Annotated in this window: 56 protein-coding genes and 1 pseudogene (2 of these 57 cut by a window edge); 31 read left to right on the top strand and 26 right to left on the bottom strand. The window is 66.8% G+C overall.

What is annotated here, in order from left to right; genetic code table 11:
• From FHR19_RS12585 to FHR19_RS17725, 8 genes and pseudogenes are all read left to right on the top strand, one after another.
• Positions 1-41, top strand: partial view of a MipA/OmpV family protein gene (locus tag FHR19_RS12585; protein WP_184028883.1) — the end only. 748 nt of this gene lie to the left of the window's left edge; 41 of the gene's 789 nt are visible here — the last part of the coding sequence; the start codon falls outside the window, past its left edge; the stop codon is at positions 39-41.
• Between the two features lie 12 nt (positions 42-53).
• Entirely contained in the window at positions 54-365 is a 312-nt protein-coding gene (locus FHR19_RS12580) for a hypothetical protein (RefSeq protein ID WP_184028881.1), read from the top strand.
• Between the two features lies 1 nt (position 366).
• Positions 367-960 carry a class I SAM-dependent methyltransferase gene (locus tag FHR19_RS12575; RefSeq protein ID WP_184028878.1) on the top strand — a complete coding sequence of 198 codons (594 nt, stop codon included), beginning with the start codon at positions 367-369 and terminating at the stop codon, positions 958-960.
• Positions 957-1220, top strand: coding sequence for a hypothetical protein (locus tag FHR19_RS12570; RefSeq protein ID WP_184028876.1), 264 nt, complete (start codon positions 957-959; stop codon positions 1218-1220). Before FHR19_RS12575 ends, FHR19_RS12570 begins: the two co-directional genes overlap by 4 nt.
• A 104-nt stretch (positions 1221-1324) precedes the next feature.
• Positions 1325-1792 (top strand): (2Fe-2S)-binding protein, encoded by a 468-nt coding sequence (locus FHR19_RS12565; protein WP_184028874.1) that lies wholly within the window; start codon positions 1325-1327, stop codon positions 1790-1792.
• On the top strand, positions 1789-2463 hold the full coding sequence (locus FHR19_RS12560; protein ID WP_184028872.1) for an Isoquinoline 1-oxidoreductase subunit: 675 nt from the start codon (positions 1789-1791) through the stop codon (positions 2461-2463). The genes FHR19_RS12565 and FHR19_RS12560 overlap by 4 nt, the downstream gene beginning before the upstream one ends.
• Before the next feature lie 11 nt (positions 2464-2474).
• A complete protein-coding gene (locus FHR19_RS12555; protein WP_221228505.1) occupies positions 2475-4634 on the top strand; it encodes a xanthine dehydrogenase family protein molybdopterin-binding subunit in 2160 nt (719 codons plus the stop codon).
• Positions 4635-4859: 225 nt separating this feature from the next.
• Positions 4860-5228, top strand: a pseudogene (locus tag FHR19_RS17725) (NYN domain-containing protein); the annotation flags it as partial.
• A gap of 474 nt (positions 5229-5702) precedes the next feature.
• On the opposite strand, the gene FHR19_RS12545 reads toward FHR19_RS17725, so the two are convergent.
• Together FHR19_RS12545 and FHR19_RS12540 are read right to left on the bottom strand one after the other, a co-directional pair.
• The gene (locus FHR19_RS12545) at positions 5703-7157 is read right to left on the bottom strand and encodes a GH39 family glycosyl hydrolase (RefSeq protein WP_184028870.1); all 1455 of its coding nucleotides are present in this window, start codon (positions 7155-7157) and stop codon (positions 5703-5705) included.
• Positions 7157-8359, bottom strand: a complete 1203-nt coding sequence (locus FHR19_RS12540) for an FAD-dependent monooxygenase (RefSeq protein ID WP_184028868.1) — start codon at positions 8357-8359, stop codon at positions 7157-7159. The genes FHR19_RS12545 and FHR19_RS12540 overlap by 1 nt, the downstream gene beginning before the upstream one ends.
• A gap of 129 nt (positions 8360-8488) precedes the next feature.
• On the opposite strand from FHR19_RS12540, the gene FHR19_RS12535 reads away from it, so the two are divergent.
• Positions 8489-9160: a GntR family transcriptional regulator gene (locus tag FHR19_RS12535; RefSeq protein ID WP_184028865.1), complete on the top strand. Its 672-nt coding sequence runs from the start codon at positions 8489-8491 to the stop codon at positions 9158-9160.
• 146 nt (positions 9161-9306) lie between these two features.
• Entirely contained in the window at positions 9307-10488 is a 1182-nt protein-coding gene (locus tag FHR19_RS12530) for an MFS transporter (RefSeq protein ID WP_343053260.1), read from the top strand.
• A 70-nt stretch (positions 10489-10558) separates the two neighbouring features.
• On the opposite strand, the gene FHR19_RS12525 is transcribed toward FHR19_RS12530, so the two are convergent.
• The 3 genes from FHR19_RS12525 to FHR19_RS12515 all read right to left on the bottom strand — a co-directional run bounded on the left by FHR19_RS12525 (position 10559) and on the right by FHR19_RS12515 (position 13396).
• On the bottom strand, positions 10559-10945 hold the full coding sequence (locus tag FHR19_RS12525; RefSeq protein WP_184028861.1) for a C-glycoside deglycosidase beta subunit domain-containing protein: 387 nt from the start codon (positions 10943-10945) through the stop codon (positions 10559-10561).
• Positions 10945-11919, bottom strand: a complete 975-nt coding sequence (locus FHR19_RS12520; RefSeq protein WP_343053259.1) for a sugar phosphate isomerase/epimerase family protein — start codon at positions 11917-11919, stop codon at positions 10945-10947. Before FHR19_RS12520 ends, FHR19_RS12525 begins: the two co-directional genes overlap by 1 nt.
• Positions 11920-11992: 73 nt before the next feature.
• Positions 11993-13396 (bottom strand): MFS transporter, encoded by a 1404-nt coding sequence (locus tag FHR19_RS12515; RefSeq protein ID WP_184028859.1) that lies wholly within the window; start codon positions 13394-13396, stop codon positions 11993-11995.
• A gap of 446 nt (positions 13397-13842) precedes the next feature.
• Between FHR19_RS12515 and FHR19_RS12510 the strand changes: the two genes are divergently transcribed.
• The 3 genes from FHR19_RS12510 (at position 13843) to FHR19_RS12500 (ending at position 15657) form a co-directional block, all read left to right on the top strand.
• A complete protein-coding gene (locus FHR19_RS12510; protein ID WP_184028857.1) occupies positions 13843-14454 on the top strand; it encodes a thioredoxin family protein in 612 nt (203 codons plus the stop codon).
• Positions 14445-14984, top strand: a complete 540-nt coding sequence (locus tag FHR19_RS12505; protein WP_184028855.1) for a hypothetical protein — start codon at positions 14445-14447, stop codon at positions 14982-14984. The genes FHR19_RS12510 and FHR19_RS12505 overlap by 10 nt, the downstream gene beginning before the upstream one ends.
• Before the next feature lie 322 nt (positions 14985-15306).
• A complete protein-coding gene (locus FHR19_RS12500; RefSeq protein ID WP_184028853.1) occupies positions 15307-15657 on the top strand; it encodes a DUF2489 domain-containing protein in 351 nt (116 codons plus the stop codon).
• A gap of 143 nt (positions 15658-15800) precedes the next feature.
• Here the strand turns inward: FHR19_RS12500 and FHR19_RS12495 are convergent, their stop codons facing one another.
• The 3 genes from FHR19_RS12495 to FHR19_RS12485 all read right to left on the bottom strand — a co-directional run bounded on the left by FHR19_RS12495 (position 15801) and on the right by FHR19_RS12485 (position 18305).
• Positions 15801-16970: an alpha/beta fold hydrolase gene (locus FHR19_RS12495; protein ID WP_343053258.1), complete on the bottom strand. Its 1170-nt coding sequence runs from the start codon at positions 16968-16970 to the stop codon at positions 15801-15803.
• 214 nt (positions 16971-17184) lie between these two features.
• Positions 17185-17973 (bottom strand): oxidoreductase, encoded by a 789-nt coding sequence (locus FHR19_RS12490; protein WP_184028851.1) that lies wholly within the window; start codon positions 17971-17973, stop codon positions 17185-17187.
• Positions 17970-18305, bottom strand: a complete 336-nt coding sequence (locus FHR19_RS12485) for a nuclear transport factor 2 family protein (protein ID WP_184028848.1) — start codon at positions 18303-18305, stop codon at positions 17970-17972. The genes FHR19_RS12490 and FHR19_RS12485 overlap by 4 nt, the downstream gene beginning before the upstream one ends.
• Before the next feature lie 95 nt (positions 18306-18400).
• Here FHR19_RS12485 and FHR19_RS12480 point away from each other — a divergent pair, with 95 nt between their 5' ends.
• Positions 18401-19291 carry a LysR family transcriptional regulator gene (locus FHR19_RS12480; protein ID WP_184028846.1) on the top strand — a complete coding sequence of 297 codons (891 nt, stop codon included), beginning with the start codon at positions 18401-18403 and terminating at the stop codon, positions 19289-19291.
• A 28-nt stretch (positions 19292-19319) separates the two neighbouring features.
• Here the strand turns inward: FHR19_RS12480 and FHR19_RS12475 are convergent, their stop codons facing one another.
• On the bottom strand, positions 19320-19694 hold the full coding sequence (locus tag FHR19_RS12475) for a winged helix-turn-helix transcriptional regulator (RefSeq protein ID WP_184028844.1): 375 nt from the start codon (positions 19692-19694) through the stop codon (positions 19320-19322).
• Between the two features lie 89 nt (positions 19695-19783).
• Here FHR19_RS12475 and FHR19_RS12470 point away from each other — a divergent pair, with 89 nt between their 5' ends.
• Positions 19784-20389 carry an FMN-dependent NADH-azoreductase gene (locus FHR19_RS12470; RefSeq protein ID WP_184028842.1) on the top strand — a complete coding sequence of 202 codons (606 nt, stop codon included), beginning with the start codon at positions 19784-19786 and terminating at the stop codon, positions 20387-20389.
• 166 nt (positions 20390-20555) lie between these two features.
• Here FHR19_RS12470 and FHR19_RS12465 read toward each other — a convergent pair whose 3' ends face one another.
• The 3 genes from FHR19_RS12465 to FHR19_RS12450 form a co-directional block, all read right to left on the bottom strand.
• A complete protein-coding gene (locus FHR19_RS12465; RefSeq protein ID WP_184028840.1) occupies positions 20556-21587 on the bottom strand; it encodes a zinc-binding alcohol dehydrogenase family protein in 1032 nt (343 codons plus the stop codon).
• Between the two features lie 412 nt (positions 21588-21999).
• A complete protein-coding gene (locus FHR19_RS12455) occupies positions 22000-22620 on the bottom strand; it encodes a response regulator transcription factor (protein WP_184028836.1) in 621 nt (206 codons plus the stop codon).
• A 2-nt stretch (positions 22621-22622) separates the two neighbouring features.
• Positions 22623-23693, bottom strand: coding sequence for a sensor histidine kinase (locus FHR19_RS12450; RefSeq protein ID WP_184028835.1), 1071 nt, complete (start codon positions 23691-23693; stop codon positions 22623-22625).
• 402 nt (positions 23694-24095) lie between these two features.
• On the opposite strand from FHR19_RS12450, the gene FHR19_RS12445 reads away from it, so the two are divergent.
• The 5 genes from FHR19_RS12445 to FHR19_RS12425 all read left to right on the top strand — a co-directional run bounded on the left by FHR19_RS12445 (position 24096) and on the right by FHR19_RS12425 (position 29471).
• Positions 24096-24248, top strand: a complete 153-nt coding sequence (locus FHR19_RS12445; protein ID WP_184028833.1) for a hypothetical protein — start codon at positions 24096-24098, stop codon at positions 24246-24248.
• The gene (locus tag FHR19_RS12440) at positions 24245-25972 is read left to right on the top strand and encodes an ABC transporter permease (RefSeq protein ID WP_184028831.1); all 1728 of its coding nucleotides are present in this window, start codon (positions 24245-24247) and stop codon (positions 25970-25972) included. The genes FHR19_RS12445 and FHR19_RS12440 overlap by 4 nt, the downstream gene beginning before the upstream one ends.
• A gap of 17 nt (positions 25973-25989) precedes the next feature.
• A complete protein-coding gene (locus tag FHR19_RS12435) occupies positions 25990-27282 on the top strand; it encodes an ABC transporter ATP-binding protein (protein WP_184028829.1) in 1293 nt (430 codons plus the stop codon).
• Positions 27279-28454: a carbohydrate porin gene (locus tag FHR19_RS12430; RefSeq protein WP_184028827.1), complete on the top strand. Its 1176-nt coding sequence runs from the start codon at positions 27279-27281 to the stop codon at positions 28452-28454. Before FHR19_RS12435 ends, FHR19_RS12430 begins: the two co-directional genes overlap by 4 nt.
• A 327-nt stretch (positions 28455-28781) precedes the next feature.
• Positions 28782-29471 (top strand): DUF1353 domain-containing protein, encoded by a 690-nt coding sequence (locus tag FHR19_RS12425; protein WP_184028825.1) that lies wholly within the window; start codon positions 28782-28784, stop codon positions 29469-29471.
• Positions 29472-29635: 164 nt separating this feature from the next.
• On the opposite strand, the gene FHR19_RS12420 is transcribed toward FHR19_RS12425, so the two are convergent.
• On the bottom strand, positions 29636-30010 hold the full coding sequence (locus FHR19_RS12420; protein WP_184028822.1) for a winged helix-turn-helix transcriptional regulator: 375 nt from the start codon (positions 30008-30010) through the stop codon (positions 29636-29638).
• A gap of 82 nt (positions 30011-30092) precedes the next feature.
• Between FHR19_RS12420 and FHR19_RS12415 the strand changes: the two genes are divergently transcribed.
• Positions 30093-30824, top strand: a complete 732-nt coding sequence (locus tag FHR19_RS12415) for an SDR family NAD(P)-dependent oxidoreductase (protein WP_184028820.1) — start codon at positions 30093-30095, stop codon at positions 30822-30824.
• Between the two features lie 55 nt (positions 30825-30879).
• Here the strand turns inward: FHR19_RS12415 and FHR19_RS12410 are convergent, their stop codons facing one another.
• Both FHR19_RS12410 and FHR19_RS12405 read right to left on the bottom strand, forming a co-directional pair.
• Entirely contained in the window at positions 30880-31734 is an 855-nt protein-coding gene (locus FHR19_RS12410) for an NAD(P)H-binding protein (protein WP_184028818.1), read from the bottom strand.
• Positions 31731-32285: a MarR family winged helix-turn-helix transcriptional regulator gene (locus tag FHR19_RS12405; RefSeq protein WP_221228502.1), complete on the bottom strand. Its 555-nt coding sequence runs from the start codon at positions 32283-32285 to the stop codon at positions 31731-31733. The genes FHR19_RS12410 and FHR19_RS12405 overlap by 4 nt, the downstream gene beginning before the upstream one ends.
• Before the next feature lie 18 nt (positions 32286-32303).
• Between FHR19_RS12405 and FHR19_RS12400 the strand changes: the two genes are divergently transcribed.
• Positions 32304-33389 (top strand): catalase family protein, encoded by a 1086-nt coding sequence (locus tag FHR19_RS12400; protein WP_184028816.1) that lies wholly within the window; start codon positions 32304-32306, stop codon positions 33387-33389.
• A 112-nt stretch (positions 33390-33501) separates the two neighbouring features.
• The gene (locus tag FHR19_RS12395) at positions 33502-33909 is read left to right on the top strand and encodes a VOC family protein (protein ID WP_184028814.1); all 408 of its coding nucleotides are present in this window, start codon (positions 33502-33504) and stop codon (positions 33907-33909) included.
• 450 nt (positions 33910-34359) lie between these two features.
• Here the strand turns inward: FHR19_RS12395 and pncB are convergent, their stop codons facing one another.
• Both pncB and FHR19_RS12385 read right to left on the bottom strand, forming a co-directional pair.
• Positions 34360-35664, bottom strand: coding sequence for a nicotinate phosphoribosyltransferase (gene pncB / locus FHR19_RS12390; protein WP_184028811.1), 1305 nt, complete (start codon positions 35662-35664; stop codon positions 34360-34362).
• On the bottom strand, positions 35664-36392 hold the full coding sequence (locus FHR19_RS12385) for an NUDIX hydrolase (protein WP_184028809.1): 729 nt from the start codon (positions 36390-36392) through the stop codon (positions 35664-35666). Before FHR19_RS12385 ends, pncB begins: the two co-directional genes overlap by 1 nt.
• A gap of 59 nt (positions 36393-36451) precedes the next feature.
• Between FHR19_RS12385 and FHR19_RS12380 the strand changes: the two genes are divergently transcribed.
• Positions 36452-37045: a cysteine hydrolase family protein gene (locus FHR19_RS12380; RefSeq protein ID WP_184028807.1), complete on the top strand. Its 594-nt coding sequence runs from the start codon at positions 36452-36454 to the stop codon at positions 37043-37045.
• A complete protein-coding gene (locus tag FHR19_RS12375) occupies positions 37042-38025 on the top strand; it encodes a radical SAM protein (RefSeq protein WP_184028805.1) in 984 nt (327 codons plus the stop codon). Before FHR19_RS12380 ends, FHR19_RS12375 begins: the two co-directional genes overlap by 4 nt.
• A 154-nt stretch (positions 38026-38179) precedes the next feature.
• Here the strand turns inward: FHR19_RS12375 and FHR19_RS12370 are convergent, their stop codons facing one another.
• The 5 genes from FHR19_RS12370 to FHR19_RS12350 all read right to left on the bottom strand — a co-directional run bounded on the left by FHR19_RS12370 (position 38180) and on the right by FHR19_RS12350 (position 44096).
• Positions 38180-38461, bottom strand: coding sequence for a DUF427 domain-containing protein (locus FHR19_RS12370; RefSeq protein ID WP_184028803.1), 282 nt, complete (start codon positions 38459-38461; stop codon positions 38180-38182).
• A gap of 58 nt (positions 38462-38519) precedes the next feature.
• A complete protein-coding gene (locus FHR19_RS12365; RefSeq protein WP_343053256.1) occupies positions 38520-39401 on the bottom strand; it encodes an alpha/beta hydrolase in 882 nt (293 codons plus the stop codon).
• A gap of 101 nt (positions 39402-39502) precedes the next feature.
• Positions 39503-40336, bottom strand: coding sequence for a shikimate dehydrogenase (locus FHR19_RS12360; protein WP_184028801.1), 834 nt, complete (start codon positions 40334-40336; stop codon positions 39503-39505).
• A 59-nt stretch (positions 40337-40395) separates the two neighbouring features.
• A complete protein-coding gene (locus FHR19_RS12355; RefSeq protein WP_184028799.1) occupies positions 40396-43356 on the bottom strand; it encodes a TonB-dependent receptor domain-containing protein in 2961 nt (986 codons plus the stop codon).
• An 86-nt stretch (positions 43357-43442) separates the two neighbouring features.
• Positions 43443-44096: a TetR/AcrR family transcriptional regulator gene (locus tag FHR19_RS12350; RefSeq protein WP_184028796.1), complete on the bottom strand. Its 654-nt coding sequence runs from the start codon at positions 44094-44096 to the stop codon at positions 43443-43445.
• Positions 44097-44255: 159 nt separating this feature from the next.
• Here FHR19_RS12350 and FHR19_RS12345 point away from each other — a divergent pair, with 159 nt between their 5' ends.
• The 4 genes from FHR19_RS12345 to FHR19_RS12330 are packed head-to-tail and all read left to right on the top strand — an operon-like array spanning position 44256 to position 49718.
• A complete protein-coding gene (locus FHR19_RS12345) occupies positions 44256-45221 on the top strand; it encodes an alpha/beta hydrolase (protein WP_184028794.1) in 966 nt (321 codons plus the stop codon).
• Positions 45218-46798 carry a carboxylesterase/lipase family protein gene (locus FHR19_RS12340; protein WP_184028791.1) on the top strand — a complete coding sequence of 527 codons (1581 nt, stop codon included), beginning with the start codon at positions 45218-45220 and terminating at the stop codon, positions 46796-46798. The genes FHR19_RS12345 and FHR19_RS12340 overlap by 4 nt, the downstream gene beginning before the upstream one ends.
• Entirely contained in the window at positions 46798-47859 is a 1062-nt protein-coding gene (locus FHR19_RS12335) for an SMP-30/gluconolactonase/LRE family protein (RefSeq protein ID WP_184028788.1), read from the top strand. Before FHR19_RS12340 ends, FHR19_RS12335 begins: the two co-directional genes overlap by 1 nt.
• Positions 47856-49718: a bifunctional sugar phosphate isomerase/epimerase/4-hydroxyphenylpyruvate dioxygenase family protein gene (locus FHR19_RS12330; RefSeq protein ID WP_184028786.1), complete on the top strand. Its 1863-nt coding sequence runs from the start codon at positions 47856-47858 to the stop codon at positions 49716-49718. The genes FHR19_RS12335 and FHR19_RS12330 overlap by 4 nt, the downstream gene beginning before the upstream one ends.
• A gap of 301 nt (positions 49719-50019) precedes the next feature.
• Here the strand turns inward: FHR19_RS12330 and FHR19_RS12325 are convergent, their stop codons facing one another.
• Entirely contained in the window at positions 50020-51312 is a 1293-nt protein-coding gene (locus FHR19_RS12325) for an MFS transporter (protein WP_221228500.1), read from the bottom strand.
• A gap of 454 nt (positions 51313-51766) precedes the next feature.
• On the opposite strand from FHR19_RS12325, the gene FHR19_RS12320 reads away from it, so the two are divergent.
• Together FHR19_RS12320 and FHR19_RS12315 are read left to right on the top strand one after the other, a co-directional pair.
• On the top strand, positions 51767-52054 hold the full coding sequence (locus tag FHR19_RS12320) for a hypothetical protein (protein ID WP_184028781.1): 288 nt from the start codon (positions 51767-51769) through the stop codon (positions 52052-52054).
• A 13-nt stretch (positions 52055-52067) separates the two neighbouring features.
• On the top strand, positions 52068-52895 hold the full coding sequence (locus FHR19_RS12315) for an NYN domain-containing protein (RefSeq protein WP_184028779.1): 828 nt from the start codon (positions 52068-52070) through the stop codon (positions 52893-52895).
• Between the two features lie 38 nt (positions 52896-52933).
• Here the strand turns inward: FHR19_RS12315 and FHR19_RS12310 are convergent, their stop codons facing one another.
• From FHR19_RS12310 to FHR19_RS12300, 3 genes are all read right to left on the bottom strand, one after another.
• Positions 52934-54235 carry an MFS transporter gene (locus FHR19_RS12310; protein ID WP_184028777.1) on the bottom strand — a complete coding sequence of 434 codons (1302 nt, stop codon included), beginning with the start codon at positions 54233-54235 and terminating at the stop codon, positions 52934-52936.
• Positions 54236-54311: 76 nt separating this feature from the next.
• On the bottom strand, positions 54312-55628 hold the full coding sequence (locus FHR19_RS12305) for a sensor histidine kinase (protein ID WP_184028775.1): 1317 nt from the start codon (positions 55626-55628) through the stop codon (positions 54312-54314).
• A protein-coding gene (locus tag FHR19_RS12300) for a sigma-54-dependent transcriptional regulator (protein ID WP_184028773.1) crosses the window boundary here: on the bottom strand, positions 55618-55873 show its end. It continues 1133 nt past the right edge of the window; 256 of the gene's 1389 nt are visible here — the last part of the coding sequence; its start codon lies off the right edge, out of view; the stop codon is at positions 55618-55620. The genes FHR19_RS12305 and FHR19_RS12300 overlap by 11 nt, the downstream gene beginning before the upstream one ends.

Raw genomic sequence — 55873 nt, 5'->3', positions numbered from 1 at the left:
GGCAGCCGCTCGGCGGCCTGACGCTTGCCTACCGGTTCTGAAGGGGACACGTGATGGACCGTTCGATCCGCAACCTGGCCGCGACCGCAATCGCGATCGGCCGACTGCCGGGAGAGCCGGCCGCGATCCTGCCGCATCGGCGAGGCTGGCTATCCCGGATTGCCGGCCCGCGCGTGCGACGCCCCTTGGCCGACCCCCGGCTCGAGATACTGCGCGCGATCAGCGCCTCGCTGACCCGCGGCGATGCTGCCGGTCGCCGGGTGCTCGTCGCCGCGGCGATGCAGGCCGGCTGGTCTCAAGGGGACCTTTGCCGCGTGTTTCCAGATGCGCCGATCTTTGCCGACAACGAGGGAAAGGGGGCCTGAAATGAGCTGCTCCATCGCACACCCGCGCCCCGCCCGCCCGCTTGGCGATCGGCTCCTGTTCCTAGCGCGCTGGCTGCGCAATCCGCGTGCGATCGCGTCGATCACTCCCTCGGGCAGCGCCCTCGCTGCGCTCATCACGCGCGAGATCGATCGGGGGCCGGTGCTGGAACTGGGCAGCGGGACCGGCGCCTTCGTGCCCGCGCTGCTTACCCGCGGCATCCGCGAGCGCGACCTGGTACTGGTCGAGCGCGACGCCCCGCTCGCGGTACGGTTGTCGCAGCGCTGGCCGGATGCCACGGTCATCGCCAGCGACGCTGCCAGGTTCGAGGACGGGACGCGCTTTGCCGCGACGGTTTGTGGCCTGGGGCTGCTCAACATGCCGGTCCCGACAGTCGAGGCGATCCTGCGTGCGGCCTTTGCCCGGATGCAGCCCGGCGCCCACTTCTATCTCTTCACCTATGGTCGGCGCTGTTCGGTCGGCGATGCGACGCTCGATCGCCTCGACCTGAGCGCACGCCGGGTCGGCCGAACGTGGCGAAACCTGCCGCCGGCCACCGTCTTCTGCCTTTCGCGCCGGGCGGAGGTGGTCGGGTGAGTGCGGGCAGCGCCGGCGTGCTTGTCAGCAACCAGATCGGCCTCATCATTCTCCCGTTCCTGTGCGGGGCGGCCGGCATCGGCATCGCGGCGACGGGTGCCGTCGTCGCGGCGGCTGTGACCGCACTCCTGCTGCTGGAATCGCCCGATCATGGCCGGGCGCTGCACCGGGCGGACGTGCGCCTGTTCGTGACGGTCCGTCTGGTCTTCAGCGTTCTGATCGCCGCGCTCCCCTATGCCGCCGGGCGAGGGCTGGCATGACCGCCGCATCGCAGGATCGGGCAAGTCTTATGAAGGATTCGGCGTTCAAGCGCGTGCCGATCGCGCGTTAGTTCACGCCATTGGCAGGACAGGCAGGACCGAACATGCCCATCGAACTCAAGGTCAACGGCCGGATCGCGCGTGTCGATGACGACGGCGACACCCCGCTCTTGTGGGTGCTGCGCGATACGCTCGGCCTTACCGGCACCAAATATGGCTGCGGCATCGCGCAATGCGGGGCCTGCACCGTCCATATCGACGGGCAACCGGTGCGATCCTGCGCCTTTCCGATCGACGCGGTCGGCGCGTCGGCGATCACGACCATCGAAGGCGCCGTTGGGCCGGAGGCCGATGCGATCCGCGCCGCCTGGGTCGCGCGCGATGTGCCGCAATGCGGCTTCTGCCAGTCGGGACAGATCATGAGCGCGATCGCGCTGCTTCGCACCGCGCCGCAGCCGACGGACGCGGACATCGACCGGGCGATGGGCGGCAACCTGTGCCGCTGTGCGACCTATAACCGCATCCGCGCCGCCATCCACGACGCGGCACGCGCGACGGCAACGCCGACGTGAGTGCGCGTCCCCGTCGGCGCCGGCGGATCGGTTGCCTCGCCCTGCTGGCGATCGTCGTCGCCAGCCAGATCCTGACGGTCGCGCTGTTGCTCCGGCCGCGTACCATGCCCGCCCCGAGCGTGATTCCGATCGTGTCGGCAAAGGTGGATCGCGTCTCGCTGCGCCCGGTCGCGGCATTCCAGGCGATCGACGATCCGGCGGCACGATCGGTCGCGCTGTTTCGAGAGGCGGGGCGCGTGATCCAGCATCCGCGCTGTCTGAACTGCCACCCGCGAAGCGACCGGCCCAATCAGACCGACGCGATGCACCCCCATTTGCCGGCGGTCATGCGCGGTCCCGACGGGGGCGGCGAGCCGGTGCTGCGCTGCGCGACCTGTCACCGCGACCGCAATGTCGACGCGGCCGGCGTGCCGGGCAACCCGAAATGGCGGCTCGCCCCCGCGGAGATGACCTGGGAGCGTCAGTCGCTCGGCCAGATCTGTCGGCAAATCCTGGATCCGGCGCGCTCACACATGAGCCGGGACGAATTGCGGCGCCATATGGCCGAGGATGAACTGGTCGGCTGGGCCTGGCATCCCGGCGGTGACCGCGCACCTGCGCCGGGTACGCAGGCCGAGTTCGGGGCACTTGTCGCCGCCTGGCTGGAAACGGGCGCGCGATGCCCCGCGTGAGGGAGGGACGGATGACCGATCAAGCCAATGGCCCGCGCGGTTTCGCGATGACGCGGCGGCGGCTGATTCTCGGCGGCTCGCTGGCGGGCGGCGCGATGATCGTCGGCTATGCCGCAACCCATCCGGCCGAGATCGGCGGCGCGATCCTTTCCGGTGGGGGCAAGGATCCACCGGAAAGCGCCTTCGGTGCCTTCATCCGGATCGATCCCGACGGGCAGGTGACGATCGTCAACCGGCAGCAGGAACTCGGCCAGGGCATTCATGCGGGCATCGCGGCGATCGTCGCCGAAGAGCTCGATGCCGACTGGGCACGGGTTCGCGTGATAGATGCCCGCAGCAATTTCCGGGCCTATGGTCTTCAGGGGTCGGCAGGTTCGAATTCGATCGCATCGAACTGGGACCTGATGCGTGCGGCCGGGGCGGCAGCCCGGTCGATGTTCGTCGATGCCGCTGCACTGCGCTGGCAGGTGCCGCGCCGCCTGATCGAGGTACGCGATGGCATCGTCTTCCACGCCGCCTCGAACCGACAGGCGACGTTCGGCGAATTGCTTGCCGATGCCGCCCGCCAGACCCCGCCGCAGACCCCGCGGCTGAAGACGCCGGACGCGTACCGGCTGATCGGCACCGATCGCGTGCGGCGCAAGGACAGCCTGCCTAAATCGACCGGCGCGCAACGCTATGCCCAGGACGTACGGCACCCCGGCATGCTCATCGCGATGGTCGCGCACAGCCCGCGCTTCGGCGGCCGGATCGCCCGATACGACGTGTCGGACGCATGGCGGGTGAAGGGGGTGGTGGACGCCTTTGCGATCGAGACGGGCGTGGCCGTCGTTGCGGAAACGACGATCGCCGCACGCCGCGGTCGCGAAGCGCTTCGGATCGAATGGGACGACCGTGCCGCCGAAAAGCGGTCGAGCGCAGACCTCCAGCGCCAGTACCACGATATTGCCGAAGGGCGGTCGGACTTGTCGCCGGAGGATTTCGCGATGCGGGGTGAGGGCGCGGCGCCCGCCGCCGATGCGATCGAGTTCGCCTTCGACTTCCCCTATCTGGCGCACGCGCCGATGGAGACGCTCGACTGCGTGGCGCAGGTGAACGGCTGGAACGTCAAGCTAACCTCCGGCTCGCACCTGCCGATCGTCGACCAGGTGCAGGCCGCCCGCGCTGCGCTGACCCTGCCGGGCAAGGTCGATGTAGAGGTCGTTCCGGCCGGTGGATCGTTCGGCCGCCGCGGCATCCTGCCCGCCGACTATATCGTCGAGGCAGTCCGCATCGCCCGCCGTACCCGCGGACGACCGGTCAAGCTGATCTGGACGCGCGAGGACGACCTGACCGGCGGCTATTACCGCCCCATGTCGCACCACCGCGTCGCGGTCGCGCTCGGCGCCGACGGTCTGCCCGACCAGTGGTGCTTCCGTTCGGTGTGCCAAGCGCTGCTGCCGGTCGGCGGCAATGCGCAGGCGGTCGAGGGCATGGCGGACTCCCCCTACCTGTCGACCGCACGCACGATCGATGGCAAGCTCTATACGCCCGACATCGGCGTGCCGGTTTCGTTCTGGCGATCGGTCGGTCATTCGCACAGCGCAATGGTCATGGAGCATGTCATCGACCAGCTCGCGCGTCGCGTCGGTCGCGATCCGGCCGCCTATCGCCGTCAGCTTTACGTCCGCGCCGGGGCGACCCGGCGTATCGAGGTACTCGACACGCTGTGCGAAAAGGGCGGATGGGGCCGACCGATCGAAGCGGGCTGGGCGCGCGGAATGGCGGTACACGAGGCGTTCGGCACGACTGTCGGCCAGATTGCGGAAGTCCGGATGGACGGGGGGCGACCCGTCGTCCGCCGCGTAGTCGCCGTGGTCGATTGCGGCATCGCCGTCGCCCCCGACCAAATCCGCGCGCAGATGGAGGGCGGCATCGGCTTCGGCCTGTCCGCGGCGCTCCATGGGAAGATCACGCTTCGCGACGGGATTGTCGAACAGACGAATTTCGACACGCACCCCATCCTGCGCATGAGCGAGATGCCCGCAGTCGAAACCCATATCCTGCCGCGAACGACGCCGCCGACCGGCATGGGCGAGCCAGGCGTGCCGCCGATTGCACCGGCGGTGGCGAATGCCGCGCTCGTGCTTACAGGGCGCGCTACCCGCGGGTTGCCTTTCGCAGTGGGCTAAAGGCAACAGAACAAGGTGGAGCATTCCACTATGCTGCCATAGCGGCCGTCCGGGTCCTCAAACGCTTTTGATCGACACGCGCTTGGGTGATGAACGAATAGCCGGTTTTGGATTGCGTGCGAAGGCGTTGGAACGACCGAAAGTGGGTCTTTCGGCGTTTTGGTTGTCTTGCTCGACCTCGGTCACAGAACGTGAGAGAGAGTCGGGCATGATCGTGCCCCCTTCATGACCCGGTCGCAAGACCGAAGCATTGCGCTGCTGATCGACGCGGATAACGTGTCGCATGGCAAAATCGCCGCCATGCTCGCCGAGCTTTCTAAATATGGGGTCGCCAATATTCGGCGGGCGTACGGCGACTGGGCTAGCGCGGGTCTGAAGGGCTGGACTGGCAAACTGCACGAGCATGCCATTCGGCCGATCCAGCAGTTCAGCTATTCGAAGGGCAAGAACGCGACCGACATCGCTCTGGTCATCGATGCGATGGAGCTGCTTTATACTCAGAAATTGGACGCGTTCTGCATCGCCTCGAGCGATGCGGACTTCACGCCGCTGGTAATGCAGCTTCGCGCCAATGGGCACGACGTGTACGGTTTCGGCGAGCGCAAGACGCCGGATCCCTTCGTCAATGCGTGCACGACCTTCCTGTATCTTGATCGGCTGGGCGAGGAGGACAATCCGGTTGGCAAGGCCGAGCCCGCGCCGCCGCCCGTGTCGCCGCCCACGGCAAAGCCCGCCCGGACCGACTCTGGCGAACCGAAGCCCGCCAAGCCGCTCAGCCAGGATGCGAAGCTTGTCGCTGTCCTGAGGGGCGCCGTGCAGGCGACGGCGGGCGAAGATGGCTGGGCGCCGCTCGGTGCGGCCGGAAACGCTGTCAAGCGGCAGGCACCGATCGACCCCAGAAACTACGGCGCACGCAACTTTTGGCCTGTTCGACGTCGGGCGAGCGGACGAGAACGGCCAGAGCTACGTCTCGGATCGACGAAGCAAGGACCGAACCTCCTCACCGCGGTTTTGACAAGCCGCGGACCTTGGCCGTTTCCGCATCATAAAAACGGGCGTGCAACGCCGTTAGGTGCCGCGGACGATCTCGATCATCTCCACACCCGGCGCGAGCAGGTCTCCGGTCAGCTTGACGGTAGACCCTATGCCTTCGTGGGCGTCCAATCTTTCGCCGTGGTGCCCCGCGTCCGCCCGGTAACGAACGACCTTGTACGGCCCGTTACCCCAGGGAAGGCCGCTGACCTCCAGCGCATAGCCAGTGTTGCCGGCGCTTGCGGCGTCCACCCGTCGCGGCGGGACGTTGAGCGACATATCCGTCCGCATCGAGCCGATCGGCACCTGAAACTCGAAGACGTCGCGATCCCGGGCCACCAGATAGTCAGCGGGGATCGCATAATTGGCAATGAGGATGCGGACCGTGTCACGATCGGCGGTGCGGCCGGCGAGCACCGCGAACCCGTTTTCGTCCCCGCCGGTGACCGCCAGGCGCTCCGTCGCGGCCAGCGTCTGACCGATAAGGCGGAAGGCGCCGGTTCTGGCGTTCTCACCACCGTCGGCTTCGAAGATCCCCGCCGGATCGCGAAAGTTGTAGTGAAAGTCGGCGCCCGTATCGGCGCGAAAGAAGATCGCCTTGTCGACCGCCGAATCCTGCATATACACCGCCGCCGCCGCGATGAACGCTGCGTTGTCCGGGTCGGTAAACTGAGCGGTCGGAATGCCGGTCATGCTCCAGTAGGAAAGCACGAGTTCCGTTTCGTCAAAGCCATGATTGTCGAGGATCGCGCGGACGTCTGCTGCAATTCTACGGAAGTCCATCGGATCTCGTGAATTGTCGCCGTACCACATCCAGGACAGGAAATCCAAAGGCAGCCCCTGGTTCTTGATGTACGTCAGCAAGCCTTCGCGATACGGCCCTTCGTTCAGCGGGAACGCGATGCACGGTCCCCCGAACCGCAGATCGGCATCGACGCGCTTCACCGCGCGCGAGGCGGCTGCATACATCTCATAGAACTGCTCTGGCGTTCCGGCGAAGTGCAGCGCGCCGAAATCGGGCTGATCGCCGAACTCCCAATGACTGACCGCCCGATCGAAGCCATTGCCCCACCCGCAGACATAGTGGCGGACGATGTTCTCGACGACTTGCTCGTATTTCGCGAGATCGCGGGCCGGCTGCTTGTTCGACGGGATCTCGCTGGCGATCGTGAAGAGGATTTCCGCGCCGAGCGCCCGCGTCTCCCGGACCCAGGCGTCCGTACCCGCGAAATTGTAGCTCGCCGGATCGTCGGGATCGGCCGACCAGTCGGGAAACAGGCTGGCGGGATTATCGACGGTGTCGAGCCGCGAGACCCAGTCGTAACTGCGCACGAGCGACAGCGCCGACGCCTTCCACACGTCCGAAATGTCGGGAACGCTTTCCGCGCCTTGCGCGGGTACGGGAATGCCCGTCGTTCCCTGAAGCTGCCGCATCAGGCCGGTCGAAACCGCCGCATCGACGGACAGCTTTGCGATATGCTGGTCGGTCATCAGTAAGGGTTTTCCAGGATGCGGTGGACGTAGTCGAGGGCGGCCGGCTCCTCGTTCACCAAGTGCGCCAGGCGCCGGTCGAGCGCCTCGGGGGTCGCGGAATCGAATTCCTCGTGCATCATCTGGAGCGAGGTATCCCAGATGGTCTTCACCCGCGGGTACCGCCGGGCCATGAACCGGGTCTGCACGTCGTAGAGCGCGTCGCCGCTCTGCAGGAGTTCTGCGAAGACCACGCCGTCCTCGATCGCCATCGCCGCACCCGATCCGAGGTAGGGCGTCATGGCATGCGCGGCATCGCCCATGATCATCACCCGCCCGCAGTACCAGGGATAGGGGACCATCACCGTATCCAGCGGCGTGTAGGCGACGTTGGTAGCCCTGAGCAGCGAGTCGATTGACTCCGCCATGAACGGGGAATCGCCCATCATGTCCCGCGCGACACGGTGCATGATCTGTGGGAATGCCGCGCGGTCATGGCGGGGGCGGCCAGCCTCGAAATGGGTGACGATCACATACATCATGCCGCCGGCCAGCGGCACGAAGCCCACTTTCCCGCCGAACCCATGGCAAAAGAGCGCGCCCTTCAGCGTATCAGGCGCGCGGACCGGCGCGCGCCAGGCGACACCGCCGCTACGCTGGGGGACATAGCGGTCGCCGAACAGGTAACGCCGAATACTCGAATTGATCCCGTCGAAGCCGATGACGAGGTCGTAGCGGTCCGCCGATCCGTCGCTGAACTCGACGGTCACGCCGGTGTCGTCCTGCTCGATATCGACTGCGGTCGTCGCCATCCGGATCGAGCAGCCATCCTCGCGGGCACGGGCGCTGGCCATCTCGAGGAAGCCGGTGCGCGGCAGCTGGACGTTGTTGGGCATGCCGTCGAAATGCCGCCCATAGGGAATGTCGACGACATGGCGCCCCTGCCGGTCGTAATAGGAAAGCGGCGGCGTCGGGAACCCGATGGCGAGCGTATCCTCGAGCAGGCCGATCTCGCGCAGCGCGCGCAGGCCGTTGGTCCGCAATCCCCATCCGACGCCGGCCACGGCGTTGTCCGGCTTGATGTCGATGACATCGACCTCGACGCCGATACGGGCAAGCGCGATCGCCGCGCACAGGCCGCCGATCCCCGCGCCGACGATCAGAACCTTTTTGCACTCCGGCATCTCGACCTCTTCAAACGGCTGCGGAAAGAGCGCCGACACCGCGGCTGATAACGTTTGTGATATATCACATATCAGGACGTGTCAATTCTGTCGGCGCGTGAAAGCTTGCCAGAGCTTTGCGGGAAGGCCACATCCCGCAATCGAACGAGGCCGGGCTGGAGGTGACTGATGACGGAGGGCAAAGGGCCCAAGCAGACGCTCGCCGACCAGGCCTATGCGCTGCTTCGGCAGCGAATCGTGTCGCTGAAGATGCCGCCTCGCATGCGCTTCACCGAGCGGGAGATTTCCAGTGAAACCGGCTTCGGCGCGATGCCCGTGCGCGAGGCGCTGGACCGCCTTAATCACGACGGGCTGGTCGAGACGATCCCGCGCCGCGGCTACCGGGTCGCCGGGCTCACGCTGAAATCGGTCGATGACTTCTTCGCGGTCTGGGGTGTGATCTCGCCGCTCATTTTTCAGCTTTCGTTAGAGCGGATTACGCCGGATCAGGCTGCGCGTCTCGACACCCTGAAGCAGGCGCACGAACGCGCGATCAACCGGCCGAAACTTGATACCGAAACGTGGATCCAACTGTCTCGGCAACGCTTCGACCTGCTGGTCGAGGCGACCCGCAATGCCCAGCTTCAGGCCATCTACCGGAAGCTGTCGGCCGAACTCGATCGCATCTTCTACTCCATCAGCCACCATGGCGAGGATGTCCGGGCGATCTTCGCGCTGACGACCCGCTTCGACGGGGCGATCCCGTCCGCCGACGACGCGCGCGCGTTCATCGAGATCAGTCGTCGGAAAATCGCGGAGGTGATCGTCGAAAAGGGCTTCGACTACCCCCACGGCAATTGAAACTTCCTTCCGAGCCGTTCGACCGCTTGCGACCTTCAGCCTCGTGATATATTACGACCAAGCCTCGCGCCGCCTGAACGCGAGTGACAAGGGTGGGGAGAGGCTTGATGAGCCGGTTGCAGCACGTACGAGACCGCCGGGCCGGCGTGTCCCAGGGCCTCACCGTCACGATCGCCGGCTTCCTGCCGATGATCGCCGTGGTTTCGATGTTTCCCGCGGTCCCGTCGATCATCGATCATTTCCAGGGCGATCCGACGGCAAGCTGGAAAGTGCCGTGGATGGTCACCGCGCCGGGCCTGGCGATCGCGGTGATCGCGCCGTTCGCCGGCGCGCTGATCGATCGCTTCGGTCGCCGCGCGATGGTCGTCTGGTCCACGCTGCTCTACGCGATCGCCGGGACCGCGCCGTTCCTCCTGACCGATCTTGACGCGATGTTCCTGTCGCGCCTCGCGCTCGGGATCGCGGAGGCGGCCATCCTGACGACGGTCAACACGCTGATCGCCGACTATTGGGACGAGGGGGGACGCCGGCACTGGCTGAGTATCCAGGGCATGGTCGGGCCGTTCGTGGGCAGCGCGCTGATCCTGGGGGCCGGCTATCTGACGGCGATGCGGTGGAACGGCGTGTTCCTGATCTACCTCGCCGCGTTCCCGATTTTCCTGGCGATGCTCGCCTTCGTCTTCGAGCCGGCTGTCGACACGGCGCACGCGGCGGCGGGGGATGCCCCGCGGGACAAGCCCACCTTTCCCGCGAAGAAGATCGCGCTGATCGGCGCCGTGACGCTGCTCTCGTCGATCATCTACTATGTCTATGCCGTCAATGGCGGCCTCGCCTTTCGGGAGGTCGGTATACGATCCTCGGACGAGCTTGGTCGCATCACGTTCCTGCCCAGCCTTGGCGTATCGCTGGGGGCCGGAATCTTCTGGCTCGTTGGCAAGCGCCGCTCGGAAGTCGCCTTCGTCCTCCTGCTGGCGCTCGTGGGCGCGGGGCTGTGCCTGATCGGCGTCGCGCCCGACTGGAAATGGATGGCGGCGGGCGTGGTGTTTCAGCAGACCGGGGTGGGGATGATGATCCCCACGCTCATCACCTGGGCGCAGCGCGACCTTCCGCCCGCCCATCGCGGGCGCGGCATGGGCGTCTGGACGGGATGCTTCTTCCTCGGCCAGTTCTTGAGCCCGCCCATCGTCACGGTGGTGCAGTCCGCGACCGGCAGCATGCAGGCGACGTTCGCCGCCGCCGGCCTCGCCGCGTTCGCCGGCATGCTGGTCGCGATTGCGGCGCTGCTTCGGCGTGAGAACCCGAGCGGGGCGGCGATCCCCGCGACCTAAATGAAGGCCGAGCCCTGCTTCCCATGCGGCAGAGCATCGGGAAGCAGGGCAGGGCCGTTTCCGCGCGCGATCAGATCGAGAGCGTCTTCTCGTCCGCGTTCATCGACGGGAACGGCATATAGGACACGCGAAGCCGTTCGGTGAAAGCGAGGTGATGCTCACCCGGCGCAAGCCCGCCGGGCCGCTCGACGGTGATCGTCGCCGCCGCGCCGAACGGCCATCGCCGGTCATAGGCGGTTTCCATCTCGTCGAGCGTCAGCGGCCCTTTGCCCTCGTCGAACCGGACGGCAGCGCGATCGACGGGCTCGCCGTCGATCTTGATGTCCAGCGCCTCGATCATCGACAGGCCGAGGCCGCGATAATAGCCGAGCTTCGCGTCGAACGCGAAGCCGGTGGGGGCATCGGCGGGGCCGACGTTGCGCAGGCTGTCGTCCACGATCAGATACTTGTCGAACATCAACGGGCTCCTTCGGCTTGCGCGATCAGGCGCTCGAACATCACATGCTGGCGCCGCACCTGCTCGCGGCTGTCGACGGGCTGGACGTCCTGGATCCAGCGATTGCCCTCATACTCGCTGGACAGATAGCCGTCCCAGCCGCCCGCCACGAGTTCGGCGATCACCTCGTCATAGGCATGGCTGGGGTCGCGGTAATCCTCGGTCATTTCGTAGAACTTGGCCTGGATGTGCCGGAAATACGGGATGTAGTCGCGGATCCGCTTGGGATTGGCGTAGGGCTGATGGCGCAGAAGCTCGGCCATCCGCACTTCGGCCGGGTTGCCCTTCATGTTCACCGCCACCTCATAGATGGTGTACTCGGCCATGATCTTCTGGTCGTGCTGGTCGATGATGAACTGCGCGACCTCCGGCCGCGCGCCCTGGCGGATGAAGCGGTCGCGATAGACCGGCGGGAAGTGCTTCATGAAGATGCCCATGTCCGGCAGCAGCCCGAGATGCTTGGTGCCGAGCCGGTCGGCCACCTCGACCGTGCGCAGGATCCAGGCATGTTCCATGTGCCATGGCGCGTGCACCTCCACGCCCATGTGCACGTCGAGATCCTCGGCATAGGGGACGCAGCGCTCGAGGATATCAGGGCGCACGAACACCAGGACGCGCATGTTGCGGATACCCAGGCGATTGCACAGCACGAGGTCGCGGCGGATCGATTCCACCTGCTCCTCGTCGGTCATCAGCCGATCCTTGCGCCGCTTGGTATCGAGGAACATGTCGTAGCAGGTCAGCTCGGTGCCGTGCTTCGCCATCAGTTCCTTCCACCATGCGACCTCGCGATCGTCGATGTCGGGGAAGTTGGGCATGTTCTGCTCGGGCAGGATCTCGATCCCCCGCGCGCCGATCGAGGCGGCGAAGGCGACGCAATCCTCGACGCTCATCTGGCCGAGGAACATCTCCTCCTGGAAACTGTAAAGGCTCACGCCTCGTTTGATCTTGGAAATCATCTCTGCCTCTGTCCTGATGGTCGAAAGGGATCGGTTGGTGGGCTGATCGCTATTGCGTGGATGCCGCAGCACGCCGCTCGGCGAGGACGCGTCGGATGTCCGCCTGCTTCGCGGCCGACACGTCGAAGCGGCCGACGAGCCAGGCCATCGCCCCGCCCGCCACGACGATCAGGCCCGTGACGAACCAGGCGAGCGCGTCCACCTTGCCTGTCGGCACTTGATCGACGGGCAGGCCGGCGGGAAAGTCGATGATGCTGAGGAACGATCCCGCCATGAGCGCGACGAGGCCGCTGCCGATCTGCAGCCCCATGAACATGAAGCTGGCGACGAGGCCTTGCTGCGGCACGCCGGTATTCGCCTCATGCTCGTCGCCGATATCGTAGGTGACGGTGTTGAACGGCACGACGTAGAGGCCATAGGCGATCCCGCCCAGGACGCGAGCCGCGCAGACGAAGACGCCGATCGCGAATGTGCCGGCCGCGGGTGCGAGGCCGAGGAGCGGCAGCAACACCGCCGCCGCCTGGACCACGAAGAAGAAGACGAGGCCGCTGACCATGGCGAAGCGGGTGCCGACGCGCTTCATCCAGGGCGGCGCGAGGAACATCGCCGCGATCGAGCCGAAAGTGCCCGCCAGCAGGAGGCGCTGCGTCCACCGTCCGTCGAGCTGCCAGAAATAGGTCGCGAGGTGGAGCGACAGTTGGTTCACAACAGAATTGGTGAAGAGGACGAGTAGCGCGACCGCCAGCAGCCGGCCGATATTCGGCGTCTGGCGGATGGCGGCGAGCAGGCGGCGGAGGAGCTCGGGGAGCGTTTCAATCGCGCTGTGCTTCGTCACCTCGCGATCCGCCGCCTCGATCGCGCGCATTTGCGCCCGCGTGCCGATCAGGCCGACGACCATCAGCGCGGCGCCCAGCAGCGACACGAACAGGCCGAAGCCGGGATAGGGTGCGGGATTGAGCTGCGGCTTGGCAAAACCGGGCGCCTCGACGAAGAAGACCGAGAAGGCGACCCAGGGCACCGTCAGGATGGCGACCTGATTGCCGAGGTTGCGCATGACCGCGACGATGTTGCGCTCGCCCGCTTCGCGCGTCAGCTCGCCGCCCATGGCATAGGCGGGCACCGTCCAGAACGAGATGCCGACGCGCGCGAGCAGTCCAAAACCGAGAAGCCAGGCGAAGATCTGCCACTGGCCCATGCCCGCGGGCGGGGCGAAGACGAGCGCGATGCCGACCGCGAACGGCAGCACCGCCGCCGCCATCAGCGTATGCCGCCGGCCGAGCGGCGCCCGATCCATTCGATCCGAAAGCGCACCGATATACGGGTCGGCGATCGCGTCGAAGACGAGGATGATCGCCAGCGCAAAGCCGATGCGGAACCCGTCCAGACCAACGACCTGCGAATAGAAGAACAGGACGAACGCGTCCCACGCGAAGCTCTTGATGAGCTCGGGCATCGCGCATGCCATGAAGCCGATGCGCGTCCTCCAACCGAGGCGGTCGCCGGCTTTCACGAATCTGCGCCGATCGACCCGTCGTCGATGACCATCGAGCAGTTGTTGCGCGATCGGGCTGCCGACGGGCAGTGACTCTGTCTCGTCACTGCCGCGGCAGCTTCCAGCCTGCTTCCCGCCATCGCTCATCCTCGCCGTTTTGCGGGTGAACCGCATGGCCGTTACCGCGCGAGAAAGGGGTGTTTGCCAGTGCGCCACGCACACTGCCGATCCCCTCCTCGCTTTAATTAGAACGATAGTTCTATAAATCGTGGAGCGGGTCAAGCGCCTCTACGAAGTTCCCGACCGTGGTATTGGGCCGATGCCAGCCCGACTGATCCCCCCGTTTCATGCTTGTCACGACAAGCCGGCAGATATATCAGAATCATCATTCTATTATGGAGAGGGTGATGCTGCGGGAATCTCGGCGGGTCGATGGCGGCAAGCGCGCCCCGGCTTTTTCGCTATCGGACACAGAAGGACGCATCCGAACGCTGTCGGAGTTCGACGACGCCCCGGCGCTGCTCGTCGCCTTCATCTGCAATCATTGCCCGTTCGTGCTGCATATCATCGACGAACTTTCGGCCTTCGCTCGCGAATACGCGTCGAAGGGGCTTCAGGTCGTCGCCATCAGTTCGAACGACACCGCCGAGTTTCCCGAGGACGGCTTTAAGCATATGGGCCCGTTCGCGTCGGCTCACGGCTTTACCTTTCCCTATCTGTACGACGGCGATCAGCAGGTCGCGCTTGCCTATAACGCGATCTGCACGCCCGACTTCTTTCTCTATGGCCCCGACCGGACGTTGGCCTATGCGGGGCAGTTCGACGCCAGCCGGCCCAAGATCAACCGTCCGCCCGTGCCCGGACTGGCGCCGCTCCGCACCGATCTGCCCGTGACGGGCGAGGACATGCGCGCCGCCGTCGATGCGGTGCTCGCCGGCCGCGCCGTGCCGGAACCGCAGCGGCCGAGCGCCGGATGCTCGATCAAGTGGAAGGAAGGGATGAACCCGTCATGGGCGTGAAGGTCGTCGAGAGCGTCTGGCTTCCCGGCGCCGCCGTCGTCCCGCAGGAGCGTGGGCCGGACGTTCTGCTTCCGATCGACGGCGCCGACTGGTCCGACCAGGCCGGCTATAATCGCGGCTTTTTCTCGGCATTCCGGATCCGGCCGGGGCGAGACATGTGGTTTCACTTTCCGATCCCGACGTCGGTCCATCACAATGGCGAGCCGCTGGCCTGCTCGGGCGTGTCGTTGCTGTGGGAGGTGCTGAAAGGCGCCTCGATCCACTGGACGGTGCTCCAGCATGGCGGGATGGAGCGAATGCCGCTGACGCCGCCGGATACCCAACCGCCTTCGGTCGCGGTCCCGTTCGACCCGCCCGAGCAGTGGCGCGAATATTATCCGTCGAGCGCGCGAAGGCTGACAACGATCGCGCTGCCCCGGCCGTTGACGCTGCGTTTTGGCCTGCAACTGTCGATCGGCGTGCGATCGGGCGAAGCCGGCGGGACGGTGCGCTTCTACGGCGCGGGCGCGGACTTCATCGCGGCCGCCTGAGGCTCCCCCGTCGGTGCGCGTTCAGTTTCGATCGCTTGATGAGCCATCCTGAAGTTTGTGAAGCCACCCGGTGGCCTATGAGGACGGGCTGTTTAGCGCGGCCATTGGATCGCACACTCAGGCGCCGACAACTTCCCGCGCTGCTTCGAGGCAAACGCGCCGAATAGCGCAGTGGACGGTTTTGCAACCTGATGAACGAACGTCCGGTTCCAAGAATTGAATAAGCGGGGGCGAACGTCCGGTAAGGGGTCTTTCAGGCGGCAAGCGGCCAGTCGGCTTTCGCCCAATTGCGGACGTTGCTCAAACCATTTAACTGGATTGCGTGAGCCTCAACGCAATCGACATCGAGCAAGCGCGCGAAAGGATCAGCGTCATGGCGAATGCCATGTTGTCTGGCGATTGCTCCTACATCGAAGGTGTTCGCACGATCTGCGGGCTGTTCCAGCGGGCGCGTGTAGATAGATTTGCAGAACCGTTCATCACGTTTGTTGCGATTGACAGCGAAACGGATGCTGTGCCGGTTTCGAAGGTTCGGGAACAATGGCACTCTGACGCCAAGGTCAAGTTCGAAACGGAATGGAACGAGGCTGAGAGTTACGCGAAATTAGTCGGTGAACCCGCGTGTAGGGCAGCGATCGCTTGGGTGAGACAACACCCGACCTACGGCAGCTAACCTGCCCATAGCGGACATTCGGATTTTCAAACGGTGCCAATCGCCGCGCTTCGACGCGATGAACGAATGACCGGTTTGGGAGCGCATTCAGGGGCCGCCGAATGACCGATTCTGGGTCTTAGCGGTGCAAAGCGGTCGGTCGGTTATCGCGCGCCGGATCCCAGTTGCGAGCAAGCTGTATCGACGTTGGAAGGAACAGCCGCCAGTCCTCGGGCCCGAGCCCGAACCAGTAGCAGGGCGGCTAGCGTGCGACCCGGCTCCTCGATCATCGGCAGGTGTCCCGAGTTCTCAAACCAGCACAATGTCCGGCTTGGTGCCGCGAGCCGCCCGAGCCAGCCAGCCGCGATGTTGGACGGGGTGGTGCTGTCGCGGCGGCCGAGCAGGAGGGCGACGGGAACCTCCAGCCGTCCCAGGGATGCGAACGATACGTCCGCCAGCCTGGGCCAAAGCGTCGTCACGGTGAAGCTGCTGCCTTTCTCCCACGCAGCCCGGTCCGCCGGGGTATAAAGGGGCGATAGCTTGGTTGAGTTAAAGTAGAAGTCAGCATCGGGGCGCCGTCCGGCCAGCGAGCCATAGCGGTTGGCATAGCGGCGCCAGGCGTCCGCCTGCACAATCGTGAACGGGCCGCGATCGGGATAGGGCCGCAACGCAGTGATGGCTCGCACCGCGTCGGCATCGCGCCGCTCGCGCGCGATCGCCAGCGTTTGCCGCATGCCTACACGCTCGTTCTCTCGAAAATCGATGAGCTGACCCATGCCGATATAGGCGTGGAGCAGGTCGGGTCGCGCCTGGGCGATGGCCAGGCCGACTGCCGAGCCAAAGCTGTGGCCGAGCACGAACACTTTGCGCTGTCCAAGGCGAGCGCCGAGCTGTTCGATGAGGGCGATTGCATCGTCGCGGTACCGCTCCACCTGGAGCGTCGGTGCGATGACGGCCGGGTCGTTGAGGGGATAGGAACGGCCGGCGCCCCGCTGGTCCCACTGGACCACCGTGAAGAAGTCTTCCCAGGGATGTTGGAAACTCCAGGCCATCGGCATTTCGACCGAACCGGGGCCGCCATGGATGTAAAGGAGGATGGGATTGGCGCGATCGGCACCTCGGACGTTCACGACTTGCCGCGCACCACCGAGGTCGAGGATCAACGTCTCGTCGACGCCGTTCGGCGTCACGATCTTCTGGACGTCGGCGATGATCGCGCGGGCGGGCTCGAACCCGTCGGTTGCGGCAGGCGGGGCCGGTGATTGTTGCGCGGAGACGGGCTGGCAGAGCGAGGTCGCGAGCAATAGCGTTGCAGCATGAATCCGGATCGTCACGGAGCCTTCCCCTTTCAAGGCGAGGCAGCCTTATACCAAATCACCGGACTTACCTTGCGCGAGCTATGGATTAGCGGACCGACAAAGACGCGCAACGATGCAGGAATGAACGGCTGATTCAGATCGTGAGCGTGAGATCTCGAATGACCGAAACTGGGTCTGCTCAGTCACGGTGCAAGCAACGCAGAAGCCAGGTAGGCCCAGCGGCGGACGTTCAAACGGTTCGGACCGTGCCGCCGTCGATGATGAACTCGGCGCCGTGGATCGCGGCCGCGCGTTCCGATGCCAGATAGGCGATCAGGTCGGCGACCTCGTGAGGTTCGGCAGCCCGCCCGATCGGGATGCCGCCGAGGCCATCGAGGACCTGCTGCCGCGCGTCCTCGATCGTGCCGCCGGTCGCGCTGCGGATGCGCTCCAGAAAGTCGCCTGCCGCCTCGGTCATGATCCAGCCGGGGGAGACGGCGTTGACCCGCACGCCTTTGGGCCCAAGCTCCTTCGACAGGGACTTGCTGTAGGTCCTGAGCGCCGCCTTGGCAGCGGCATAGGCGGTCGTTGATTCCGGCAGCGGCAGGATGGCCTGGATCGAGGTGACATGGACGATCGTGCCGCTTCCCCAGTCGATCATCTGCGGGGCTAGGAGGCGGTCGAGCCGGACGGCGGCCAGCAGGTTCAGGTTCAGTTCGGCCAGCCAGTGCGCATCGGTGAGCGCTGCAAAGCCGCCGCCGGGCGATGCCGACCCACCAACGACATGCGCGACAATGTCGATGCCGCCCATCCGGTCGAGTGCCGCCTCGGCCAGCGCTGCAGCGCCCTCTGGGGTCGTCAGGTCTGCTCGCACGAAGATCGCATCGGCCAGCGCGCTACCTTCCGATCGGGCGGCGGTGATGACCTGCGCGCCCCCGGCCAGGAAGCGCTCGATGGTCGCGCGGCCAAGGCCTTTGGTGCCGCCGCTGACGACGACGCGCTTGCCGGCGAACTCGGTCGCATCGATCGCCGCGGTCACAGCGCGATCTCCAGCGCGGTGATCGCCTCGTCCCGCAGCGTGAAGCGGTAGGTGAAGCGGAGCGGGCTGCCCGGAAAGTCGCCGTGCGCCGGTCCCTCGACGACCAGCTTGCCGTCTTCGCGGCGAGCGGTGTCCGGCGTGAAGATCGCCCGCACCGGAACAACCTCCTCCTCGAACAGCGTGCGCATCTCGGCAATTCCCTCGAACCGCTTGCCGATGCCAAGGTCGTGAACGACGGCGTCGGGTGAGAAGGGCCGCAACATGCCGTCCACGTCCAGACGGGCGTTCGCAGCAACATAGTCTGCGACGGGTTTTGGAAGATCGATCGTCATTGCTCGGCTCCTTGACGGGACACGACCAATCTAGCGATACGATTGCTCATGATAATCGTGGCAAAACCGTATCTGACGTTTCGAAAATCGGGCTAATGGCGGGGAGTGGCCTCAGCGAATTCGACGCGGTTCTCGCCATCGCCCGGCACGGTTCGTTCCGTGCGGCGGCATTGGAACTGGGCCTTTCCGCCACGGCGCTCAGCAACCTGATCGCCAAGCTCGAGCGACGGGTCGGCGTCCGGTTGTTCAACCGCACGACGCGCAGCGTCTCGCTGACCGACGCCGGGCAGACCTTCGTCGACCAGATCAGGCCGGCGGTGAGGGCGCTGCACGATGCCATGAGCGTCGCGCGATCGCAGGTGGAAACGCCATCGGGGACGCTGCGCATCAACGCGTTCGCCTCCGGCGCGCGAGAAATCCTGCGCCCGCTGCTGATCCGGTTCCTGAAGTGCTATCCGCAGGTGCACATCGATCTGGTCACGGAGGGACGGATCGTCGACATCGTCGAGGCAGGATTCGATCTCGGTCCCAGGCGCGCCGACCTCGTGCCGAGCGACATGATCGCTATTCCGGTCGGACCGCCGCGGGGCTTCGCGGTCGTGGCATCACCTGGTTATCTGGAGGCGAACGGCACGCCGCACGTGCCCCCCGATCTGCTGCGACATGCCTGCCTGCGCATCCGCCTGCCGAACGGTGCACTGCATCGCTGGCAATTCCAGAAAGACGGTGAGCCGCTTCAGATCGACGTCGACGGTCCGATGACCCTCGACGAGGCGAGCCTCGCACTAATCGTAGTGCTCGACGGCGTTGGGATCGGCTATTTCATGGAGGCCGACGTGCGCGACGACATCAAGGCGGGACGGCTTGTTCGTGTGCTTGAGGAATGGACACCGCCCCTGGCCCGCCTGAGCCTCTATTACCCCAGTCGACGCAACCCGTCCGCCGCGTTCAAGGCCCTGATCGAGATGGCTCGGGAGGTCGGTTGAGCGAGTCCGTGCCGATCTTTATCGGCTATCAGCCGTCTCTAGCCGCGTCGAACGCTGACCGGTTGTTCTCGATTTCCGAAATGTGTGCGTTGGCCCAGTACCCGAGTTCGCGGATCGGGCCGGCCAGCGACCTGCCAAGCGCGGTGAGGTCGTACTCCACCTGAGGCGGCACGGTTGGATAAACGGTGCGGGTCACCATGCCATCGCGCTCAAGCGCACGTAGCGTGCGGGCGAGCATCTGCTGGCTGATGCCGCCGATGGTTCGCTTGATGTCGTTGAACCGCCGTGGCCGCTCCGTGAGCGTCATCACGATCATGACGGTCCATTTGTCGCCGATCAGGCCGAGAACGCCGCTGAACCGTTTGCATTCGGTATGAATCGGCTCGGGGGTGGTCAGCTCCATGTGACTATGTCCTCCGAAAATGCCTTCTTGGCGGGGTGCTAGGGGTCACATAGCTGGCCCAGGTCACATTTCCAGACTGGAGCTGACCTATGAACATCCTGCACATCGATGCCAGCGCAAGCGACAGCGCTACCTCGCATACACGCCGCCTCTCGAGCGAACTCGTTGCGCGGCTCGCAGCGGCTAATCCGGACGCAACGATCGTGTATCGGGATCTCGTCGCAAACCCGCTTCCTCATGTCGACATGACGATCCGGGATGCCTGGACGGGCGAGGACTTCAACGGCACCAAGTCGGCCGAGACGAAGAGCCGGTCCAAGGCGCTGGTGGAGGAGCTCAAGGCAGCGGACGTCGTCGTGATCGGATCGCCTATGTACAACTTCACGGTGCCCTCGACATTGAAGGCATGGGTGGACCATGTGGCGATCGCCGGGCAGACATTCAGCTACACGGCCGAGGGGCCGCACGGTTTGTTGGGCGGCAAGGTCTATCTCGTCCTCTCATCGGGCGGGATATACTCGCGAGGACCGTTCGCGGCGTACGATCATCTGTCGACCTACCTTACGGCGATCTTGAATTTTCTTGGTATTCAGGACGTCGAGGTAATCCAGGCGGAAGGCATCGCTTACGGACCCGAGCAGGATCAGGCTGCAATGGCGAGCGCCGCGAAACGGATTCAGGCGGTCGCCGCTTGATCGGGTCGATATCAAAGCCAGCCACGGAGAGCAGTCCGTGGCTGGTCACCTGATGGATCCTCCCGAACAGTTTCGAACAAGCGGCGGGCTTTAAAACAGAGCAATCGAAGCGGAATGACCGGGATTGGGTCGGATCGGCCGAAAGCCCGCCAAGCCGCCGCACCGGTCAGGTGGGATTGGCTCCCCAGCCGGTGAGAACGATCTTGCCCCGCGTGGTTCCGCTTTCGATGCGGCGATGGGCCTCGATCAGGTTCGCCGCGTTGATCGGCGACAGCGTCTCGGTGGCGGTCGTACGGATACGACCGGCATCGACGAGCTCGGCGACGGCATCGAGCAGCCGACCCTGTTCGCCAATATCGGGCGTATCGAACAGCGACCGGGTGAACATCAATTCCCAATGGACCGACACCGCCTTGCGCTTGAAGGCGACGATATCGAGGGTTTCCGGATCATCGATCAGCGCGAAACGGCCTTGCGGTGCGATCAGATCCGCGATGTCGGCGAGATGCCGATCGGTGTGCGTCGTGGAAAAGACGAAGGCGGGCGCGCCGAGATCCAGCGCAGCGATCTGTGGTGCTAGCGGGCGGCTGTGGTCGAGCACGTGATGAGCCCCTAGTTCTTGCGTCCAGGCCTGCGTTTCGAGCCGCGACGCGGTTGCGATGACGGTCAGGTCGGTCTTCGCGCGCGCGATCTGGATCGCGGCGGAGCCGACGCCGCCGGCGCCGCCGATGATGAGGATGGCCCGGGTGCCGCCCGCAGGCTGGTCCGCGACCCGCAGCCGATCGAACAGCGTCTCCCATGCCGTGATCGCGGTGAGCGGCAATGCGGCGGCGTCCGCCGCGCCGATGCTTCGCGGTCGATGGCCGACGATCCGCTCGTCGACGAGCTGATATTCGGCATTGCTGCCGTCGCGCGAAATGTCGCCGGCATAGAATATCGGGTCCCCAACCTCGAAACGAGTCACGTCCGGGCCGATCGCCTGCACGACGCCGGCCGCGTCCCAGCCGAGGATGCGTTCGGACCGGCCGTCGAACGGCCCCGCCGCCGCACGCACTTTGGCGTCGACCGGGTTCACCGAAACCGCCTCGACCGCAACGAGCAGGTCCCGGCCGCTCGGCACGGGCCGCGACAACTCCAGATCGGAAAGAGCGTCCGGCCGCTCGATCGAACCGGGCTCACGATAGGCGATGGCGCGCATGGGTCTTGCTCCTGATGATGACGCGCATGAGATAGTGACGCTGTCCGAAAATGTCGTCGGGGGATCGCGGAGGCGTCCGTCCTGGCGCTCGGCACCAAGGCATTGGCCGAGGAAGTCGGCCTCACCATCGCCTCGGCGCTGGTCGGCACGGCGGCAACCGATGCGTCTCTCGGCCTTGATCGGCACTGGCGCAACCTGCGCGTCCACGACGCGAATGACTGGCGCTTCGCAAAGGTCGGAGCGTGGCGCCTTGACGGTACGCCGCCGGGGAAACCGTTTCGACGGCTGCTTAGGTGAACGAATGGTGGGTTTCGGGAATCATCCTGTCGGCGCCGAATGACCGCAACTGGGTCGCGGTGGACGCAGACGACGCGCCTATATCGGCTTGGTCACAGCGCGCCGTCGTCCCCTTTCACGTCCGATCAGCGTGTCCAAGCCGATCCGCGAGGCGCACCAAGTCCGGCAGCGACTGCGCTTCCAGCTTCCGCATGACGCTCCCCCGACGGACTTTGACCGTGATCTCGCTGAACCCGAGCGCGAGGGCGGCTTCCTTGTTCGATTTGCCATCGACGATCAGCCTCAGGACGTCGCGCTCGCCGGCGTTCAATAGGCCATATCGTGCCCGCAAGTCGGCGTCGGCCGCTCGCTCGTGGCGAACGGCTGCGTCCTGACCGATCGCCCTGTTCACCGCATCGAGGAGCGCCTGATCGTCGAAGGGCTTGGTAAGGAAGTCGATCGCCCCCTGCCGCATCGCGCGGACGGCCATCGCCACGTCGCCATGTCCCGACACGAAGATCGCTGGCAGTCCGATCGACCCGAAGGCATCGCTTTCGAAAAAGGCGAGCCCGCCTTCGCCCGGCATCCGGACGTCGAGTAACATGCAACCCGGAAGGTCGTCATCGGCCTCGACGAACGCGGCGACCGATTGATAGCCGCGCGTCGCATAACCCATCGACGCCAGCAGATCCGCCAGCGCGGCGCGCATCGACGGGTCATCGTCGATGATGCGGATGACGGGGCGTTGATTTTCCATCGTCATGATTTCGTTTGAGGAAGGATGATCTGGATGCAGGTGCCCGACCCGTCGCGGCCGCTGGACGCAGCAATGTGCCCGCCATGCGATTCGACGATCGTCTGCGCAATGGTGAGGCCAAGCCCCGTGCCCCCGTCCTTGCGCGTCCACAGCGAGTCGAAGATATGCGGCATGTCGGCCGGCGCGATCCCGCCGCCGCTGTCGCTGATCCGTAGCATGACGCGATCGTCCGGCAGTGCGCGGGTCAGGACCTCGACCACGCGGCGATCCGGTGCGATCGCCGCCACGGCGTCAAGTGCGTTGGCAAGAATGTTGCCTGCCACCTGTTGCAGCTGGATGGAGTCGCCCATCACCGGCGGAAGCGGTTCGCTGAGGACGACGATGACCTTGACCCCGGCCTTCTCGATTTCGCGACGGGCCAGTGCGACGGTCTCCCGGGCGACGTCGTTCAGGTCGACCCGTTCACGTGCCGCCGGGCGACGCTGCGACAGGCGGCGGATCCGGGTTACGATTTCACCGGCCCGGCGCGCGTCCGCGGCAATCCGCTCGAGCGAAGCCCGTGCCTCCTCGACCTGCGGCGTGTCGGCGGCGAGCCAGCGCGTGGCGGCGGCGGCGGTCGCCGCGATGGCCCCAAGGGGTTGATTGACCTCGTGCGCGATCGACCCGGCCAGTTCGCCCAGATTCGAGACGCGCGACACGCGGATAAGCTGTGCGCGCGCCTCGCCGAATGCCGCTTCTGCGGCCAGCAGGCGAAGCGCCAGCGACGCGGTGATGAGGATGGCGACGCCGCTGATCGCCAGATTGACGGCGCCCGCCTCCCAAGAGCCTTCGCGCGTCAGCAGCGAGCTGACGAGCGTCAGGCCGACGCAGGCCAGCGCCAGCGCCATCACCGACCGCCGCCGAAGCGCCCGCGCCGACAGGAGGACCGGAATCACGTAGAAAACCGCTACTGCGATCTCGAGATCGGTCAGCGTATCGACGACGAAGATCGCCGCGATCAAAAGCGCAATCAACACCGGCGCCGCCACCTTTGCGACAGGATTTCGTAAGAGAGCGGCATTCAGCAGTCGCATCAGGCGTAAATCCCTCGTCCGATGAGCAGTTTCCTTCACTGACGATATCAAGAATATCGGCTTTTGCTCGATAGAGCGATAGCGTGAAACGCTGGCAATCCTATCAGCAAATCAGCGATATATACCAAGGTATATACCGCATATACTGACGGACATTGTCTCATTTCTGCGTTGCCTTTTTTAACCCGGCTTTATAACCACCCGCGAGTGGCGCGGCTCGATCCACGCGACCGACAGGAACCCCGATGCCGTCTCGATCTCAACCCATGCCCTGCGACGCGGACAGTAGCGACTTTGCTGCTGCCGTGAATGCGCGGGGTAGCCATGGATCGAGGGAACGCGGCTAGCAGACGCTCGCCGGCCCTCCCTCGGTTCATGCCAAGCCGATGAAGGAGGGTCGCGATGCCGACCTTGAATGACCGGGTGGTTGCCCGTGCCGATGCCGTGATCGCCAGCTGCCGCCGCTGCCCCGTGCAGCGCGGCCGGATCTTGCGCGCGTTTGCGATGCTCGAAGGCGTCGATGCGCTTCGCGCCGATAGGCGCGCGGCGCGATGATCGTGTGGAATGCCTGGTCGCCCGGCGCCGGCGCCCGCCGCGACGGCACGCTGGCGAGCGACATCGCCGTGTTCGTGCTGCTCGCCGCCGTCGCGGTGCTGATCGCGAGGGGGGCGGAGGGGATGGCGGAGCCGCTGGCTCGGCTACGGCAGGTGCCGGTGACGCTCGATCCGGCCAACCTGCCGGGTTATGCGCTGCGCACGACGCTGCGCATGTTCGCGGCGCTGGCCGCCAGCCTCGTTTTCACCTTCGCCGCCGCCGCGCTGGCGGCAAAGAGTCGCCGGGCGGAGATGCTCATCATCCCGACGCTCGACATTCTTCAGTCGGTGCCGATCCTCGGTTTCCTGACCTTCACGGTCACCTTCTTCATGGGCCTGTTCCCCGGGCGGCAGATGGGCGTGGAACTGGCGGCGATCTTCGCGATCTTCACCAGCCAGGCATGGAACATGGCGTTCAGCTTCTATCAGTCGCTGCGCACGGTGCCCGAGGATCTGCGCGAGGTTTCGGCGAGCTTCGGCCTGTCGCCGTGGCGACGCTTCGTCCGCCTCGAATTGCCGTTCGCGACGCCAGCGCTGGTCTGGAACACGATGATGTCGATGTCGGGCGGCTGGTTCTTCGTCGTCGCGTCAGAAGCGATCAGCGTCGGCGAAACGCGCGTCCTGCTGCCCGGCATCGGTTCTTACCTCGCGCTCGCCATCGATGTGGGCGATTTCGCCAGCGTCGGCTGGGCGGTCGCGGCGATGGCGGGCGTCATCCTGGCCTATGATCAACTCGTGTTCCGGCCCGTCGTCGCCTGGGCCGACCGCTTCCGCTTCGAACAGACGGCGGCACAGACGCGGCCGCGGTCGTGGGTGTACGACCTCTTCAGGCGGACGCGGCTGTTTGCCCTGCTGCTAGCACCGCTGCGGAAACTCGGCGCGCGACCTCCACGGCGGTCGAGGAAACACGGGCAGGCGCACCGTTCCGCACCGGCACGGCGCCGCGGCTCTCTGCGCGTCTGGCGGGTCGTGATTCTCGTCGCCGTCATCGCCGGCGGCTGGAGCGTTGCGAGCTATCTCTCGGCGCGGCTCGGCTGGTCGGACGTGCGCAACGTGCTCGGCTTCGGCGTCCTGACGATGGCCCGCGTCGTCGCGCTGATCGCCGCGGCCAGCCTGATCTGGGTCCCCGTCGGCGTGTGGATCGGCCTTCGCCCACGCTGGGCCGAGCGGCTTCAGCCCGCCGCGCAGTTCCTTGCGGCGTTCCCGGCCAACGTGCTGTTCCCGTTCGTTGTGATCGCGATCCTGCGCTGGCGGCTCGATCCCGACATCTGGTTGTCGCCGCTGATGGTGCTCGGCACCCAGTGGTACATCCTGTTCAACGTGATCGCCGGGGCCAGCGCGATCCCCAACGACCTGCGCGAGGTCGCGCGCCTGAACGGGCTCACGGGCCTTCGCTGGTGGCGGCGGCTGGGGCTGCCGGCGATCTTTCCCTATTACGTAACGGGTGCGCTCACCGCCTCGGGCGGATCCTGGAACGCGAGCATCGTCGCGGAGGCGGTGTCGTGGGGCCGGGACCGGGTCGAGGCCGCGGGCCTCGGCGCCTATATCGCGCGCGCCACCGCCGCCGGCGACATGGCACGCGTCACGCTCGGCATCGCGGTGATGTCGATCTTCGTCATCGCCTTCAATCGCCTGCTGTGGCGCCCGCTCTATGGCTATGCCGAGCGGCGGCTGCGGCTCGCCTGACGTTCGGGAGTAACGCCATGACCGCATCTGCAACCTCCGCCGAGATCGTCCGTGTCGCTGGGGTCGAACATCGCTACGGCGCGCCGGGGAAGGATGGCCGCTTGGTCCTTGAAGGCGTCGATCTGACGCTGCGCGAGGGCGAAGTCGTCGGCCTGCTCGGTAGGTCGGGTTCGGGCAAGTCGACGCTGCTGCGCGCGATCGCCGGGCTGATCCGCCCCGATGCGGGCAGCATCGACTTCGTACCCGCCGCGGACGGTACCGCACCCAGCGTGGCGATGGTGTTCCAGACCTTTGCGCTTTTCCCCTGGCTGACCGTGCTACAGAATGTCGAACTGGGGCTGGAGGCACAGGCAGTGCCCCCCGCCGAACGCCGCACGCGTGCGCTGGCGGCGATCGACCTGATCGGCCTCGATGGGTTCGAAAGCGCCTATCCCAAGGAGCTGTCGGGCGGGATGCGCCAGCGCGTCGGCCTCGCCCGCGCGCTGGTCGTCGATCCGGCGCTGCTGCTGATGGACGAGCCCTTCTCTGCGCTCGACGTGCTGACGGCGGAGACGCTGCGCACCGACCTTCTCGACCTGTGGTTCGAGGGGCGGATGCCGATCCGCTCGATGCTTCTCGTCACGCACAATATCGAGGAGGCGGTGCTGATGTGCGACCGCATCCTGGTGTTCGCCTCGAACCCCGGCCGGATCGCCGCCGAGATTCCGGTGCCCCTGTCGCACCCGCGCGATCGGCTGGACCCGGCGTTCCGCCGCCTGGTCGATGCCATCTATGCGCGGATGACCGACCGCGCGCCCGATGCGGCGGCGCACCCCAAGGGTGCGGCGATGCCGCTGCCGCGGGTCTCGACCAACAGCCTCGCCGGCCTGATAGAGGCGGCGGCGGCAGCGCCGTTCGATGGCCGCGCGCCGCTGGCGGTGCTGGCCGATCAGCGGCTGCTCGAGATTGACGACCTGTTCCCCGTCGCCGAGACGCTGACGATGCTGCGCTTGGCGGAACTGCGCGGCGGCGAGCTCATCCTGACCGAGGATGCCCATGCCTATGCCGCTGCCGACGTGGATGCGCGAAAGGCGATGTTCGGACGGGCGCTGATCGCGCACGTTCCGCTCGCCGCGCATATCCGCCATATCCTCGACGAGCGTGGTGGTCAGCCGGCGCGCGCCGACCGTTTCCGCGACGAGCTGGAGGATCACATGTCGCCCGCCTTCGCCGCTGAGACGCTTCGCACGGTCACCCAATGGGGCCGCTACGCCGAGATCTTCGCCTATCACGAGGATCGCGACGTCTTCAGCCTCGAGGATGCGGTGTGAAACGGCTCGCCTGGCTGGCGCTCGCGGTATCGAGCGCAGCCTATGCCCAGGACGAGCGGCCGACCGGCTATCCGCGATCGGCGAACGAGCGTGCGAAGGGTGCGGTCACGCTGTCGGGCGTCTATACCGGCGAGGTTCGCAGCGTCCTATCCGGCGGGCTGCGACGTGATACGCGCTATCTCGACAATCTTGATCTGCAGGTCGCGGTGGATGGCGAGCGGGCGATCGGTTGGCAGGGCGGGCGGCTGTTCGCCTATGTTATCCACAACAACGGCGTTGGTTTTTCGGACGCGTTCGTCGGCGACCTGCAGACCGTGTCGAACATCGAAACCGGCGTGAAGGCAGCCCGCCTGTTCGAGGCATGGGCCGAACAGGCAATCGGCTCGCGCGGGTCGGTAAAGGCGGGGCTGTACAACCTCAATTCCGAGTTCGACACGACGATCAGCGGCGGCCTGTTCATGCTGTCATCGCACGGGATCGGCGCCGACCTTGCGCAAAGCGGGCGGAACGGACCGTCGATCTTTCCGGTCACGTCGCTGGCGGTGCGCGGTGAATGGGCACCTTGGGACCGATTGTTGCTACGGGCCGCAGTGCTGGACGGCGTGCCCGGCGATCCCGCCCGGCCGGAGGCGACGGTGGTCCGCTTTGCCCGCGGCGACGGCGCCCTCGTGATCGCCGAGGCGAACTATCTGACCCGCGGCACCAAGATAGGGCTTGGGAGCTGGCGCTACACCGCGCAGTTCGACCCGATCGACGGGGGGCGACCCGCCGCCGGCAATGGCGGCACCTATGCCTTCGCCGAGCACCAGTTGACGGGAAGCGGCGAACGCGGCGGGGCGGGGCTCACGGGCTGGCTTCGCGTCGGCGCGGCGGACCAGCGATACAATCCGATTGCTGGCTATCTGGGAGCCGGCCTGGTCCAGACAAGCATCGGCACCGCGCGATCCGACGATCAGGCGGGCGTGTCTGTGGCGATCGCCCGGTTCGGCGCTCCCTATCGTCGCGAGGCGCGGGCGGGCCGGCACGAGGTTGTCATTGAGGCTTCCTACCGCCTTGCGATCGCAAAATGGCTGAGCATCCAGCCGGATTTGCAGGTCGTGTTCCAGCCTGGCGGACGCCCCGACATCGCGCCGGCGGTCGTGCCGGCCGTCCGCTTCAAGCTGGGGCTATAGAAGCCAAAGCCTTCGAGACAGGTTCATAAAGAATCGAGGCCATTGATATGAACAAACGGCTGTTTTCGGGAACGCGCTCGGATGGTCGCGGCGTCCACTTTTGGGTCAGCTTAGCATTCATGAGCTCTCGACGTCCCCGCATCTGGCAAAATGTGGTCCCTCGCGACGATTCGGCTTCCCGCAAGATGTGGATCGGAGCGCGGGGAGCGCGCATCTCGGCCGCGTCGACTCTGGAAGCCTGGTCGGTCGCGACCTGCTCGCCCGGTACGGCCTTGCACGCGCCGCAAGTGCGGAGCAGGATTCACGCGACCTTGACGGGAGGCGCTCATGGAAGATCGGCGAAACGTTTTGCGGCTCGGGCTTGCGCTCCCGTTCCTCGGCCTTCCCACAGCGCTTCTCGCAGAGGCGGGAGCGAAATACTTCGAAGCTCCGCAGACGGAGTGGCTGCCCGGGTCTAGCAGGATGAGGCTGCTGAGAGACTTCCGATATCGTGACCCGCAGGGCCTGATGTGGACGGCAAAGAAGGGGGCACTTGTCGATGGTGCCTCCATCCCGCGACTTGCTTGGACTATCGCCGGTTCGCCCTACGATCCTCCTTACCGGGAAGCCTCCGTCATACACGACTATTATTGCGACACCATGCTCAGGTCGTGGGAGGCGACCCACCGGGTTTTCTTGGACGCGATGCTGACATCCGGCACCGAGAAGGTCGAGGCTGGCTCCAAGTGGTGGGCGGTGCATCGCGCGGGTCCCCGCTGGGACGACACCTATCGCTGGAGCGGCCTCTGGCCCTTCCGGGTCCGGAGGCCAGACCGCCCCCCCGCTAACCCGGAACCTTCGCCTCCACCTCCGACCGTCGAGCAGGCGGCCGCGTGGCAGAAGGCGCAGCGCGAGGTGGACGCGCTCGCCGAACAGCAGTTCAGGGATGTGCGGGCCGGGCTGGCGAGCGGCACTCTGTCGGTCGACGACCTGCCGGCACTCGCGGACGAGCAGATCGCCAGGCAGCCCACAGGTTGAGGCCGGCGACATTCTTGTCGCCCCTGCCTATCGACCTACGGTAGGGGGCCAGCGCGCCCTTCGAGCAGCACCGGGGCCGCGCCCGAGGCCTACCACCTGAACGGATGTCGGAAGTTGGAGGGGGCTCTTGCCGAATCGAACGGCCGCAATTGGGTCTTCCACGATCAAGTGTTCATCGTGCTCGATCCCATCATCTCCGCTCCATGCGAAGACGCCCATGCGCAAAGCGCCTCGAAGGGCTCGCGAAGCGAGTGGCCGATCGGCGTGATCGCATAGACCACGCCGATCGGCGTCGTCGGGATAACGGTGCGCGTGACGAGCCCGTCGCGTTCGAGCCGTTTCAGCGCGTCGGCCAGCGATTTGTGGGTGATCGTGCCGAGGCGTCGCTTGATCTCGTTGAATCGTGCCGGCTGGGGACACAAAACGGTCAGGATCATGATCGTCCATTTGTCCGCAATCTTCTCGAGGACCGGACGGATGCGGGGAACGTCCAGCACCGCCGCGTCCGACAGCGCCTGAAGATCGATATCGTTCGCCATATCTACGCTACTCCAGGTGCGTTCTTGATAGCAGATATCCGTCATATATCTGGACCCCCTTCTCAAATGGAAGGGTGAGCTGATGATTGGAATGACTGGCAAGATCGCGCTCGTGGTTGGCGGCGCGAAGGGGATCGGCTTTGCTACGGCGCGACAGCTCGCCGATGCAGGGGCTACGGTCGTCCTGACAGGGCGACGGGCGGAAGAAGTCAGGGCGGCAGCCGAGAGTATCGGCGCGCGAGCGTACGGGATGGTCGCCGATGCTGCCGACCAGGCCGACCTCGAACGGGTGATCACACAGGTGGCGCGGCGACACGGGCGTATCGATGCCCTCGTCCTGAATGCCGGGCTCTCCGAGCCGGCGACGATCGCAGAGGCGACGGGCGAGCATTTCGATCGGCATTTCGCCGTCAACGTACGCGGCGCCTTGTTCGCGATGAGAGCAGCGCTTCCAGTCCTGAGCGACGGCGGGTCGGTGGTGCTGGTGGGTTCGATCGCCGATGTCATGGGCGTGACGCCATTCAGCACCTATGCTGCGACCAAGGCAGCGCTGCGCTCCTATGCCCGTAGCTGGGCAGCCGAGCTGGCGCCGCGCGGCATCCGCGTCAACGTCGTAGCACCGGGGCCGACCGATACCGACATGATGGCAGCAGTGTCGGAGGAAGTGCGGCAGCAGCTGACCGCCCCCATTCCACTCGCGCGAATGGCGCGCGCCGACGAGGTCGCGTCCGCGGCGGTGTTCCTCCTGAGCGACGGCGCCAGCTTCATTACCGGCGCCGAGCTCTGCGTCGATGGCGGCATGCGGCAGGTCTAGAACTAGTATCGGGGCTCGGCTGAAGCGCCGGCCCCCTTCACAGCCCTGAAGCGGATCAAAGGAACCGGTCGCGATGCTCCGCCGCCCAGGTTGCGAACGGCTTGGGCGCGCGACCGGTGATCCGGCGCACCTCATGCGTCACGGCGATGTCGTGTCCCTTCGCGACGACATCGGCATATTGCGCGACGAGGCCGCGCCTGAGCCATCGGTCGACGCCGGCAAGCTTCATCGAGGCGCGATAGAGCGGCGTCGGCAGGTCGAGGTAGCGGACCGGCTTGCCGCGCGCGGCGGTGAGTGCGGTGGCGATCTGCTTCATCGTCAGCGCCTCCGGGCCCGTCAGGTGATAGGTCGCCGCATCGTGCCCGTCCTCCAGCAGCACGCACGCCGCCACCGCCGCCACGTCGGCGGCATCGATGAAGGCCGCGTTGCCGCGCCCCGCTGCGATCGGCAGCGTGCCCTTGCGGATCGGCCGGTTGAGTTTCTCGAGATTCTGATAGAAGGCGGAGGCGCGCAGGATCGTCCAGCGAAGCCCCGATCGATGCAGCGCGAGCTCGCCGATCGCATGCGCCTTTGCCCAGGGAACCGGCGAGGCGATGTTGGCATCGCCGGCGGAGATCTTGACGACCCGCGACAGCCCCGCCCGGGTGGCCGCGGCGAGCGCATTTGCCTCCAGCTCGGTCTGGTTCTGGAGGGGCGGGGGCAGCAGGAACAGCGTGTCGCAGCCCGCCATCGCGGCGGCGAGCGGATCGGGATCGGCAAGGTCGCCGGTCACCGGCTCATGCCCCAGCGCGCGCAGGCGGTCCCCGTCCGCTGCCTTGCGCACCAGCGCCCGCGCCTTGACCCCGCGTTCCCCCAGGATGCGGGCGAGATGGCCACCGATGCTGCCGGTGGCGCCGGTAAGAAAGATCATGCGGCTTCTCCTTGCTGATCGGCGTCGGCCGATGCTTGTTCGAGGATGGCGTTCATTTCGCTGAGCACGCGCAGGGCGTCGGCGATCCGCGCATCGCCGATCTCGTCGGCAATGCGTGCGGACAGGGGGTGATGGCGTCGTTCGACCTGCGCCAGCGTCGCTTCCCCCGCCGGGGTCAGCATCGCAAGTGTCGAGCGTCGATGGCGCGGGTTCGGCGCCCGCGCGACCAGGCCGCGCTCGATCAGCAGGTCGATATTGCGCTGCACCGACTGGCGGGTGAGGCCCATGCGCCGGGCGATTTCGGGCACCGACAGCGGCGTTCCGGCAAAGCCGAGCGCGCCGAGCACCTGCCAAAGCGCACTGGTGATCCCGAGCGGATGGGTCAGCCGGTTGCCCGTTTCGATCAGGTTTCCGTTCGCGGCGAACACCGCGACGATCAGATCGCGCACCCGTGTTACGCGGTCGAGGTCGGCTTCGGGCAATTCAACAATCATGCGGGAACAATGACAGGAGACTGTCAATTGTTCCCGCATCCGCAAACGGCGGATCAAATTTCGAAGGACCGTCGCATGACCGCCTATGTCCGATACGACGCATCGATCGAGCAGCCACTGGCGGACGAGCCCGCGTTGATGCGCGAGCTCGAGACGATGATGGTCGATCTCGCGCGACTGGTTCGGAAAAAGCACGGCCACGCCTTTCACGGGACCCATGCCAAGCTGACGGGCCTTGCGACCGGCACGTTCGAGGTATTGCCCGACCTTGCCCCCGAATTGGCGCAGGGACTGTTCGCGCGGCCCCGGCGATACGACGCCGTCGTGCGGCTCGCGCCCGGTGCGCCCGAGCCGCTGACCGACCAGGCATCGGGCCAGCGCGGCCTGTCGGTCAAGGTGATGGGGGTCGAGGGCATGCGCCTTCCCGGCTTCGAGGAGACCGCATCGCAGGATTGGGTGCTTGGCCTCGACCCCGCCTTCACCGCTGCGACCGCGCGCGATTTCCTGCGCACGTTCCGCCGGACCGGCGCTCGATCACCGCATCTGCCCGAGCCTGCGATCCTCACCCTGTCGCGCGCGGCGCGCGGGGTGGAGGCGGCGCTGGAGGCCGTCGGTACCGCGGCGCCTGACCTCAAATTCTTCGGCCGTCCGCCCGCGCATCCCTTTGCCGAGCGCTTCTATACCCAGGCCGCGGTCCGGTACGGCGATCACGTCGCCAAGCTGGCGGCGATCCCCGCCGACGACACGCTGGCGGCATTGGCGGGGGTGGCGCCACCGGGATCCGACCGCGACGCCTTCCGGCACGCCGCCGTTGCCTTCTTGGCCGACTGCCCCGTCGTCTACGATATCAAGGTGCAGCTTTGCACCGACCTTGCCGCGATGCCGGTCGAGGACGCATCGGTCGCATGGGACGAGGGTGAGAGCCCCTATCGCACGGTCGCGCGCCTGACCCTGCCGCCGCAGGCGGCCTGGACGCCGGCGCGCGCCGCTTATGACGATCGGCTCGCGTTCAATCCGGGCCATTCGCTCCTTACGCACCGGCCGCTCGGCTCGATCATCCGGGCGCGGATGCAAGCCTATCGGGCGACGCAGCGGTTCCGCCTGGCTGCCAACCGATTGACCGCGGCAGAGCCACGATCTTCGCTCGACGTTCCAGAGTGACCCCTATTGTCATCGACCCGGTATGCATCACCCGCAGGTCCGGCCTGCCCGAAGTCCCGGGATGCCAAATTCCATTAGCTCGACGTCGCGCTGAACCACGATTGGAAAAACGATGATCCTGAAGACGTATACCCGCATGTTCTCGAACGATTGCGATGCGACCCTGGCGACGCTCGAGCGGCTCCATGGACGACCGGCGCATCTGCGCTTTCAGTTCGGCGAGTGGGAGCTGGGTGCGATCGGTGACATCCTCGTCGTTGCCGGGACGGACGAGGCACTCGCTCCGATCCGCGACAGCCACGGTCCGCTGATCGTCCGCGATCTCGGCGCTGTAGAGGCGCTGCTTCTCGCGGAAGGGGCCGTTATCACCACCCCGCCTACCGATGTTCCCACCGGCCGGATGCTCTATGCATGCCATGCCGATGGCCTTCACATCGAGTATGTCCAATGGACGGATGAGGTGATCGAGAAACTCATCCGTACGCCGCAACGCGAAGGGCGGTTGTCCTCCGAGCTGTGATGTTTTTCTCAAGCTTGTCGTTAGCCTTACCGGCGATGGCCGATCCCCATAACGTGATCATGGCGACTGATCGGCTTACATAAATAGACGACCGAAGTTGGGCTGCGACCAGGGCGGCTTAAACGTCCACTCTTGGGTCTGCTCAGACCTCGGTTCGCTCCGCTAGCTCGAGGGCAACGCACACGACTTGCGGTTCGCAAAGCTCTTCTAGCGACGTCTCGACGGTACGCCGCCGAAGAAGCCGTATCGTCGGCTGGCATGGTCGAACGAATGGCTGGTTTCTAGGATCGTCCCGTCACCGCTTTATGGCCGACGCAGCGTCGTTGGCGCCGACGGATCGGAACGTTTCCAGCACGCCCTCCGATCGGCAGCCAACCTATTGGCCGGTAGCGGTCGTTCGGACTGGGACCGCGGGCCTGACGCCGACAGAGCTGGCGTCGTGGTAACCGGTCAGACGAGGACAGGTTGGACGCCGCGATCCGCGTTTCCGAAGACGCGCAGATAGCGCTCGATCTCCTTGGGCTCGCCGGTGGCCTTAGCGGGATTGTCGGAGAGCTTGACTGCCGGTCGACCATCGGCGCTCACGACCTTGCAAACCAGCGATATCGGCGCGAGGCTCGCACCGCCGTCGGGATCGCAGTCGCGAAAGTCGTTGGTCAGGTTGGTGCCCCAGCCGAAGCTGGTGCGCACGCGGCCGCGGAAATGCGCGTAGGTCGCCTCGATCGATTCGACATCCATTCCGTCGGAGAAGATCAGCAGCTTCTCGCGCGGATCGCGGCCGCGGGCGCACCACCAGTCGAGGATTTGCTCGCCGCCTGCGATCGGCGGCGCGCTGTCGGGGCGGAAACCCGTCCAGTCCGCCACCCATTCGGGCGCACCGCGCAGGAACGCAGTCGTTCCGAACGCATCGGGGAGGGCGATCAGAAGATTGCCGTCATAGGTGCGCCGCCACTCGTCGAGGACGCGATAGGGGGACGCGGCCAGCGCGGCATCGCCTTCCGCTAGCGCGGCGAGCACCATCGGCAGTTCGTGCGCATTGGTGCCGATCGCCTCGAGATCGCTGTCCATCGCGAGCAGCACGTTCGACGTGCCGATGAAGCGGTCGCCAAGCCCCTCCTTGACCGCCTCGACGCACCAGCGCTGCCACAGGAAACCGTGTCGCCGGCGCGTGCCGAAATCCGACAGCACGAGGTCGGGCAGCCGGCGCAGCCGCTCGACCTTGTCCCACAACCGCGTCTTGGCGCGAGCGTAGAGGATATCGAGCGCGAAGCGGTCCTTGCCCGCCATGCCTGCGCGGGCGCGCAGCTCGTTGATGATCGACAGCGCCGGGATCTCCCACATCGTGGTGTGCGTCCACGGCCCGGCGAAGTGCAGCTCGAACTGGCCGTCGACGACGCGCAGGTCGTATTCCGGCAGCTGGAAATCCTTGAGCCAGGCGAGGAAGTCGGGGTCGAACATCCGCGCCTTTCCATAGAAGCTGTTGCCGGCGAGCCAGATCAGCTCCTTCTTGCCCAGCCGCAGCGTGCGCGCGTGATCGAGCTGCGCGCGCAGCTCGCCCTCGTCGATCACGTCGGCGAGACGGACCGAGCGGGTGCGATTGATGAGCGCGAAGGTCGCGTGCGTGCCCCGGTGGAGCCGCCAGATCAGCTGGAGCATCAGCAGCTTGTAGAAATCGGTATCCAGCAGGCTGCGGACGATCGGGTCGAGCCGCCAGCCATGGTCGTAGGTCCGCGTTGCGATATCGGTATAGACCATCACTGGCTCCGGGCCGGCCGGCGGGCGCCGCCGAGGGTGAAGAGTTCGGCGGGGCGATGCGATGCCTCGTCCTCGCGCAGGCCCGTCGCCACCAGCCAGCCTCGATCGAGCATGCGGCGGCGGAAAGCGGGCTTGTTGAGCGGCGTGCCCAGCACCGCCTCGTGCACGTCCTGAAGCGCACGCAACGTGAAGCGCGGGGGCAGGAAGGCAAAGGCGAGGTCCGAATAGTCGATCTTGCCGCGCAGCCGATCGCGCGCGAGCGTCAGGATCGCCTGGTGGTCGAAGGCAAGGGGCAGGGGAGCCCGATCCTCGCCGATCGCTGCCGCCGGATCGCCCTCAAGCGCGGCAACGGCGACCTGGCCGGCGCGTACGGCCGCCTCGACCTGTTCCTCGCGCAGCAATGCAAGATAGGCGATGGTGATGATCCGCATCCGCGGATTGCGATCGACCGCCCCGAAGCTGTAGAGCTGCTCGAGATGGGCACCGTCTAGACCCACCTTGTCGCGAAGCACGCGCGCCGCGGCAGCGTCGAGGCTCTCGTCGATCGCCACGAAGCCGCCGGGCAGGGCCCAGCGGCCGGCCTGTGGCGGCTGCTCGCGCCGCATCAGAAGCGCCGACAGCCGCCCGCGACGGATGCCGAGCAGCACGAGATCGACCGTGACCGATGGCCGAGCATATGCCGCCGGGTCATAGTCGCCAAGAAGCGCATCATCACTTATATCCGCCATGTGCTTTACTTATATGCGTAACGCGAATATGTCAAGCTGAGCTCGTGGGAGATGCGACGATGCAGCGCTTTGTGATCGTGGTGGATACGCAGGCCGATTTCCTGAAAGTGGACGGGGCGCTGGCCGTCGCCGGGGCCGATGCGCTGGTCGCGCCTATGCAGCACTGGCTCGCCTCGCTTCGGCCGTCGGACATTGCCGGGGTGCTGTTCACCTTCGACACCCATTCGGCAGACGCCTATCCCGCCTCGGCCGAGGCCGAGCAGTTTCCGCTTCACTGCGTGCGTGGCACGCCGGGCTGGGCTAACATGCTCGATTTCGCCGCGGTCGATCCGGGGATCGCGGTCTACCGCCTCGAAAAGGGCGTGTTTGACATGTGGGCGGAGGCCGACGTCGTGATCGAAGCGGTCGCCACGGGTGTGACCGTAGCGCGCGACGCTTTCTTCGCGGCGCTGCATGCGCGCGGCGTGCAAGAGGTCGCGGTGATCGGCGTCGCGGCCGATTACTGCGTGCGCTGGGCGATCGAGGGCCTCGTGGCGCGCGGCTTCGCGGTGGAGGTGCCGGCGGGGCTGACCCGCGGAATCGCGCGGCTGATCGAGCAGGTCGTCGCCGAGGATTTCGTGACCGCGCCGGTGCGACTGGGAGCGCCGGCATGATCGTCCTGTGGCGCGTCTCGAACCATTGCAATCTGGCCTGCCCGTTCTGCGCCTACGACAAGCGGCTTGAACTACCGCGCGAGGAAGTCGCCCCGGACCGCGTCGCGGGGTTCATCGACCTGCTCGGCGCGTGGCGGACGGCGACCGGGCGGCCCGTGCTGCTCAGCTGGCTTGGCGGCGAGCCCCTGCTGTGGGGGTCGCGCGCCGAGATGGACGCGCGTGCCGCCGCGCGCGGTCTCGACCTCAGCCTGACCACCAACGGTACCCGCCTGGGTTCGCCGACGGTGCGCGCCGAACTGGTCCGGCGCTATCGCGAGGTGACGATCAGCGTCGACGGCACCGCCGACTTCCACGATGCCATGCGTGGCTGGCCCGGCGCGTTTGCCAAGCTCGCCCGGACGGTGCCCGCGCTGGTGGCCGAACGCGAAGCGGCAGGCGCGCCGCTTCGGGTCCGGGTCAACATCGTGCTGATGCGCGACAACGTCGCCGGGTTCGCATCCTTGTGCCGCACGCTTGCGGCATGGGGCGTCGACGAGATCAGCTTCAATCAGCTGGGCGGGCGCGACCGGCCCGAATTCTATCCCGACCATCGCCTGCGGCCCGGCGACGTCGCGCGGCTCGTGGAAGAAGTGCCGCGGCTACAAGCCGAGCTTGCCCGGATGGGGACGCGGTTGGTCGGCGGCGCTGCCTATCTCCGGCGGTTCGCGGACAGCGTGGCGGGAAGAGCGCTTCCCATCACCGATTGCCGGGTGGCCGAAACCTTCCTGTTCGTCGATGAGGCCGGGCGGATCGCGCCGTGCAGCTTCGCGCTCGAACATTTCGGGGTCCGGGTGGACGATCTGCGAAGCCCGGAAGATCTCGATGCCCTGCCGCAGCGCCTGATGTCGCATCAGCGCACCCGTGCGCCCCGCGACTGCGCCGATTGCCCGAGCACCCAGCAATTCGCCAAGTTCGAACCCATGGCGCCGCTGGCGGCCTGAGGCCGCGTTCGACGGTCTTGCGGCGGTTCCCGCCCTCGGCGCCGTCACCTCGCGTCGATCCGCCGCACGCACGACGCGCCGCGCACCGCCGCGATCGGTGTGCGGGCGAACTTCTGAGGCCCGCGGCGGGCGCGGTTGCGGCTGGCCGTTGCGGCTAGCTTATCGTCACGCCCTTCCAGAACGCGATGCGGCCGCGAATCTCCTCGGCCGCTGCCTTGGGCTCGGGGTAGTACCACGCGGCGTCCGTGTTCTCCGCCCCGTCCACGTGCAGGCTGTAATAATAGGCCGTCCCCTTCCAGGGGCAGATCGTTGTCTTGCTGCTGGGCTGAAGGACAGTCGCGTCGACGCTGTCGGCTGGGAAATAATGGTTGCCTTCGACGATCACGGTATCGTCGCTGCGTGCAATCAATGCGCCGTTCCATCGGGCTTCGATCACGTCCGTTCTCCTGATGTAGCACCGGTCAGTCGGGTCGTGCCCTTCTGCCGCTGCCGGTTCACTCCGTCCCGTGTACGACGCCCGTTCCGGGCACGCCATGCGTGACCTGACGGACGAAGGTGGAAATATCGTCGAGTACCGGCGCGCGGCCTCGAAAGGGGCGGGCGAGGGCGAGGACGATCCCGACATGACCGAGCTTGGGATAGGCGCGGGTATCGGCCGCCGCGCCGCCGGCACGCAGCCGGGCGGCCAGCGCCTCGCTGTTGCGCGGAAGCACGACGGTATCGGCGGTCCCGTACAGGAGAAGCGCGGGAGGATCGCCCGCTCCCGCAAAGGTCACCGGCTGCGTATCGGCCGGGTCCGGTGCCTGGCCAAAGGCGGCACGGCTCGCCTCGACGTCGAACGGCGCGAAGTCATACGGGCCGGCGAGGCCGACCAGCCCCTTCACGGCGGATCTCGCGTCCTTTAGCCAGCGCGGATCGACGGCCAGCATCGCGGCGATATAGGCGCCGGCCGAATGGCCCATCAGCACGATCGACCTGCCGTCGCCGCAATAGGCGCCGGCATGCTCGGCCGCCCACCGCACGGCCGCGGCGCCATCCTCGACAAAGGCGGGGTAGCGGACCTCGGGCACCAGCCGGTAATCCGGCACGACGGTCACGAAGCCGCGCGCCGCGAGTGCGCGGCCGACGAACGCATAACCGCGGCGCGTCCCGCTGTTCCAGCTGCCGCCATAAAAGAACACTACCACCGGCCGCGGCGCCGTGCATTTGCCCTGGGGTGCATAGACGTCCAGCCGCTGGCGCGCGTCCGGGCCGTAGGCGAGATCGGTGGCGACGCGTTCCCCGCCGCGATCCTTCGGCACCAGCCGATCGAAGGTGGTGAGCGGCGAGCACGCCCCGATCAGCGACCCGAGCAGAATGAAAAGGGCCGGGCGCACATATCGTAGCATCATCGTGGGCGCGACGAATACCAACGTGCATGGCCGCCGGCAACGTCGGCCGCGTTCCGGCGATCAGGTCGAAGAGGTCGAAGTTGCGATCAGCGCTCGTCGTCCAGGTTTGCCAACATTCGCTCGAGACAGGAGGGGGCCCCGGTGATGATCTGGAATGCCTCGGCTGCCTGGCGGACGACCATGCCGCTTCCGTCGAGCGTGCGACAACCCCGTTCGCGCGCCGCGGTCAGCAGAGCGGTATCGCGAGGGAAGTAGACGATGTCCGCGACCCAGATTGCGGCCGACAGGTGCCGGGGATCGATCGGGATGCCGGGATTGGCGAGCATGCCCACGGGCGTCGCGTTGACGATGCCTGTCACGTCCGCGGTCGAATGGTCGCCGGGATCGCGCACAACGACACGGCCGGCCGCGCGGGCCTGAAGGCGCTGCGCCAGTGCTTCGGCTCGGGCGGGATCGACGTCGCAGATTTCGAGCCGCCGCGTGCCGAGGTCGATCAGTGCTGCCGCCACCGCGGCGCCGGCCCCGCCCGCGCCCAGTTGCAGCACGCAGTCGAAATCGGCGCCGGGCAGGCCGTCGGCGACGCTGCTGCGAAAGCCGGTCATGTCGGTGTTGTGGCCGGTCATCCTGCCATCGCGGATCGCGACCGTATTGACGGCCCCCACCGCCGCGGCGCTGGGCGCGAGTGCGTCGAGATGTTCGATCACCGCCTGTTTGAACGGATAGGTGACGTTGAAGCCGGCGGTTTCCTCTTTACGCAGGTCGTCGACGAACGCGCCGAGATCCGCATCGGCGAGGTCGAGTGCGTCGAAATCGTAGAGCGCATAGTCGAGCTCGAACCCCTGCGCGCGCGCCTCCTGCTCGTGCAGCCAGGGCGAGCGCGACGCTTGGATCGAGCGGCCGATAAGACCTGAGCGAATCATGGCAGTCCTTCGGGTTTCGGCGCGGCGGCGGAAATGCACGCCACCGCGCCGATCAGGGGTCAGAAGGTGATGCGGGTGCCGGCATAGAAGGAGCGCCCGATCGCGTCATAGAGCGCGACGTCGGTCCCGTTCTGAGAGCTGGCGACGAAGGGGAGTGCCTTGTCGAGCAGGTTGTTGACGCCCAGCCGGAACTCGAACGACTTGGCGACCTTGACCGTGCCGAACAGGTCCCAGATCGTATAGGCGGGGACGCCCACCTGCGCGGTCGCAGGGGTCAGCACCGAGCTCACGTCCGCCAGCTTGTCCTGATAGCGCCAGCGTGCGCCGATGCTGCCGCCGTCCGAGCGGAACCCGAACGAGGTGAGCGCCTTCCACTCCGGCGTCGCGCGGGGTGGCACGCTCGTCGGCAGCGCACCGCCGTTGCTGACGCCGGTATAGTCGAGGAACGCGGTGCCGGGCAGCAGCTGGACTTCGTAGCGATGCGTCCAGTCGACGCCGGCGTTGGCGAAGAACTCGCTCGTCCGGCCCAGGAACGGGGTCGGCACGCTCCAGTTGGCCTGGACTTCGATACCGTCGGTGCGCAGCCCGCCGATGTTCAGATAGGGCGTGTTGACCGTGCTGATCTGCCCGCTCTGGTCGCGCTGGATCAGCCCGCAATAGCTGTTCGCCGCGTCGTAGTTCGGGTTGCTGCCGTCGAGGTTGAAGCACTTCGACAGGACGGTGAGGCCGGGCACCGTCGAGATCACGTTGCTGACCTTGATGTTGTAATAGTCGACGGAGATCGACAGGTCGCCGAAGAACCCCTTGCCCGGCACGTCGAAGACCGCGCCGACGTTGAAGGTGTCCGCCTTTTCGGGCGTGAGGTCGAGATTGCCGGCGATCGTCTGCCCCGTCGCGGTCGTGGGGAAGGTGTATGAGCCGATCGCCGCCTGCGGAATGCCCTGTGCGACGCAGAGGGTTGCGACGCGCGCGCCGTTCGATCCCGTGCGCGCGGTCGAGCGCACGTCGCACGGATCGCCGAGCGAGGCGGGCGGGGTGCCGATGACGAGCTGTGTGCCCGATGCGGGCGAGAACAGCTCCCCGATATTGGGTGCGCGGACCGCGCGCTGATAGCTGCCGCGGATCAAGAGCGGCTGGAACGGCCGCCAGCGTGCATCGCCCTCGTAGCTCGTCACCGATCCGGTCACCGAATAATCGGAGACGCGGAACGCGCCGCCGATGCCCAGTTCCTTGAAGAACGGGCGGTCGGCGAGCAGCGGCACGTCGACCTGCACCGCGAACTCCTTGACCGAGATGGCGCCCGTCGCCGGGGCGGAGGCGATGACCGATTCGATGTTCTGCGCGCGCAGATCGCTGTCGGGCACATAGTCGTAGGTGTTGCGACGATAGGCGCCGACGAAGGCGACCTGCGCCGGGCCGGCGCCGAGGTCGAAGAGGCGGCCGTTGATCTGGCCCTGGACCTGCGTCTGGGTCAGGTCCTCCTGCGAGAAGGCGGTCTTGGTGATGTAATCGCGGCACGCGGCCGACAGCGACCGGGCATTGGCGTCGCCGAACGGATTGAACCCGCCCGCGCACAGCGAATTGCCGCCATCGGCCGCATTGAGCAGCGTCTGCACTCGGCTTTTCAGCACTGCATTACCGATTTCGAGCTGGTGCGCGGACTTGTCCCACGAGGCGAACAGATCGTACGACCAGCCCGGCGCGAAGTCGCCGCGTGCGCCGGCCAGATATTGCTGGATCGTGTAGTGCTCGCCGAAATTCTTGTACGGCACCCCGACATAGCGTCCGTTCCAGGTGAAGGGCGCATTGGGGTTGGGCCGCGAGGCAAGGATCGTCCGCAGCGCCGCCGGAATAAACGGGTTGGTGACCGGCACGCTGGTGAGCGCGCCGAACTGCGTCAGGCTGCCGCCGCTCTCGGTCTGAACGGTCAGGTCGACATACATGAACTGGCCGTAGAGCGTGACGGCGGGGGTCAGCTGGTAATCGGCCTTCACAAACGCGGTCTTGCGGTCGAGCGCGTTCTGGAACTGGATCTGCTGGCCGACGGGCATGCGGACGTTGTTGCCGACGATCAGATAGCCCTGATTGCTGCGCGGCCCGCGATAATTGACCGCCCCGGTCTGTACGAACAGGGTGCGATCGTCGTTGAAGCCCAGGTTGAGCAGCGGATTGATCGCCTGGGTCACGCCGTATCCGGCGAACACTCCGTTCACTGCCGCCGCGCTCGGCGCGTTGGTGGCGCTGGGTACGAACGTGCCCGTGCCGATGAAGGACGAGGGCGTCTTGTCAAAGAAGAACGGCCGCGTCGACCCGTTGACCGGATCGGCTTTGGCGTAGCTGAACGCGGCGACCAGGTTGCCGCGATCCTCGGCAAAGCTCGATCCGAACGCGACCGATCCGTTGAAGCGATAGGAATCGCCCCGCTCCGAAATCCCGTTCAACAGGTCGACGCGAAACCCCTCGAGCTTGCGCACTGTCTTGAAGTTGACGACGCCCGAGATCGCGTCGGAGCCATAGACAGCCGAGGCGCCTCCGGTGATGACGTCGATCCCGCCGATGATCGCATCCGGCAGGATGTTGATGTCGACATTCCCGTTGATGTCCGAGACGGGCAGGCGCCGACCGTCGAGCAGCACAAGGTTGCGGTTCGAGCCGAGGCCGTGAAGGTTGACGGTCGAGCGGCCGCCCTGACCTTGGCCGCCGGTGCTGCCGTTGCCCGACGTGGTAAAGCTCGGGATCTGGTTGAGCGCGTCGACGACGTTGACCGCGCCCGTTTCACGAAGCGCCGCATCGCTGACCGACACGATCGGGCTGGCCGAGCTGTCGTTGGGGCGGCGGATCAGCGAGCCGGTGACGATGATGTCCTCGGCCGCGTCGTCCGCCTGTTCGGTTGCGGCGGGATCGGTGACGCTCTGCGCGCCGGGTTCGGGATCGATCGACTGCGCGGATGCTGCCGCAGGTAGCGCCAGTGCGAGCACCGACGAGGAAGCCGTGATGGCGAAACGCGTCCGCTTGGTCATGTCCAAATCCTCCCCACGCCGCCGGTGGTCCGGCGATCATGCAGGCGATTTAGTGTTACGAACTTGTTCCTGTCAATTGAGTCGTTTCAGGGGCGCACCCAGGCGAGCAGGATGTCGGCGACCTGGCCCGCCCGCTTCTCGATCGCTGCATCGCTCGTCATGTCGACGCCGAAATTGTGCGCGAAGGTGAACTGGTTGGAGACGTTGTAGAAAGCCAGCGCGGTCATGTTCATGTGGAGGTCGACGGGGTCGATCCCCGCACGGAACACGCCCTCGGCCTCGCCGCGCTTCAGGATCGCGGCGAGCAGGTCGATCACGCGCCGGTTGTTCGATTGGAGACCCTCGATCTGTTTCAGGTGCTCGGCGCGGTGGATGTTCTCGTTCATCACCAACCGGACCAGATCGGGATGCTGCGAGTGATAGCGCACGTCGTGCTCGACCAGTCGGCGTAGCGCCTCTGCCGCGGTGCCGCTGTCGATATCGACTTCCGCCTCGCTCGCGCGCACCCGGCGATAGGCGCGTTCGAGAACCGCGCGGTAGAGTTCGTCCTTGCCCCCGAAATAGTAATAGATCTTCCGCTTGGTCGCCTTGCCCGCGATTTCGTCGATCCGTGCGCCGGCGAGCCCCTTTTCGACGAACTCCGCGGTGGCGATGTCGAGGATCGCATTGATCGCTTCCTCTCGTGCCTGTGCACGGGTGCGGCGGGGGGCATCGGTGGTCGGGTCGGGTTCGGTGGCCATGCATCTGTCCTACCGCCCCGCCGGTCGGACGCAACGGGCAACCATCGCTTTCGTGTTACGAACCAGTTCCTCTTTTCTGTTTCCAGCGCCGCTCTGACTTGGTAGGACAAGGTCGCCGTACGCCCGCAAAGGGCGGCGTTGCCGGAGGGGAGTGTGACGATGAAGATTGCCTTGTCGCTGTTACTGGCTCTGACGCCGATCGCCGCCACGTCGGCGCAGCAGCGCGACTTTCCTGTCGCCGCCACGCCCGTGATCGAGGATCGTTTCCCGGTTAAGCCCGTCGCGTTTCCGGGCGGGGTAAAGGCCTATCGCGACGTCACCTATCAGACGCTGCCCGGCTATCGCCCGCAGATCGTCGATATCTATGTCCCCGCAACCCCCGGCCCGCATCCGCTGGTGCTCTACATCCATGGCGGCGGCTGGCAGGGGGGGCATACCCGCCATTCGGGTGCGCTGGCCGACTTTCCCAGGGCGTTGGCGATGCTCGCGGGCGAGGGATTCACTGTCGCCAGCCTCGAATACCGGCTGTCGGGTGAGGCACGTTTTCCCGCGCAGTTGCAGGACGCCAACTCCGCGCTGCGCTTCCTGAAGGCGCATGCCGCCGACTATCGCATCGATCCCGCCCGCGTCGGCCTGTGGGGCGGCTCGGCGGGCGGGCACCTGGCGGCGCTGACGGGGCTCGCCTGCCGCGAGACCGCGCTCGATCCGGCCGCGGCGAACGATGGCTGCGCGAATGCGGTGGTGACGTGGTACGGCGTCTATGACTTCGCCGGCATGACCGCGACGCCCGACGGCAACGCGGCGGGTGCGCGCCTGCTCGGTTGCGAGGGAGCGTGCCCGGCCGATCGCATCCGCGCGGTCAGCCCCGTGACCTATATCGATGCCAAGGATCCGCCCTTCCTGTTGATCCACGGCGAGGACGACAAGGTGGTGCCGGTCGCCCAGTCGCGGCTGGGTGCCGCCGCGCTTGCGAAAGCCGGGGTGAAGGCTGAGACGATCTATATCCCCGGCGTCGATCACAGCTTCATCGGCAAGACGCCGGCGGCGACGCGCGCCGCGACGCTGCGCGCCACCAACGCGACGTTCGACTTCTTCCACAAGACACTCGGCGTGCCTCGCAAATGATCGGACGGAGCCTTGCCGCGCTCGCCGCGCTCCTGTCGCTCTCGGCACAGCGTACGCCGCAGGAGCCGATGGTGACGACGGAGGGCGGGCGCCTGTCGGGCCTCTCGCTGTCGGGCGGGGTCGATGCGTATCTCGGCGTGCCTTTTGCCGCGCCGCCGGTCCGCGACCTGCGCTGGAAGCCGCCGCAGCCGGCCGCCAGCTGGACCGGCATCCGCCACGCGGACCGTTTCGCCCCCGAATGCCTGCAACCGCTGCGCAGTCCCCGCCAGAACCATTATTTCGGGGAAGAGGCGACGAGCGAGGATTGCCTCTATCTCAACATCTGGGCGCCGCGGGGCGCGCGCCGCGCGCCGGTGGTCGTCTGGATCTATGGCGGCGGCTTCACCATCGGCTCGGCCAGCATGGCGAACTATTCGGGCGAGCCGCTGGCGCGCGAGGGGGTTGTGCGCGTCAACCTCGCCTATCGGGTGGGGGCGCTCGGCTTCACGGCGCATCCGGATCTGGCGCGCGAATCGGGCTATGGCGCGTCGGGCAATTATGGCCTGATGGACCAGATCGCCGCGCTCCACTGGGTGAAGCGAAACATCGCGCGCTTCGGCGGCGATCCGGACAACGTCACCATCGTCGGCCAGTCCGCCGGATCGATGTCGGTCGCGCTATTGCAGATGAGCCCGCCGGCACGCGGCCTGTTCCGGCGCGCGGTGGGGATGAGCGGCAGTACGTTCGGCGGGATGCTGGGTCCCGCCTCGCGAACCGAGGCGGAGGCGGCGGGCACCGACCTGGCCGGGAAGCTCGGCGCGCGCACGCTGGCCGATCTGCGCGCGGTGCCTGGCGACCGCATCGTCGCCGCGCAGGGCGCGCGCGTGATGATCGCGGAGGATGGCCGCTATGTCACCGGCCCTGCCGAGCGGGTGTTCGCCTCGAAAGCGCAGGCCGATGTGCCGATCCTGATCGGCTACACCCGCGACGAGAGTTTTCGCCCGTTCGAGCGGATCGCCGACCGCCGCGCGCTGGTCGCCGCGGTGCGCGAGCGGTTCGGGGTGCGGGCCGACCCGATCCTGGCGGCTTACGACAGCGGTGACGCGGCGCGCGACGCCGCCGATATCGCGCGGGATGCCAGTGTCGGGCGGCAGATGTTCGACTGGGCCGCGCATCAGGCGCGGTTCGGACGGGCGCGCGCCTATGCCTATCTCTTCACGCGGCGTCAGCCCTATGCGCCGGGCGTCACCTTCAGCGATCATGACCCCGCGACGGTGGGGGCGTATCACACCGGCGACGTGCCCTATTGGCTGCGCACGCGCGATGCGCTCAACCTGTTCCGGACGACCCGGAATTGGGAGCCGGGCGACCTTGGCCTCGAGCGGGAGATGTCGGGGGCGTTGCTCGCCTTCGCGCGCACGGGCGTGCCTGCCGGCCCCGCCACCGGCCGCTGGCCCGCGTTCGATCCCGCTGCCCCCCGCCTTGTGTGGCTCGCGCCCGAAAGCCGGGTGATCGACTGGCCGCACGCGCGCGAGATGGCGCTGTTCGAGGGCGCAGTGCCGCCGCCGCGCGCCGCCGGGGCGCGGCCGCGCGACTGATGGGCGCGGGGCTTTTCGCCGCGGCGCTGGCACTCCAGCCCGGAGACTGCCCGCCCGAGCCGCCGATGACCTATGTCTGCGGCGCCGAAAGGCCGGAGGATGTGGTCGCCATCCCCGGTACGGCGTGGCTGATCGCCAGCGGGTTTGCGCCCGGGGCCGGCTTGAAGCTGGTCGATACTCGTGCGCTTACGCTGTCGAGCTGGTACGAGGGGCGGCAGGAACAGGTCGCGCCCGACCGGCGCTGGCGCGGTGGCTGTCCGGGGCCGGTCGATCCGGCGTTGTTTAACGCACGCGGCCTTTCGCTGCGGCCGATCGGGCGGGACCGGTACGAGCTGCTCGTCGTCAATCATGGCGGCCGCGAATCGATCGAGCGGTTCGAGGTATCGACTCGCACCGCCGCACCCACGCTCCGCTGGCGCGGCTGCATGCCGATGCCCGCCGGACAGGTCGCCAACAGCGTCGCGAGCTTCGCCGATGGGACGATCCTGGTGACGGTCTTGAACCGGCCCGGTACCAGCATCGCCAATTTCGTCGAGGGCCGGACGACCGGGGCCGTCTGGCGGCTGTCCCCCGGCGCCGCCGCGTTCGAGCTGCTGCCGGGCACCGAACTGCCGGGAAACAACGGGATAGAGATCGATCCCGATGGTCGGCATTTCTACGTCGTCGCATTCGGCTGGCACGCCGTCGTCGTCTTCGACCGGCGCGATACCGCCCGGCCGGCGGCGCGGATCGAGGCCCCCGATTTTATGCCCGACAACATCCGCTGGAGCGGTGGGCGGCTGCTGGTCGCGGGCATGCGCCTCGACGAGCCGGCATGCGGGGGACTGCGCCGGGTCGCCAACGGCGTCGCCGACCCGATGCGCTGCCCACGCGGCTGGGTGGTGGGCGCGGTCGATCCGGCCGCGCGGCGGATCGCTACCGTCGCCTATGGCACGCCGCAGCGCGCGTTCAACGGCCTGTCGGCGGCGGCGATCATCGGTGACACGCTCTGGCTCGGCTCCTTCCAGGCCGACCGGCTCGCCACCGTGCCGCTGCCGCACGCGCAAAAGGATCTGCCATGACCTCGATCAACGCCATCGCCACCGTGTCGCTGAGCGGGACGCTGGAGGACAAGCTGCGCGCCGCCGCCGCCGCTGGGTTTCGCGCGGTCGAAATTTTCGACACCGATTTCGTCGCCTCCGCGCTGTCGGCGGTGCAGGTGCGCGCGCTGATGGACGAACTGGGCCTCGACTGCGTCCTCTATCAGCCGCTGCGCGATGTGGAGGGGATGCCGGAGCCGCACCGCAGCCGCGCCCTCGCCCGGGCACGTCAGAAGTTCGAGGTGATGCGCACGCTTCGCTGCGACCGGCTGCTTCTCTGCTCGAACACCTCGCCGCTCGCGAGCGGCGACCGCGACACGATCGTCGCGGATTTGCGCGCGATCGGCGATCTCGCCGCCGAATATGGCGTGACCGTGGGGTACGAGGCGCTGGCCTGGGGTCGTCACGTCGCCGACCACCGGGTGGTCTGGGACATCGTGCAGGCGGTCGACCATCCCAATATCGGCATCCTCCTCGACAGCTTTCACTCGCTCGCGCGCGGCATTCCCAGCGCGTCGATCCGGGAAATCGACCCGGCAAAGCTCGTCTTCGTGCAGCTGGCAGACGCGCCGCGCATGGAGATGGATTACCTTTACTGGAGCCGCCATTTCCGCAGCCTGCCGGGGCAGGGCGGGTTCGATCTGGCGACCTATGTCGCGGAGATTCTGCGGATCGGCTATGACGGGCCGCTCAGCCTCGAGATCTTCAACGACCGGTTCCGCAGCAGTTCGGCCGAGATGGTGGCGCGCGATGGCCTGCGGTCGCTCGATGCGCTGCGTGACGCGGCGGCGCGCAAGCTCGGCCTGCCTGCGACGATGCCCGCGCGTGCGATCATCGAGGGAATCGAATTCGTCGAGTTCGCGGTGGCGGAGGCGGATCGCGAACGGCTGGCGGCGATGCTCCACGGCGCCGGCTTCGACCAGATCGGCCGACACCGGTCGAAGGCGGTCGAGCTGTGGCGGGCGGGCGCGGCCAATTTCGTGCTGAATTACGAGGCGGTCGGGTTCGCGGCGGCCTATCGCACCGCGCACGGTACCTCGATCTGCGCGATCGGCCTCGTGGTCGCCGACGGGCCGGCGGCCATCGCGCGTGCGCGCGCCCTCGGCGTGCCCGAACATCCGAGCGACCTGCCCGCGATGCCGGCGCTGCGCGGGGTGGCGGGCAGCCTCGTCTACGTCCTCGATGCCGAAGCCGCGCCGGCGATCTGGGCCGACGAGTTCGTCATAGACGACGCCCCAGCGGAGCCGCGCGTCGCGATCGAGGCGATCGATCACCTGGCCGCGACCGTCCATCACGACGAGTTCCTGTCGTGGCAGCTTTACTGGCGCGCGCTGTTCGACGTGGCGGTGCAGGCGCCGCAGGACGTGATCGACCCCAACGGCCTCGTCCAGAGCCAGGCGATCCAGAACCGCGACGGCAGCTTTCGCATCACCCTCAACAGCACCGACGCGCGCAGTGCGCTGTCCGCCCGCTTCCTCAGCCAGTCGTTCGGCGCGGGGTTCCAGCATCTGGCGCTGCGCGTCCCTGATCTGGAGGCGGCGGCCGAGGCGCTTGAGGCGAGAGGGCTGGAGAAATTGCCGATCGCGCCCAACTATGCCGAGGACGCGGCCGCTCGGTTCGGCCTGTCGGATGCCGAGGCGGCGACCCTGGCGCGCCACGACCTGCTGATCGACGAGGACGGGGTGGGCGGGCGCTATCGCCAGCTCTACAGCCGGGCATTCGCGCGAACCTTCTTCTTCGAGTTCGTCGAGCGGCGCGGATATGACGGCTACGGCGCCCCCAACGCGCCGATCCGACTGACCGCGCAGAACCGCTTCCGTCCCGCCGAGCCGATCGATTAGACCTTGGCCGGATGAAATGGAACGGCAGCTTATGCCCAATTGCAGCCTTTCGCTCATTCGCTAGGCTGCCGCTATGGACGACGTCCTATTGGTTGCCTTGGCAAAGCACGTGGTTGAACACGTCAATGAAAACTATGGTCGCAGCGCGGCTTGGCTAGCCGCCATTGCTATCGTCTTTCTGCCAATCGCTGCGTTTCTCGGGGCAGGATGGTTGCTGCTCTATCGGTAACGAACGGCAGCTTCCTGCCCAGGCCAGACATTCAGCGCTTAAGCCTGACGCGGTTGGCCGTCGGCTCCCGACCTAATCAAGCACGATCCGCTTCACGTCGCCGAGCACGAATATGTACGACAGCGCGCCGAGCAGTGCGATCACGCCTATGAAGGCGAGCGCGTAGAAGAAGCTGCCCGTCGCCGCGACGATGCCGCCGACGACCAGCGGCGTGACGATGCCCGCCATATTGGCGGCGAGATTGAAGACGCCGCCGGTGACGCCCAGCATCCCCTCTGGCGCGATGTCGGAGACGAGCGTCCAGCCGAGCGCGGCCATCCCTTGCGCGAAGAAGGCGAGGCTGAGGATGGCAATGACGAGCGCGTTGCTCTCGACGAAATTGGCGCCGACGATTGTCGAGGCGAGGAGCAGGCCGAGGATGATCGGCAGCTTGCGCGCGACGTTGGGCGACAGGCCGCGGCGCAGCATCCGGTCCGACCACCAGCCACCGAACAGCACGCCCGCCGACGCCGCGATGAACGGTGCGATGGCGAAGAAGCCGATCTTGAGCCAGTCCATGTGCCGTTCGGTGGCAAGATAGGTGGGGAACCAGGTGAGGAAGAAGACGAGCGTCGAGTTGCCCGCGAACTGACCGAGGCAGATGCCCCACATCTGGCGCGTGCGCAGCAGCCGCCCGGCGGCGCGCCAGTCGAAGCGCTGGACCGCCGGCTGGTCGAGCAGGCCGCCGCCGGCGACGATCGTCTCTAGCTCGGCGGCATTGGCCCTGCTCTCGCGCGGGTCGCGATAACCGCGCCACCAGATCCAGGCGAAGGCGAAGCCGAGGATGCCGGCCCCCACGAACAGCGATCGCCAGCCGAACGCGGCGAGCATCGCGAACAAGAGCGGGCTGAGAAACGCGAGGCCGATATACTCGCCGACGGTATAGACGCCGGTCGCAAAGGCGCGCTCCTGCCGTGGGAACCAGGTCGCGACGACGCGGCTGTTCGCCGGGAAGCAGGGACTTTCGGCGACGCCGAGCGCGAGCCGCAGGCCGATCAGCGCGCCGATCCCGGTGACGAACGCCTGCAGCAGCGTGAAGAACGACCAGAAGCCCACCGACAGGCAATAAGTGAGGCGCGTTCCGAACCGGTCGAGGAACGCGCCGCCCGGGACCTGCGACAACGCATAGGACCAGCTGAAGGCGGAGAAGATGACCCCCATCAGCGCGGCATTGATGCCGAGCTCTTTCGTCAGGGCGGGCGCCGCGACCCCAAGAATCGTGCGGTCGAGATAGTTGATGAGCGTGCCGCTCGCGATAAGGGCAAGCATCACATATCGTTGCCGCGTCGGCACCACGCGCACGCCCGCCGTCATCGCTCGCTGCACAAGCTCCTCCCCTTTTTTTAACATACGAACTAGTTCGTAACATAATCAAGAGGAGATTTGACAAGGGAAGGGGATCGTTTTGCGCCCGAATATGGCGAGATCTGTATGTGTCTGCCTTATCGACCGTTATCTCGCGGCAACACGCTGCATCAGCGTTGTGCACACCGAGCCTTCGCCGTTGACGCGATCGTTCTAGGTCTGACGATGGGAGAAAAATGCCCGGCGACGCCGAGCCGGCACGAGGCGAAGATCGAGCGTTGGCTGAAACCCGCTCTGTCACCCCGTGGGCTTCTTCGAATAGGCCCGCTCAGGTGCGAGCGGATCGTCTCGACCGATTTGCCGCTGACTCGGACGATGTCTTCGATCGTGCCGCCGCTTGCGATCGAGCGGGCGACGGCCGCTTCGGTGGGCGTGAGAGGCGGTTCGCGCGGACCCGGCGTTCGTGCTCACGCCGATGGATTCCGCGGCCGTGCGCGTCGCGGTCGAAGCTTCGGGACGGCTCATCACCTGTTCGCGCGGTGATGGCACCGCGGCGTTGCGCGCCCGGCAATCACGCGGGCTGGTAATCGAGCTCCCTCTCGCCTCTGCGGTGATCGGCGGGCAGCTCCGGGTCTTTCGCCAGCGGCGGTCGAGCGATCCGTCGACGGGTTCGACGGCGATCCTCGATGCGATCCGAGCAGAGGGCATCGGGCCCGAACGGAACGGCCAGCTTGCTTCGCTCGACCTCGATCACCGAACGTGAGAGAGAGGCCGGCATGATCGTGAACCCCTCCATCACCCGCTCGTCGGACCGAAGCATCGCTCTCCTGATCGATGCGGACAATGTCTCGCACGGCAAGATCGCCGCCATGCTCGCCGAGCTTTCCAAATATGGCGTCGCCAATATCCGGCGTGCTTATGGCGATTGGACAAGCACCGGGTTGAAGGGCTGGACCGGCAAGCTGCACGAGCATGCCATCCGGCCGATCCAGCAATTCAGCTATTCGAAGGGCAAGAACGCGACCGACATTGCCCTGGTCATCGACGCGATGGAACTGCTTTACACCCAGAAGCTGGATGCGTTCTGCATCGCGTCGAGCGATGCGGACTTCACGCCGCTGGTGATGCAGCTTCGCGCGAACGGGCACGACGTCTACGGCTTCGGTGAGCGCAAGACGCCCGATCCGTTCGTCAATGCGTGCACGACCTTTCTCTATCTCGACCGGCTGGGGGAGGAGGACAATCCCGCCGGCAAGCCTGAGCCTGCCGCGCCCCCTGCATCGCCCTCCGCGGCGAAGCCCGCCCGGTCCGACGCGGGCGAGGCCAAGCCCGCAAAGCCGCTCAGCCAGGACGCGAAGCTCGTCGAGGTCCTGAGGGGCGCCGTACAGGCGACGGCGGGCGAGGATGGCTGGGCGCCCCTCGGTGCGGCGGGGAACGCCGTCAAGCGGCAGGCGCCGATCGATCCCCGGAATTACGGCGCGCGCAATTTTTCGAAGCTGTTCGAATCGGTGGGTCTGTTCGACATCGTCCGCGCTGAGGAAAACGGACAGAGTTACGTCGCCGATCGGCGCAACAAGGACCGAACCCCGTCACCCCGATTCTGAATTCAGCCCTGCCGCGCTCGAACCTGGCTCGCCGGCTTCTAGCGCGCGGGTGACCGGCCACGCTCGATCCGGGGCAACAGCAGGAAGAACCCGGCGGCCGACAGGGCGAGGACGAACGACAGCAGCGCCATCGGCGCCAGGTTGCTGCCGGTCGCGTCGCGGATCGCCGGCACCGCATTCTGCGCGGCGAAGCCGCCGAGGTTGCCGATCGAGTTGATCGCGGCGAGGCCCGCGGCGGCGTGGGCGCCGGTCAGCAGCCGCTGCGGCACGCTCCAGAACATCGGTTGCCCCGCGAACACCGCCGCGGCGGCCAAGCACAGGCAGGCGAACTTGATCGGGGCGCCGGGCAGCACGACGCTGCCCACCAGCGCCGCCGCCGCGACGAGCATCGGTCCGACGATGTGCCAGCGGCTCGCCCCGTGTCGCGCGGCATGTCGCGGCAGCGCCCAGAGCGCGAGCCCGACACAGGCCCAGGGCACGATGTTGAGCAGCCCGTTCTGAAGGTTGGTCGCGCCGAACCCGCGAACGATTGTCGGCAGCCAGTAGCTGAGCCCGTATGCCCCAAGCGGCATGGCGAAATAGAGTGCGGCCAGCCGCAGCACGTCCGGATCGACCATCGCGCGCCAGGCGGATCCCTCCACCACCTGTGCCGGCTCGGCCGCCAGCGTGTCGGCCAGCCACGCCTTGTCAGCCGGGCTGAGGAAGCGGGCATCCTCCGGCCGGCTCGGCAACGCGAGCAGCACGACGGGGGTCATCAGCATCGCCGGGATCCCCGTCGCGACGAAGATCCATTGCCAGCCGGCAAGCCCCCAGAGCCCGCCCATCTCGAGCAGCGCGCCGCCGATCAGCGACCCGATCGCGTTGGCGACCGCGCTGGCGATCATGAACCATCCGACCATCTGCGCGCGGCGCGCCTGCGGGTACCAGAGCGTCAGGACGAACAGCACGCCGGGAAAGAACCCGGCCTCCGCCACGCCGAGCAGAAAGCGCAGCACGTAGAACATCGTCGCATCGCGCGTGAAGCCGAGCGCGATCGTGATGAGGCCCCAGGTGCCGAGGATCCGCGCGAACCACACCCGCGCGCCGACGCGCGCGAGGATGACGTTCGACGGCGCCTCGAAGAGAAAATAGCCGAGGAAGAACAGGCTCGCCCCCAGCCCATAGGCCGCCTCCGACAGGCCCAGCGCGTCCACCATCTCGAGCTTGGCATAGGAGACGTTCTGGCGGTCGATATAGGCGAGGAGATAGAGGATGAAGAGCAGCGGCATCAGCCGCCGGCTGATCCGCCGCAGGACGCGCTCGCCCGCCGCCCCGTCGATCGGTGATCGCCTGTCGTGCATATCCGCTCCTCCCGTCCGGACTGCCTATGCCGGGGAAACGGCAACCGGGCCAGAAAAAGCGGGCGAATACCGCCGTCTATCGCGCGGTCAGTCCCGCTAGTCGGATCAGTGCGCCGCCGGCCGCGCCGCTGGCGATCTCGATCCGGCCGCCATGCGCGACCGCGACCTGCCGGGCGAGGTGAAGGCCGATGCCCGATCCCTCGGCCTTGGTGGTGAAGAAGGGGAGCAGCACGTCGCCGCGCAGCGCCTCGGCGATGCCGGGGCCCTCGTCCTCGACCTCGATCGCGACGCCGCCCTCGCCATCGGCGATCCGCAGCCGGACGTGGCGGCGGCCGGGCATGTCGCTGGCCTGTCCGGCATTGCGCAGCAGGTTGATGAGTGCCTGTGCCAGCAGGTCCGGGTCGGCGTCGATCGTCAGGTCGCGCTCGATCTCGCAGGCGAGGCGATGCTCGACCCACTCGACCGCGAACAGCCGGGCGAGCTCGTCGGCAAAGGCCCGTGCCGCGAACCGGCGGCGGCGGGCGACGAGGGGGCGGGCGACCTCGCGGTAATTGTCGATGAAGCGGCGCGTCGATTCGGCCCGGCGCGCGAGCGTGCCGACCGCCAACCGCGCATCGGCCAGCTCGACCGGATCCTCGCCAAGCAGGACCGCCGCCGTGCCGGCGAGCGAGACGATCGGGGTCAGCGAATTGAGGATTTCGTGCGTCAGTACCCGGACCATCGCGGTCTGGGCGCCCGTTTCCGCCCGGTCGAGCGCGTGCTGGATCGGCTCGACCAGCACCGCGCGAACCGGCACGCCGCCGCGGGTGAGGTCGGAGGCGCGCACGATCGCGCGCTGCGTGCCGGCGGGAAGGTCGAGCGGGATCGGCTCGCCGCCGCCCGGCTCGCCCGACAGGATCGCGGCGAAGGGCGCACCGATCGCGGCGAGGCGGTCGATGTCGCCCGCTGCCGCCGTGCCTAACAATGTGCGCGCCGCCCGATTGGCAAGGCGGATGCGGCCCCCCTCGATCACGAGAAGCGCGACGGGCATGTCGTCGATCAGCCCCTCGAGGAAACGGATTTCCCCGGCATCGCGGGAGCGCGTTCGATCGAGATCACGCATCGCCCCGTTGAGCGCATCGGCGAGCGCGGCGAAGCTCGATCCCCCGGCGCGCGGCATCCGGGTCGAGGCATCGCCGCGGCGCAGTGCCTCGACCAGATCGGCAAGTGCGCGGTTGGTGCGCGCGGCGTGACGCAGCAGGCCGGCGAGCCCACCGGCCGCCGCCAGCGCCGCGACGACGAGTGTCGCCGCGCCGCCGCCGCGCTCCCACCCCGCGACCAGCGCCGCGACGCCGGCAGCGAGCAGCAGCGCCCAGCCAAGTGCGATCGCGGTGAAGCGGCGGTCAAAGCCCATGTTTTTCCATGCGGCGATAGAGTGCGGCCCGCGATAGCCCCAGTTCGGCCGCGGCGGCGGAGATGTTGTAGCCGTGCTTGCGCAGCGCCGCCTCGACCAGTCGGCGCTCGACGCGGTCGAGGTTGAGGTCGGCGGCTTCGCTCACGACCGCGCCGGGGTCAAAGGCGGGGGCAGGTGCTGCGAGGATGCCGAAATCGGCGGCGGTGAGCGGTGCCTCGCCGCCCAGGATCACCGCGCGCTCGGCC

This window comes from Sphingomonas yantingensis (genome assembly GCF_014199325.1).
GTDB lineage: Bacteria > Pseudomonadota > Alphaproteobacteria > Sphingomonadales > Sphingomonadaceae > Sphingomonas > Sphingomonas yantingensis.
Note: the sequence above shows the minus strand (reverse complement) of the source record. Positions and strands in the feature narration are given on the sequence as shown.

Coding starts and splice junctions, on each gene's coding strand:
- FHR19_RS12515 (WP_184028859.1), bottom strand. CDS start 13,396: ATGCCCGAGCTCATCAAGAGCTTCGCGTGGGACGCGTTCGTCCTGTTC.
- FHR19_RS12345 (WP_184028794.1), top strand. CDS start 44,256: ATGAAGATTGCCTTGTCGCTGTTACTGGCTCTGACGCCGATCGCCGCC.
- FHR19_RS12425 (WP_184028825.1), top strand. CDS start 28,782: ATGGAAGATCGGCGAAACGTTTTGCGGCTCGGGCTTGCGCTCCCGTTC.
- FHR19_RS12445 (WP_184028833.1), top strand. CDS start 24,096: ATGCCGACCTTGAATGACCGGGTGGTTGCCCGTGCCGATGCCGTGATC.
- FHR19_RS12395 (WP_184028814.1), top strand. CDS start 33,502: ATGATCCTGAAGACGTATACCCGCATGTTCTCGAACGATTGCGATGCG.
- FHR19_RS12315 (WP_184028779.1), top strand. CDS start 52,068: ATGATCGTGAACCCCTCCATCACCCGCTCGTCGGACCGAAGCATCGCT.
- FHR19_RS12410 (WP_184028818.1), bottom strand. CDS start 31,734: ATGATCTTTCTTACCGGCGCCACCGGCAGCATCGGTGGCCATCTCGCC.
- FHR19_RS12575 (WP_184028878.1), top strand. CDS start 367: ATGAGCTGCTCCATCGCACACCCGCGCCCCGCCCGCCCGCTTGGCGAT.
- FHR19_RS12435 (WP_184028829.1), top strand. CDS start 25,990: ATGACCGCATCTGCAACCTCCGCCGAGATCGTCCGTGTCGCTGGGGTC.
- FHR19_RS12340 (WP_184028791.1), top strand. CDS start 45,218: ATGATCGGACGGAGCCTTGCCGCGCTCGCCGCGCTCCTGTCGCTCTCG.
- FHR19_RS12535 (WP_184028865.1), top strand. CDS start 8,489: ATGACGGAGGGCAAAGGGCCCAAGCAGACGCTCGCCGACCAGGCCTAT.
- FHR19_RS12580 (WP_184028881.1), top strand. CDS start 54: ATGGACCGTTCGATCCGCAACCTGGCCGCGACCGCAATCGCGATCGGC.
- FHR19_RS12510 (WP_184028857.1), top strand. CDS start 13,843: ATGCTGCGGGAATCTCGGCGGGTCGATGGCGGCAAGCGCGCCCCGGCT.
- FHR19_RS12450 (WP_184028835.1), bottom strand. CDS start 23,693: ATGCGACTGCTGAATGCCGCTCTCTTACGAAATCCTGTCGCAAAGGTG.
- FHR19_RS12565 (WP_184028874.1), top strand. CDS start 1,325: ATGCCCATCGAACTCAAGGTCAACGGCCGGATCGCGCGTGTCGATGAC.
- FHR19_RS12470 (WP_184028842.1), top strand. CDS start 19,784: ATGAACATCCTGCACATCGATGCCAGCGCAAGCGACAGCGCTACCTCG.
- FHR19_RS12415 (WP_184028820.1), top strand. CDS start 30,093: ATGATTGGAATGACTGGCAAGATCGCGCTCGTGGTTGGCGGCGCGAAG.
- FHR19_RS12335 (WP_184028788.1), top strand. CDS start 46,798: ATGGGCGCGGGGCTTTTCGCCGCGGCGCTGGCACTCCAGCCCGGAGAC.
- pncB (WP_184028811.1), bottom strand. CDS start 35,664: ATGGTCTATACCGATATCGCAACGCGGACCTACGACCATGGCTGGCGG.
- FHR19_RS12440 (WP_184028831.1), top strand. CDS start 24,245: ATGATCGTGTGGAATGCCTGGTCGCCCGGCGCCGGCGCCCGCCGCGAC.
- FHR19_RS12455 (WP_184028836.1), bottom strand. CDS start 22,620: ATGGAAAATCAACGCCCCGTCATCCGCATCATCGACGATGACCCGTCG.
- FHR19_RS12375 (WP_184028805.1), top strand. CDS start 37,042: ATGATCGTCCTGTGGCGCGTCTCGAACCATTGCAATCTGGCCTGCCCG.
- FHR19_RS12545 (WP_184028870.1), bottom strand. CDS start 7,157: ATGACCGACCAGCATATCGCAAAGCTGTCCGTCGATGCGGCGGTTTCG.
- FHR19_RS12360 (WP_184028801.1), bottom strand. CDS start 40,336: ATGATTCGCTCAGGTCTTATCGGCCGCTCGATCCAAGCGTCGCGCTCG.
- FHR19_RS12480 (WP_184028846.1), top strand. CDS start 18,401: ATGGCGGGGAGTGGCCTCAGCGAATTCGACGCGGTTCTCGCCATCGCC.
- FHR19_RS12385 (WP_184028809.1), bottom strand. CDS start 36,392: ATGGCGGATATAAGTGATGATGCGCTTCTTGGCGACTATGACCCGGCG.
- FHR19_RS12350 (WP_184028796.1), bottom strand. CDS start 44,096: ATGGCCACCGAACCCGACCCGACCACCGATGCCCCCCGCCGCACCCGT.
- FHR19_RS12305 (WP_184028775.1), bottom strand. CDS start 55,628: ATGGGCTTTGACCGCCGCTTCACCGCGATCGCACTTGGCTGGGCGCTG.
- FHR19_RS12465 (WP_184028840.1), bottom strand. CDS start 21,587: ATGCGCGCCATCGCCTATCGTGAGCCCGGTTCGATCGAGCGGCCGGAC.
- FHR19_RS12485 (WP_184028848.1), bottom strand. CDS start 18,305: ATGACGATCGATCTTCCAAAACCCGTCGCAGACTATGTTGCTGCGAAC.
- FHR19_RS12420 (WP_184028822.1), bottom strand. CDS start 30,010: ATGGCGAACGATATCGATCTTCAGGCGCTGTCGGACGCGGCGGTGCTG.
- FHR19_RS12505 (WP_184028855.1), top strand. CDS start 14,445: ATGGGCGTGAAGGTCGTCGAGAGCGTCTGGCTTCCCGGCGCCGCCGTC.
- FHR19_RS12330 (WP_184028786.1), top strand. CDS start 47,856: ATGACCTCGATCAACGCCATCGCCACCGTGTCGCTGAGCGGGACGCTG.
- FHR19_RS12380 (WP_184028807.1), top strand. CDS start 36,452: ATGCAGCGCTTTGTGATCGTGGTGGATACGCAGGCCGATTTCCTGAAA.
- FHR19_RS12555 (WP_221228505.1), top strand. CDS start 2,475: ATGACCGATCAAGCCAATGGCCCGCGCGGTTTCGCGATGACGCGGCGG.
- FHR19_RS12525 (WP_184028861.1), bottom strand. CDS start 10,945: ATGTTCGACAAGTATCTGATCGTGGACGACAGCCTGCGCAACGTCGGC.
- FHR19_RS12320 (WP_184028781.1), top strand. CDS start 51,767: ATGGATTCCGCGGCCGTGCGCGTCGCGGTCGAAGCTTCGGGACGGCTC.
- FHR19_RS12310 (WP_184028777.1), bottom strand. CDS start 54,235: ATGCACGACAGGCGATCACCGATCGACGGGGCGGCGGGCGAGCGCGTC.
- FHR19_RS12475 (WP_184028844.1), bottom strand. CDS start 19,694: ATGGAGCTGACCACCCCCGAGCCGATTCATACCGAATGCAAACGGTTC.
- FHR19_RS12400 (WP_184028816.1), top strand. CDS start 32,304: ATGACCGCCTATGTCCGATACGACGCATCGATCGAGCAGCCACTGGCG.
- FHR19_RS12355 (WP_184028799.1), bottom strand. CDS start 43,356: ATGACCAAGCGGACGCGTTTCGCCATCACGGCTTCCTCGTCGGTGCTC.